The sequence below is a fragment of the Lamprobacter modestohalophilus genome (assembly GCF_016583905.1).
Lineage (GTDB): Bacteria > Pseudomonadota > Gammaproteobacteria > Chromatiales > Chromatiaceae > Lamprobacter > Lamprobacter modestohalophilus.
The window spans coordinates 1-55553 of sequence record NZ_NRRY01000032.1; the positions used below are offsets into that span (position 1 = coordinate 1).

Here is a 55553-nt window from a genome sequence, read left to right on the forward strand (position 1 = left end):
GCAAGAAAGACAATCTGTTTCTCTAAACTTGAAAAGATGCATGACATTGTCATCGGCCTATTCATCAATCGCTACGAGTTTGGGCTAATAATTCAGTAGGCAGCAGGTACATATCTATAACACTACCGGCTTCTGTACACGCGTGTAGCCATCCTGCGGTTCTTTCATCCAATCCCCCAGCTTGCTACAGACGTGTAGCACGCGCGTCAATTCAGCTTAAGCGCTGTATCGTCTCGAATTGTCCCGTCGGCGAAAAGCGCAATCGGAAGATACCGTGAACGCCATCACGTGTAACGACCTGTCGCAGCGCCGTCGCCGGAAACACGACGCGCCGACCGTCGAGGCTCCAGGTATAGACCTGCTCGGCCCGGCCCTCATAGTGGCTCAGGCATGCCTCGGCGGAAAGCTCGATGACGACATCGACGCTTGGCATGTTCGTTGTACGTTTGTACCTTAGAAAGCTCGCTCAACAACGCAGAAATAATAGACTGCCTGAGCGGCCGGCGCGAAATACATCGGCTGCTTGATCTACATCAGGCAGCCGTATTCAAGCCCGCCCCCATTTGAACGATGATTGTAGGAACGATCTCCGTCTTCAGGAGGTCGCATGCCAGCTGCGTTGTCCGGGAGTAAAGAGCGCTATGAAACTGACGATCAAGAGCCGCTTGGCCTTGCTGATCACCATCCTCCTTGCGTTGCTACTGGTCGTCGGCGGCCTCGGCTTCAACGGCATGCAATCGTCTAACCGCGCCCTTGAAGGCGTGTACGAGCAGAACCTCAAGCGCTCACAGGATCTGGCCCGCATCGACGCGCTGGTCCGAAACATCATGATGCAGCTCTTCCTGGCCTCTCAGCATGCCCCCACCATCGCTGTCAGCGCGCTCCACGACCATCCCGTTTCGATGCACTCTGATCTCATCAATGACAATCAGACCGAGCTCACCGGCATCTGGAACAGCTACCAAGAGGCCGTCAACAGCCCAGAAGGCGAAGGCCTCGCCGAACAGTTCGACACCCTCTACCAAAAGCTTATCTATAACGCCGTAGACCCAGCCGTAGAGCTCTATCTCGTCGGTGAGTACCCGGGGGCAGATTTTGTCGTCTTCATCGAAGGGTTACCTGTCTATGAACAGGTGAGCGCGACCCTCAAGGAGATGGTTGAGCTTGAGCACCAGACAGCCCAGGCCGCGTTTCAGAGTGCCGAGGCCAATGCGCTGTTCATGCGCAATCTCATGATCGGCACTGTGGTCGTCGCGATACTCCTAGGCGCCCTACTCGGCTGGCAGATCGTCTTGCGCATCACGCGGCCGCTCGCGAACGCGCGCCAGGTATTCAACGAGATGTCCCGTGGCAACCTGACCAACCGCATCGAAGCCCGAGGTAACGATGAAGTCGGCCAGATGATGTTAGCGCTCGCGGATACCCAAGATAAGCTGCGCGATCTCATCATCAACATTCAGGGCTCGGTCGAGTCGATCTCAACCGCCGCCACCCAAATCTCGACCGGCAACACCGACCTCTCACAGCGCACCGAGGAGCAGGCCTCTAGCCTGCAGGAAACCGCGAGCAGCATGGAGGAAGTGGCGTCAACGGTGAAGCACAATACGGACAATACGGCGCAAGCAAACCAGCTTGCGAGCCAGGCGAGCACCTCGGCGGGCAGCGGCGGCGAAAAGGCCAAGCAGGCCGTTGGCAAGATGCACGAACTGTCAGAGAGTTCGGAAAAGATCAGCGGCATTATTTCGCTGATTGACGGCATCGCGTTCCAGACCAACATCCTGGCACTGAACGCCTCGGTGGAGGCAGCTCGGGCCGGTGAGCAAGGCCGTGGCTTTGCCGTGGTTGCCCAAGAGGTGCGCAATCTTGCTCAGCGCTCAGCCGATGCCGCCAAGCAGATTCAAGAATTGATCGAGCTCAATGGCGAGGTCGTTGAGCAGGGTCGCGTGCTGGTCGAGGCGGTTGGCGAGTCGATGAATGAGATCGTCACCCATAGCGCGAAGGTCTCGGAACTGATGGACGAGGTCAACCGGGCCTCCAATGAGCAAACGATGGCAATCGACCAGGTCAGCGTCGCGATCAGCCAAATGGACGAGGTGACCCAACAGAACGCCGCCTTGGTCGAGCAGACGGCAACCGCCTCATCGTCACTCGAAGAACAGTCCCGTGAGCTTGCGGATGCGGTATCCTTCTTCGACGTTGGCAAGACGGCGGCGGCATCGCCAAACATAGCCCTTCCCGCGGCGACCAAATCCGTCCCGAAACGAGAACCAGCCAAGCCCGCAGCGCTCGCGCCTCCGCCTAAGGCTCAGCCTGCCCCCAAGAAGCAGCCTGAGCCCGTCACCCACAGCGAAGATGACTGGGAAAGCTTTTGATGTAACCTGACCCACCCTCAGGTTCTCAATCTGCATTGAGGATCAAACCGTGATCACCACGACCGCTGCCAGCCCCCTCACCTCGATTGCCTATGTAGGTAAAGCGGCTAATGGCGGCGCTGCCAGTTCGCCGGCCGCATGGCGCCCAAGCGTCGAGGCCGCCAAAACGGAGGCTGGGCCAGGTCAGCCCGAACGGAGCGCAGGAGAAGGTACGCGCGCCCGGGTCTCTGAAGGCGACGCCAGCAGAAATGCGCAAAACAACGCCCTCGCCGAGGAGCTTACGCCGCAAGAACTGCGCATCCTCGACCAGCTCAAGCAGACCGATCGCGAAGTCCGGCAGCACGAACTCGCCCATCAAGTTGCGGGCGGTGCTTATACCGGGAGCGCCCAGTTCCAGTATGAGATCGGCCCTGATGGCCAACGCTATGCCGTGGCCGGCGAAGTATCGGTCGACTACGGGCCCGTCACCGGTGACCCTCGGGCCACCATCGAGAAGATGAATGTCGTGATCAGCGCCGCGCTCGCGCCCGCAGAGCCTTCACCGACCGATTACAAGGTCGCTGCTCGCGCGCGACAATACCTGCTGATGGCCCAGCTCGAACTCAGCCAACAGCAAACGCAAACGGGCGCCACCAATTTCATCGCTGAGGATGCTGCCGCCAACGATGACGAGACCACCGATGCCCAACTGGGCCGAGATCGACGGGTCGAGGAATACAGCCGCATAGCGGCAACCACTGGCACCAGCGCCGAGACTGCGCAGGCGAGCTTACGCAGCGTCGCCTGAGGAAGACTGATCTCGCCGCATCCATAGACGCCCGGGCCGAGTCCCCAGACGCCTGAGCAGAGCCTTCCGCAGATCAATCGGCATCGGGGTGGAGTCCCGCCAGGGTCTCCTCCGTCACTGGATTGCGCTCGACATCCAAGATGCGCCCACCAATATCTGCAGCCCGCCGCGTGAAGGCGATCATCGTGTCGGGGCTGCGCGACAGGCTGCGCGAATTGATAAACTTGATCAAGATAGAAACGCCCTGCACCGGCGGGTGCTCACCGTCATCGAGGTGCAATGGCGGCAAGGTTCCAGGGGATGAGGCGTTTGCAACGGTCAGCGGATAGCCCTCAGGTCCCGGGGGAATATGGTAGATACCGAGTGCTGCCTCGTAGAAGGCCTTGGTCTCCTTGAGCAGCTGACCAAGCGCTCGGTTCGTCTCAGGCCCCGGTTCATCGAACACGACGAAAAGATAGCGCTGAGTCTTGTCTGCTAGCTTCTTTTTGCCCCGCTCACGGGATTGGGCCGGATCGGATTCGGCCGAAGCCGCCCGCTCAGGCGGCGCATCCGTCTCCGTCGCATCGCTTTCGTCTTTTTGTCTGAGGATTGAAAGGTAGAAGATCGCCAGTGCACCCAACCCTAGAATTAAGGCTGCAGCAGCCAGCAAAATGGCAAGGCTAGAGTTATTCATCGGCTGTTCCTCGACGGCTGAGGTAGTGTCGCAGAAACACGCCCCTTCTTCCATCAAGGTTATACCGCGAAACCGGCATTTAAGCTTGCATGGGTGATTGACCATCCATTCTGGCTAGGGGCGGGCAAGTACTTCATCGTTCGCGGTAGCGACACAGTTGCTATTTTATCGCAAAACAGGCGCTTTACCGTTCAGGATATCGACGTACTTTGCGGTTTACCCTAAAACAGGCGCTTCATCGTTCGGGGTGGCGACACATTATGTCCATTAGGCGGCCCGCGCTCTCCGGCCAAGCACGAGATGGCGCAACATTGATCCGATGTCCTGCGCCCTGGCGGGTCAATGCACTCAGGCTACTCGCCGCGGCGGATGAACCGAGCAGCCTCGCGGAACTGGCAGAGGCCATCGATACGGTCGCGCAGCAGCCAGAGGCAGACTGGAGCAGCCTGCTGATCATCCCTGCAAGCGATGGCCCGGCTGCGGCGGTCTGGGTTCAGCCGCAGCCAGGCAACACCGCTCGGCTCTGGCTGCCTGCCGACCGCTCCCAGTGGGCTGCGATCCTGTTGCGTGGCGCCCAGCAATGGGCTGACAGCCAGGGTCTCACCATCGTCCAAGCGGTGGTCGACAGCGCTGATGAAGACGCAGCAGTATTACTGCGAGAGAACGGCTTCCCGCTCTTAGTCGACCTGCTTTACATGCAGGCCCAGACAAGACGACACAGCAGCCAGGGCGACCCGACACCAAGCACAAGGACACCAAGCACAAGGACACCAAGCACAAGACCAGAGGCCACGATCGAATCCATCGGTCAGCTGCCCTCAGCGCGGCTGCTGTCGCTCATGACGCGCATCGAAGGCGGCTCTCTCGATTGCCCAGGCCTGCATGGCGTCCTCTCCCCCCTGCAGGCTATCGAGGGCTTTCAGCGGCAGGGACAATTCACACCTGAGCATTGGTGTATCCTGCGCTTCAAGGGAGAAGACGCAGGCCTGTTGCTCTTGGCACCGCATCCGCAGACGCCCTGCTGGGAGCTGATCTACATGGGCATCGTCCCTGCATGGCGCGGCCATGGATTAGGCCGACTGCTGGTTGCAGAGGCAATGAGCCGCGCCGGCAAGAACAGCGCTGAACTCGTGCTCTTGTCCGTGGATGTCCGTAACCAGCCGGCGTGCAGAATCTACGAAGAAACGGGTTTCCGTGTCTACGCCAAGCGCAGCCTCTATGCCTGGACTCCTAGCGGCTAGGGAATCTTGCAACAGTCAGCCTATACGTTGCAGCTAGCGACTGATCAGTGTTCGCGACTGGCTCTGTCCTGCTCCACACTGTAGAGCTCCGCGCTGCGGTCGCTGTCGAGATTGGCGTCCAGATAATCAGCGATCGCGGGCAATGCGATTTCCCAGCCGCGGGTGTGATCCAGCTCGACCTCGGCATGTTGCAAGCTGAAGCCGAGAACGTGGCCGCCATGAGCGCGATCAGCCGAAAGAAAATGCAGGTGAAAGCCCGGCACATTGATGCCAGCGCAGAAGCTGGGGCACCAGAAGCCGATGAGGGTGCCATCAATATCTTGCTGGTCGAACAGCACTTGCTCGCGCGCCACTTCCGCGAGCGGGGCATAGGGCCTTTGCTGGCGCGGCACACTGCGATACCGAATCTGGGCAAAGCGCCCCACAGCCTTGATCGCGTAGATCATGTTCCGGCTCGGAAAGCGCTGCTCGAGCTGAGCTTCGAAGGCCTTGAGATCGAGCGGCTCGCTCAACACGAACGCCTGATCTGGCGCAAATTCAGTCACGGCCATGAACGGCGTTCCGGTCTCGGGCGGCATCGTCCTGACTTGCCCATCGCTCGCGGCCTGGTAGACCACGCCATCAAGCGCGATCAACTCGCCATCGAGGGCAGCAAAGGTGCCAAGACCGAAGCCGCCGTGCTTGAGCAGGTCGCCAACGGTAGCAGCGCTGTCGTAGACACCGGCGAGCAGGGCGTCGATGGTCGAGACCTGATAGAGCACCTCATCGCGTCGCTCCTCGGCCAACAGACTGCTGGCGAACAGCGTGGAGATCAAGACAGCGGCGATGCGCAAGCGCAGCAAACGGGAGGCTTTGTTCAGATTCATGACTGTCTCGCAGAGGCACTAAGGAATCGATATCGATACAACGTCGGGCCGAGTGTTGGGTGTGCGGCCTCGACATGAGGTCGCGTGTGTTGTGACTTGGCAAGAAGAGGCTCGCGCAGAGACGCAGCGGCGCAAAGGAAGAAAGGGCAATGTTGTCCGTGGTCGGAGTGCGCACTGCTTGGTTCGACGTCTTGACCGCTGGCGAGAGGCCATAGTCTCGCACAGAAGCGCCTGCACACTGATCACAACCAGAATTCGCCCTATACTCGGCCACCCTAGGCTAACCACAATCGAAGAGACTGATCACAATGGCGACCAGCCCCAGCCAAGCACTGGAGACCTTCCCCAACCCACAGCCCGAGCGCGACTACACGATCCGCATCCGTGTTCCCGAGTTCACCTGCCTGTGCCCAAAAACCGGCCAACCAGATTTTGCCGAGCTCACCCTGGAATACGTGCCAGAGGCGACCTGCGTCGAGCTGAAATCATTGAAGCTCTACGTCTGGTCCTATCGTGACGAGGGTGGTTTCCATGAAGCCGTCACCAACCGCATCCTGACTGACCTGGTGCAGGCCACCGAGCCGCGCTTCATGCGGCTGACCGCCGAGTTCAATGTCCGCGGCGGCATCTACACGACGGTCGTCGCCGAACATCGCGCGCCCCACTGGCAGGCACCGGCGGCCGTCGCACTGCCTTGACAGCGATGGCTGACAGTCCCTGTTGGATCGGGCTTGATCTCGGCACCTCCGGCTGTCGCGCGATGGCCATCGACCGCGCCGGCGAGCCGATCGCCCTCGCCAAGGCAGAGCTTCCTGCAATCCACGCGAACCGGGCAAACCAGGCAAACCAGGCGGACCAGGCAAGCCAGGCGAACGGTCGCGGCAACCAGACGAACAGCCGCGGCCCGGTTAGCGGCGCCATCGAACAGGACCCGGAGCACTGGTGGCGTGCCGTTATTGAGGTGCTGAGCCAGCTGAGCTGCGATCTCGGGCGCTATCGCCCGCAAAGGCTCTGCGTCGACGGCACATCGGCGACCCTGCTGCTCTGCACGCCCCAGGGCGAGCCACTGACCCCAGCGCTGATGTACAACGACGCGCGAGCCGTCGACGAGGCGCAGATCATCGCCGAGTACGCGCCCGAGGATTCGCCCGCTCGAGGACCAAGCGCATCACTCGCCAAGCTGCTGTCTCTGCGACGACAGCTCGGTCCAAACCAGCCCGCGCTCGCGCTGCACCAGGCAGACTGGATCAGCGGACGCCTGCGCGGCCGCTTCGGCGACAGCGATTGGAACAACGCCCTCAAGCTTGGCTTCGACCCACACCGACTGGCCTACCCACCCTGGCTCCTGGCGTTGGACCTAAACCCCGTCGAGCTGCCGCGCTGCCATCCGCCTGGAGCCGATCTTGGTCCGGCGAGCGCGGAGGTCGCGGCGGCCACGGGGCTAGCGCCGACGCTGCGTATCGCTGCCGGAACCACCGACAGTACCGCGGCGACACTGGCGGCCGGAGCTCGAGCACCGGGCGATGCGGTGACCAGTCTCGGCTCGACGCTGGTGCTGAAGCTGGTCTCAAAGCGTGCCGTCGCAGACGCCGCCTGTGGGGTGTATAGCCATCGGATTGGCCACCTCTGGCTCGTTGGCGGCGCCTCAAACAGCGGTGGCGCTGTGCTGAGACAGTCTTTCGACGATGCCCAGCTTCGGCGGCTGAGCGAGCGTATCGACCCAACGCGAGCGACCGGGCTCGATTACTATCCGCTGCCGCATCGCGGCGAGCGCTTTCCGATCGCCGACCCCAGTCTCGCGCCGAGGATCACACCACGACCTGCCGAGGACAGCCTGTTCCTGGCCGGGCTCTTCGAAGGCATCGCCCAGATCGAACGCGCAGGCTATCAGCGACTGCGTGAGCTCGGCGCTCCGGCACCAACGCGCATCCTGAGCTGCGGCGGTGGCGCCCAGAACCCGGTCTGGAGCGCCATCCGCAGTCGCGTCCTCGGCTTGCCGGTGGAATGCACGCGGCAGAAAGAGGCTGCTTACGGTGCAGCGCTGCTCGCGCGCGGCGACTGGGGCGCAGCCTTCGGACAAGACGAGAACGGCGAACTGTCAGGACGCCTGGCTGGCTGGCTGGCTGACTGACTGACTGGCTTGGCCGCCTGGCCGCCAGGACGACTAGCCGCTTGACGGCCTGGACGCCTGGACGCCTGGACGCCTGGACGCCTGGACGCTTGACCAACGCCAGCATCCACTCACCGCATCTTTGGCACAATGGACCGTTACCGGTAATCTCTAGGGCCCGACACCGGTCCTGACCCGTCCCGCGGAGTTGTCAACGCCATGGCCCAGCAAGTACTCAAGGTCCCGCCGACCAAAAACACCCTGCTTTCACTGAAGAAGCAGGCAAAATTCCTTGAGGAGGGACACGACCTGCTCGAGCGCAAGCGGGAACTCCTGACGCGCTTGGTGTACGAGCGCATCGGCGAATATCGGCGCCTGCGAGAGGATGCCGAGCGCGGCCTCTCCGAGGCCTATCGTTGCCTCGGCATCACCCATCTGCGCATGGGCAGCCGCGGGCTGAATCAGGCGGCGCTGGGTGCCGCACCAGGACTGCGGATCGATATCCTACCGCGGCGCTCGCTGGGTGTTGAGTACCCCTCGGTATCCGCCGAGCGCTTACCCATCAAACCGGCTGGGCTGCTCGGGACCGACGCCAGTTTCGACAACACCCGCGAACACCTCGCTGAGGCCGCCGTGCTCTTGGCGCGACTTGGCGAGGTCGAGATTGCGCTTTATCGGTTGATGGAAGAGCAGCGTAAGGCACAAAAACGGGTGAATGCGCTCAAGTACAACATCATCCCGCTATACCAGCGCAGCATCCATTTCATCCAGTCGGCGCTGGAGGAAGAAGAGCGGAACACCCTGTTCCAGGTCAAGGTGCTGCGCGAGCGAGCAATCGTCTAGGCATCGACCTGCAGCCCCTCGCCTTAAGCCCTCGCCTTAAGCTCTCACATCAAGGCCACCTGATCGAGGCGAGTCGAGAGCGGCGAGCCGATAGAAGCTCTCCCGATAGAAGCCATGCCGACAAAGGCCATTCCGACAGAGGCCATCGTTGAACAAGACCAAACGCACGGCGATCTTCGAACGGCTGCGCCAGTCCAATCCCGCCCCAACGACCGAGCTCCGGTACAACTCGGCCTTTGAGCTGCTGATTGCGGTGATCCTCTCGGCCCAGGCGACCGACAAGGGCGTCAACAAGGCGACCGAGCGTCTGTTCGCGGTGGCTAACACGCCGGCCGCGATCCTAGCATTGGGCGAGGATGGCCTTAAGGCACAGATCCGCACCATCGGGCTGTTCAATGCCAAGGCCAAGAACATCATTGCGACCTGCCGCAAGCTGGTCGATGAGCATGGCGGCGAGGTCCCTCGCGAGCGCGCTGCACTCGAAGCGTTACCGGGTGTTGGCCGGAAGACCGCAAACGTGGTCTTGAATACAGCCTTTGGTGAACCGACCATCGCCGTCGATACCCATATCTTCCGGGTCGCGAATCGCACGGGCCTCGCGTCAGGGAAAACCCCATTGGCGGTCGAGCAGCGCCTCCTACGCTTGGTGCCAACGCCATTCCTGCATGACGCCCATCACTGGCTCATCCTCCACGGTCGGTATTGCTGTAAGGCACGCAAGCCGAACTGCCCGAACTGCCCGATCTCCGATCTCTGCGAGTACAGACAGAAGACACCGGCTGACCTGAAGACAACACCTGCTGAGCCGATGTCACAGCCGGTCCCTGAGCTGAGCGATAGAGCGATAGAGCGATAGAGCGATAGAGCGATAGACTCAGAATAGCCGTCGCGCTCTGGATCAGAGTTGATCCTAAAAAGCGCATTTGAACCGCAGATTACGCAGATAAACGCAGAGAGTTCAAGACCCCGTTACTCATCACTGCTTCGCCTGTTGGGTGGCCTCACTAAACCTGCTAGAGCCTTGTTTTTTAATATTTAATCTGCGCACATCTGCGCCCTCTGCGGTTTATTAGGTTGATCGATCGCCTCGGTCGATCCCGACAAGTCTTCCTGAAAGTCCAAGCAAACGCCCATGTTCAGTCAAGATCGCGATCAGCTCCGCCAGGCCTATCTCACCGCCTGGCGCAAAGCGCAGGCCGACGAGCCGCTAAAGCCAGTCGAGCGGCAGATCGTCGAGGTTGCCGGCCAGCACCCCGAATATCACGCCCTGCTCGAGCAGGGCGAGGCGGCCATCGGCCGCGAATGGCTGCCAGAGGGTGGCGAAAGCAACCCATTTTTGCACATGGCCCTGCACATCGCGCTGCAGGAGCAGGTCAGTACCGACCGCCCAGCCGGCATTCAACGCCTCTATCAGGGCATGATCAGGCACTGCCTCGGCGACGTGCACGAGGCCGAGCATCGCATCCTTGAATGCCTGGCCGAAGAGATCTGGAAGATCCAGCGCCATGGGCGCGAGTTTCGACCCAAGTCCTACCTAAAATGCATCAAGCGACGCGGAGCCGGGGGCCGCGCTCGCGATTGAGCTTGCCAAGATTCCGATCCCGATCCCGATCCAGATCGAATTTCAGAGCCTCAGCGATGAAACATTTGACCCGTTTGCTGGGTCTCTAAGGGCGATGGCAGCGAGTCTCTAGACGAGCCGCCGGTTTTACCCGAGCAAAACACTGTGATATGAATAGCCTGCTGTCGTCACAGCCGAGACCCCGTTTCGGTCGTGAGCAGACACCATGCGCGAATACCATGCGCAAATTCCATGCGCAGATACATGAACAATGATAACCCTATCATTTTCGGAGTGGACCCCAATGTCTAAGAACACCATGACCCCAGCTGCTGCGGTGATCGGCGCTGCCCTCGTGGGCAGCCTCTCGATGGCCAATTTGGCCCATTCAGCAGAGAATCCTTTCGCTGCCGAGCAGCTCGACGGCGGCTACCTGATGCTCGCTGAAGGCAGCTGCGGCGAAGGCAAGTGCGGTGGCAAGAGTGACGGCGAAGGCAAGTGTGGTGAAGGTAAGTGCGGCAACAAGGACGATGGCGAGGGTAAATGCGGCGAGGGCAAGTGCGGCGGCACCAGCTGATCCCACTCACGCGATCTGAGGGTCTCGCCATGAGCGCACAGACTTTCCCTGTTCATGGCGCGGGCCTCGGCCTGCGGCGCGCCTTTGCGGCAGTCGCAGCCGAGCAGCCCCCAGCCGAAGTCGATTTCTGGGAGATCGCGCCGGAGAATTGGATCGGTGTCGGCGGCCGCTGGGGCAAGGTCCTGCGCAGCCTGACTGAGCGCTATCCGTTCGTTTGCCACGGACTCTCCCTCTCGATCGGCTCGCCAGCCCCGCTGGATCTGGACCTGGTTCGCCGCATCAAGGGGTTTCTCGATCAGCATCAAATTCGTGCCTACACCGAGCATCTGAGTTTTTGCTCGGACGAAGGCCATCTCTACGATTTGATGCCGATCCCGTTTACCAGCGAGGCCGTTGCCCATGTGGTCGAGCGCATCCGCCAGGTACAGGACAGCTTAGAGCGGCGAATCGCACTCGAGAATGTGTCCTACTACGCCGCGCCTGGCCAGGAGATGAGCGAGCTGGAGTTCATCAACGCGGTCCTGCACGAGGCTGACTGCGACCTGCTGTTAGACGTCAACAACATCCAGGTCAACAGCATCAACCACGGCTATGATGCGAGCCATTTTCTCAACGGCCTGCCCGGAGATCGCGTCGTCTACGCACACATCGCCGGGCACTATGAAGAGGCACCGGACCTCCGCGTTGACACCCATGGGGCCGATGTGATCGAGCCCGTCTGGGGATTGCTGGACCAAGCCTATCGACGTTTCGGGGTGTTTCCAACATTACTGGAGCGCGACTTCAACATCCCGCCGCTCGATCAACTCACGAACGAGGTGCGGCGAATCCGCAGCGTCCAAGCCGCTCATGGGCTTGCCGCCGCCCAGCCGAGGCAGGAGCCGCTCGCCTATGCCTCATGACCTCGACATTCCGTCAGGGATGAGTCCGAAGGCCGGGGCCAACCACTTCACAGCGGTACAACACGCCTTCACTGCCCACATCCGTGACCCGGACGCGCAATCGGCACCCGCCGATGTCGAACCGAGGCGGATGGCCATCTATCGTGAGCTGTTCTTCAACAACCTCTCGTCACTGTTGAGCCAGGGCTTTCCGGTGTTGCATCGATGCCTGGGTCAGGCACGCTGGGATGCGCTGATCCGTCAGTTCCTGATCAAGCACCGAGCAACGACGCCGCTCTTCCCGCAGCTGGGCCAAGAGCTCATCGCCTTCCTCAGCCAAGAGCGGGAGACACAGCCCGATGACCCGCCCTTCATGCTCGAGCTTGCGCACTACGAATGGGTCGAGGCCGCGCTGCTGTTCAGCGATGACGAAGCGGCCACCGATCTCGCCGACCCGAATGGAGATCTGCTCACCGGCATCCCCGTCGTCTCGCCGCTCGCTTGGAATCTCAGCTATCGTTTCCCGGTGCACCAGATCGGACCTGACTTCCAGCCACAAGAGCCCGACCCTGAACCGACCCACCTCGTGGTCTATCGCAACCGAAGCGACGAGGTCGAGTTCCTGAAGATCAACCTGGTCACGCAGCGCTTGCTGCAACTGCTCAAAGAACAACAGTCGCAGCGATCAGGACTCGCCTGCCTGGAGACGATCGCCACCGAGCTGCGGCATCCAGAGCCAGCGCGCGTCGTCCAGTTTGGCACTGGACTGCTCGCAGACCTCAGACGGCGACAGATCCTCCTCGGCACGCGACGCTTGGCGGGATAGAGATGCGGGACCGCTATTGGTCGGGCGCTTGGGCCTCACCACTCGTTGCGGTTCCGCTACCGCGATTCGGTGTCAACGTAAGTCGGCTGTTGTCGTCATCAATGGTCATTTGATAGCGCCCTAGCACACTCATCCCGAGTAGGCCAGAGGTCCCGAGCTTATCCGCCTCAATGAACGCAACGGCGACCCCCGGCAGACGCTCACCATCCAGCCAAACCGCTTCCAAGGTCCCCATCAGTGCCTGGGTTCGGCCGTTAGCGGTCTGCACCTCGCGCTCGGCAAGCGCCGCTTGATCAATCCCGAGTGGCGCAATCATCGATGCCGGCAGCACCACAGCATCCGCGCCGGTATCGATCAACAGCGTGCGATCGACGCGCCGACCAGCTGCCCCCTCGAGCGTGACGCGAACCGAATGCTGTGCGCCTTGGCGGATGGTCTCTAGCTCGATCTGCCCGGCCGTTGCCTCTGAGCCGGGCTCTGGATCGATCTGCAGCTTTGGCGGCGGCGCTGTATTGGTGCGGCCCATGATGATGACCCGCGCCACCTCCCCGCTCGCACCGTGCACCAGGATGTGATCGAAGCGCTCGAGAAGCACGCGCAACCGGCGGTAGAGGTCGACATCTTCCGAACGCCCACGCTCATCCTCGAGCACCTCGATGCCGCTCACTGCAAACCCGTGCGCGGTCGACAGCCGACTCAACTCCGGACCAATCTCGACCTGAGCAGCAGCGACCTGCCCGCCTGCTGCAACCAGCAGCAGCGAGGCGAGCACATAGCCCAACCGGTTCCGGTTCCGGTTCCAGTTCCAGTTCCGGTTCCGGCTCGGATTCCAATTTAGATACTTAGCGCGCATGAGACCAACCGCGTTGCTCCGCGAAGACAACCGACGCTGAAGAAGATGGCCAGCTTAGCAGGCCATGAGGCCAGTCCCCAAACCTCGAATACGCAAACCTCGGGTGCGCGGAAGCATGCTACCAACGTGCCTCCTGCACACTCGGCTGCTCGGCACACTCGGCATGCTCGGCACACTCGGCCTGCTAAGTGGCTGTCCATTTTCTACTTCCCGATAATCGCCTAACCCTGACCCTCAAATCGGTAAGAAGTTGATGGACAGCTTCTAAGCAGGCTGAGTCGGCTCAGCCCCGCCAGACCTTCATCAGACCGTCACCGACCGCACGCAGCCGAGATCCGGCTCGAGTCAATCGCGTGTCGACAGGATTAGCCTGCTCCAGGCTTATCCTGCTATCCTTCTCGGTTTACTCGATCATTTAAGCGGCCGTCATCGCTACTCACTGGATGGCGCACCGCTTCGATCGGAGACTTGGAGAGACCATCGTGAATGGGCCTGAAGACGCCGGCGCACCCTCGGGCGCCGAGCCTCAAGCGAGCAACAGCGGTGCACCGCTGATGGCGACCTACAAGCGCCTGCCGGTTGCCTTCGACCATGGTGAAGGCGCTTGGCTCTGGGATGTCGACGGACGGCGTTATCTCGACGCGCTCTCCGGCATCGCCGTCTGCGGCCTTGGGCATGCCCATGCGGCCGTGCGTGCGGCGCTGTGCGATCAAGCCGGCACCCTCATCCACACATCCAACCTCTACCAGGTTCCACAGCAAGCCGAACTCGGCGCGCGCCTGTGCGGGGCGGCCGGGATGGACCGCGTGTTTTTCGGTAACTCCGGCGCTGAGGCGAACGAGGCCGCGATCAAGCTGGCGCGCCTGCACGCCCATCAGCGCGGCATCACGAACCCGGCGATCTTGGTGATGGAGAACGCTTTCCACGGCCGCACCCTGGCAACGCTCACCGCCACCGGCAACCGCAAGGCACAGGCCGGGTTCGAGCCCTTGGTGCAAGGCTTCGTGCGCGTGCCCTACAACGACATCGACGCGATCGAGACCGCCGCCGCAAACCGGCCCAATATCGTCGCGGTCCTAGTCGAGCCGATCCAAGGTGAGGGCGGCATCATCGTTCCAGACGAGGATTATCTGCCTCGCCTCCGCGCGCTCTGCGACCACCATCAGTGGCTCTTGATGGTCGACGAGATCCAGACCGGCATGGGCCGGACCGGACGCCTGTTCGCGCATCAGTGGAGCGGCATTAAAGCCGACGTGATGACCCTCGCGAAAGGGCTCGCAAACGGCGTCCCCATCGGCGCCTGCCTCGCCAGCGGCGCGGCGGCCGAGGTTCTAGGCCCAGGCAGCCACGGCTCAACCTTCGGCGGCAACCCACTCGCCTGCCGCGCGGCAGCCAGCGTCCTCGACACCCTCGAGCACGAGGGCCTACCGTCGCGCGCAGCCGTGCTCGGTGACCGGCTGATCGATGGCTTCCGCACCCGACTCAATGGCGTTACCGGCGTGCAAGACATCCGCGGCTGCGGGCTGATGATCGGGATTGAGCTGGACCGGTCCTGCCCCGAGTTGGTCACTGAGGCCCTGAATCGAGGCCTGCTCATCAACGTGACGGCGGGCTCGGTGGTGCGCTTGCTCCCACCGCTGATCATCGATGACGACCAGGCGACGGAGATCGTCGAGACGGTCACCGAGCTCATCCTGATGTTTTTAAGCACCAACGCAGACCCTGACGCCGGAAGCCCCTCGTGACGCTCGATAACAGCCAGACTCCGCCTAAGCACTTCCTGAGCCTGCTCGACCTCAACGAGCAGGAAGCGACGCGACTCATCACGCGCGCGACAGCACTGAAGCAACAACGACAACGCGGCGAGCACTACCGACCGCTGATCGGCTATACACTCGCGATGGTGTTCGAAAAATCATCGACCCGAACCCGCGTCTCCTTCGAGACTGGCATGTCGCAACTGGGCGGCACCGCGCTGTTTCTCTCTCCAAGAGATACGCAGCTCGGCCGTGGCGAGCCGATTGAGGATAGCGCTCGGGTCCTCTCGCGAATGGTCGACATCGTGATGATCCGCACCTTCGAGCACGAGACCCTAACCCGGTTCGCCGACCATTCCCGGGTACCGGTGATCAACGGGCTGACCGACCGCTTTCATCCCTGCCAGTTGCTGGCCGACATGCAGACCTATGTCGAACATCGCGGTCCGATTCGGGGGCGGCGTGTGGCCTTTGTCGGGGATGGCAATAATATGTGTCATTCTTACATCAATGCCGCCCGTCTCTTCGGCTTTGAGCTCCGCATCGCCTGCCCGACCGGTTTTGAGCCCGAGCCCGAGATCCTGGCCGCGGGCGCAGACCATTGCACCCTCCTGCATGATCCAACAGAGGCTGTCGAACACGCCGATCTTGTCGTGACCGACGTCTGGGCCAGCATGGGCCAGGAAAGTGAGGAAGCTCAGCGCAAGGCGGTCTTCGCCGATTTCAGCGTCACCTCAGCGATCATGGCACGGGCGCGACCAAACGCCCTCTTCATGCATTGTCTGCCGGCACATCGAGGCGAAGAGGTCAGCGCGGATGTCATCGACGGCCCTCAATCTGTGGTCTGGGACGAGGCGGAGAATCGATTGCATGCGCAGAAGGCCCTCCTCGAGTGGTTACTGCTTGATCGGCAATCCGGCTCCACGCCAGCGCCCTGAGACAAGCCCTGGAATTTGGCTCAGAACCAGCCACATGCAGTCCTCACCTCATTACCACCGCGCCCGTTTTCTGACCGGCCTCTGCCTGGCAGCGGCACTGGCCGCTGCGTCGATAGGCGCACTCGCCGAAGGTGAGACGCGCTACGTCACCGATCAATACGACTTCAATCTGCGCAGTGGCGAGAGCACGCGGTACAAGATTCTGCGTCAACTGCCAAGCGGTACGCCGCTGACGATACTCAGCGTCAATCAGGAGAGCGGCTACGCGAGGGTACGCACCGACGAAGGCCTGACCGGATACATCTTGCTGAACTATCTACAGAATGAGCCCGCCGCCCGCAGCGAACTCGAGTCAATGCGCGCAAAACTCGCCGCACTGCAGCAGGAGCCCGATAAGCTTGCGGCACAACTGAGCACGCTGCAAAACGACTACGATGCACTCACGACTGACGCGGAGATGCTGAAACGCGACAAGCAGGATCTCGAGGCGGAGCTGGCCGAGATCCGGCATGCCGCGACAAACGCGATCCAGATCGACCGCGAGCGCCACGAGTTGCAACAGCAGGTGTCGACCCTACTGCTGCAGGTCGACCAACTCGAGCACCGCAATCTCGAGCTCAGCAACAAGACCCGGCAGCATTGGTTCCTGATTGGCGCGGCAGTCGTCGCCGGCGGCATCCTCATCGGTCTTATCCTGCCGAGCCTGCGGCTGCGTCGGCGGCGCAGCGCATGGCACAGCTCATCGCTCTAATCGCGCAGGCGAGCCGATAACCAGCCGTTAAAGACCGTCGAGATCAGTCTCGGCCGATCGACTCTTAGAAACCGGATTAGAAATCCAGATTAGCAGCCGGATTAGAAACCGGATTAGAACCGGTACTCAGCTAGGGAATGACGAGCGACATCCCAGGTGATAACGCGTCTGGCGCCATCAACAGGTCACGATTGGCGTCATAGATCCGCTCCCAGGCACTGGCATCACCATAGACTCGGGCGCTGATCCGAGACAGCGTGTCCGCGGCTCGCACCTCGTAGAACACAGGCGCCGAGGGCTGCGCGAGCGGTGCCGGCGCCGCCTCGGATGCGGCGAGGCCCAAGACGCTCGATCGGTCAGGCGCATCGACAGCAGTCGCTTCAGCCTTTGGCCCTTCGCTGATCCGCGCAACGGACGGCTCAAACGGCCCTGAGTCAGACCCCGCGATGGCCTCTTCCGTTTGACCGCTTGTGTGTGTTGTCAATCGGGCAAGCCGGGCCTCAGCAGTAGCAAGTCGGCGTTCAAGCTCCACCGCCTGCTGCAATGCCTCGTTCTGGCGCGCCTTAGCCATCGCCAACTCGGTGCTCAGCCGCTCAATCTCGGTCGCGGCATGAGCCTGGGCTTCAGTCATGGCCGCCGCCCCCTTCTCTGCCTTCTCGGCGCGACGCTGGGCCTCGCCCAGCATCAGCTGTTGCTGATGCAAGCGCGCACTGAGCTCCGTCATATCGCTTTGGCAGGTCGTCAGCCCTTCCGGATCAGCGCCCGTAGCGTCTGGCTCCGGTTGCGAAGCGACCGGCAACAGCCCGTCGAGCCCCAGCATCAGGCGACGCAAGAGGTCCGATTGAGCGGCAACCTCGGCCCGCAGCTGGCTGGACTCATCCGCCAGCACATCGAGCCGCTCATGGATGCGACCGGCAGTCGCCGCGTCGAGGGATATCCCGGTCTGCTCCCCAGTCTGCTCCCCAGTCTGCTCACCAACCCCCGGGGCCTGCTGCTCTAGCTCGGGTTGGGCCACTGCCAGGGTCACCGTCACACTCAGCAAGAGCGCGATCGCCAGGCAACCGACCCGCAAGGACCAGCCCATGCTGCTGACCCGCTCCCACTGAATACGCTGAGGGCGCTGAGCACGAACCGCCCTGCAATCCCACCTGCGCACTGGTTGGAGATGCACCATGCTCATCGCTTCAGACGTTGCCTCGACCCAGCAGCCAGCGTCCAATCCGGCTCCCAAGCAGTGCAGCAAGAGAGCCAAGCGACGGCACTCGCGCGCGCGACTCTTCGAGACCAACCGATCCGAGCAGGCGCTCCAGTGGCCGCTTGTGAGCGCGATAACGGAGCTTGTAAAGACTCGCCTCCTCCCGCGCCGACAGCAAGTAGTCATCACTGGTCTGCACGCCATCAACCAGCCCCAGACTGAGCGCCTGCTCGCCATGCCAATACTCGCCAGTCGCAACCTTGCTCAGATCCAGATCCGGGCGGTACGCAGCGATGAACGACTTGAACTGGCCATGGGTCTCCTCGAGCTGCTCGCGCAGCTTAGCCCGCCCCTCGTCGGTGTTCTCTCCGAACAGCGTCAAGGTGCGCTTGTGCTCGCCAGCCGTATGCAGCTCGAAGTCGACGCCCTTCTGTTGCAGCAAGCGGTAGAAATTCGGCATCTCGGCGAGCACACCGATCGAGCCCACCACCGCAAAGGGCGCCGCAATGATGCGGTTGGCGACACAGGCCATCAAATAACCGCCACTGGCCGCGACCTTATCGACGGCGATGGTCAACGGGATACCGGCGGTCCGCAGTCGCAACAGCTGCGAAGCAGCGAGACCATGCTCGTGCACGGCACCACCTGCATTGTCGAGGCGCACCAGCACCTCGTCCTCGGTGCTTGCGGTCATCAACAGCGCCGAGATCAGCTCGCGCAAAGCACCAACCTCGGTGGCCATCAGATCGCCGTGGAAATCGATCACGAAAAGACGCCGCTGGTCCGGCTGCTCGGCCTTTGCCTTCGCCTTCTCCAGCTTACGCTCAGCCTTGAATGACTTCTTGGCAACCTTTGGCGGCAGTATCGCAGCCTTGATTCGGTCCGCCATCTGCGCATAGCGGTGGTTCAGATCAACGACCTCGAGACGACTGCCGTCATCATCCTCATCGGACGAGCTGCTCTGCCGACCCCGCAGCAGCATCACCGCCAAGAGCCCGATGGCTAGCACTAGGGTCAGGGCTTTGGCCGCGAACAGGCCGTATTCGATCAACGCTTGAATCAGGGTCATACGGTTACTGGATCTCTGTTAAAGGCAACGCTAACAGGTCTCTTCGGACCTGAAGCGCGTTGGGGGGCACTGAATCGATCGCAGCAACCTAGCTGCATCAGACCGCAATCGGCGCTCGGATCGGCGGATGCGGGTCATAGCCTTCGACGTGGAAGTCGTCAAGCCGATACTCGAACAGGCTCGCCGGTCTGCGAAGCATGTGCAGGCGCGGCAAGGGGCGGGGCTCGCGGCGCAGCTGCTCATGGACGATCTCGTCGGTCAGATGGTTCTGATAGAGGTGAAGATCGCCGAACGTATGCACCAATTCGCCGGCCATTAGGTCCGCTTGCTGCGCCATCATCTGCGTCAACAGCGCATAACTGGCAATGTTGAAGGGCACCCCCAGGAACAGGTCGGCACTGCGTTGATAGAGCTGGCAGGACAAGGCCCCATCCTGCACATAAAACTGGAACAGGCAGTGACAGGGCGCCAGCGCCATGCGCCCCGCGGCCGCATTCTCCCGCGGCGAGCAGTTGGATTCCGGAAGATCGGCTGGGTTCCAGGCCGTCACCAGCAACCGACGTGAGTCGGGCTCCCGTTTGATCGCCTCCAACACTTGGCTGATCTGATCGATCGAGCCGCCATCGGGCGTTGGCCAACTACGCCACTGCGCCCCATAGATGGGGCCGAGCGCACCATCATCGGCCGCCCATTCGTCCCAGATCCTGACGCCCTGTGCATTTAGGTCGCGGTTATTGGTGGAGCCGGAGAGAAACCAGAGCAGTTCGGCAATAACGCTCTTGAGATGAATCCGTTTGGTGGTCACCAGGGGGAAGCCGGCGGCGAGATCGAAGCGGACCTGGCGACCGAATACGGAGCGCGTACCGACACCGGTGCGATCGGATCGATCGCGACCGTTGTCGACCACATCGCGGAGCAAGTCGAGATACTGTTGCATAAGCAAAGCCGTGGCTGAGACAAGTCAAGCAGCGCCGAGCCAAGCCGAGCGACTGGCTGCAGCGCCGCCCGCCAACCACGGCTATTTCTGAGCCGGTTTCAGCAAGATCGATTTTCCCTGCATGGCCTCAGGCTGTGGCAGCCCCATGAGCTGCAGCACGGTTGGGGCAACATCCTCGATACCGGCACCGATCCGCAGCCGCCAGGCGACCTCATCGATGACCAAGCAGGGCACCGGATAGACGGTATGGCGGGTGTGCGGCTCGCCGGTGAGAGGATCGATCATCTCATCGCAGTTGCCATGATCGGCGGTCAGCAACACCGAATAGCCCTCAGTAGCCGCGCTATCGATAACGCGCCCAACCTCGCGATCAAGGGTCTCGACCGCCTGGATAACGGCCGATCTCACCGCGGTATGGCCGACCATATCGCCGTTGGCAAAATTCACCACGATGAACGCATAGGCGTGGCTCTCGAGGGCAGCGATCACCGCATCCGCCACCTCGGCGGCGGACATCTCGGGCTGAAGGTCATAGGTCGCGACTTGCGGCGAGGGAATCAAACAACGCTCTTCGCCAGGAAACGGATCGCTGCGACCGCCGTTGAAGAAGAAGGTCACATGCGCGTACTTCTCGGTCTCAGCGCAGTGGAACTGCGGCAGCTCGGCATCACTCAGGATCTCGCCCAGCACCACCGGAGGCATCTCGTGGCTGAAGGCCGTCGGCAGCCCGTACCAGGGGTCGTACTCCATCATGCAGGTCAGGTCCGCAGCCTTGAAGCCACCCCGATCGAACGGATCGAAGTCGCGGTTGTAGAGCGCCGAGACGATCTGTCGCGGGCGATCCTTGCGGAAGTTGAAGAAGATCACCGGGTCGCCGTCCTGGATCAGCTCAGCACCCGTGATCAGCGTCGGGCGGATGAACTCATCGTCCTCATCGGCCGCATAGGCCTGCTCGATGGCAGCGCGCGCGGAATCCGCTCGACGACCCTGACCATGCACCAGCGCATCAAAGGCCAGCTTGGTGCGATCCCAGCGCTTATCACGGTCCATCGCGTAATAGCGCCCAGAAACGCTTCCAATCAGGCCGCCGGCTGCAGCAAGCGCCTCGTCGAGCGCCGCCAGATAGCTCAGCGCAGAGCGTGGCGCGGTATCACGACCGTCGGTGATCATGTGCACCACCGGACGCGCACCCTGGTACTTGGTGAGCTTGATCAGCGCGTTGAGATGCCGAACATGGCTATGCACACCGCCATCGGACACCAGTCCCATCAGATGCAATGGCCGGCCAAGCTCAACCGCACGCCGCGCCGCGGCCTGCAACACCTTGTTATCAAAAAAACTCCGATCGGCAATCGCATCGTCGATCAGGACCAGATCCTGACGGACGGTGCAGCCCGAGCCGAGCGTCATGTGCCCAACTTCGGAGTTCCCCATCTGGCCCTCGGGAAGACCGACGGCACGCGCCGAAGCTTGCAAGACAGTGTGGGCATTGCTCGCGAACAGCCGATCGAAATTCGGCGTCTGCGCAAGTGCGATTGCATTGTTTGCCTTGCTCGGGTTGGTGCCGAAACCATCGAGGATGATCAGGATCACCGGGCGCCGCGGTAGCTCGAAACTCTGTCCCATTGTCTCTCCGTGAATCAGGTCAAACTGGCCCCGATCTCAATCTGGGGCACAAGGAAATAGTCGCTCGACAGGCACAAGCCAACGTGCGCCAACCAGGAGCAAAGCCCAGCCAATCGTGCTTGAGCTGTCGGATCGCAACAACAGAACCGTCTCCGGGTTTATCATGGGGCGATGTCAGGCTCGACGAGCATCAAAGTCTCGCCGACGACGACATCGAACACAACCAAACTGAGCGACCATTGTAACGCGGTAGGCGTTGCGACGAACGCATCAACGACCACCTGGCCAAAAGCTGACCAAGGGCCCGTGATCCGTTATCGACGCTCAGTTTCCGACTCACAGCGCCTGGAGGAGACATGCCCGATCGAATCATCGCTTTCGTTATGGCCGGTGGACAAGGCTCGCGCCTGCAACCGCTGACCGCTGCCCGCTCAAAGCCATCGGTGCCCTTCGGCTCGCGCTACCGCATCGTCGACTTCGTGCTCAGCAACCTGATCAACTCGCAGATCAGGACCATCTACCTGCTGGTGCAGTACAAGTCGCAGTCGCTGATCGAGCACGTGCGTAAGGCCTGGACCATCTCGCCGTTGCTCAAGGATCAGTTCGTTACCGTGGTGCCGCCGCAGATGCTGCTCGGCGAATCCTGGTTTCAGGGCACCGCAGACGCGGTCAACCAAAACCTCAACCTGATCGAAGAACATGGCCCCGACCTGGTCGCGGTGTTCGGTGCCGATCATATCTACCGGATGGACATCTCGCAGATGGTCGCCTTCCACAAGGAGCGCGAGGCCGATGTCACCATCTCCGCGCTGCCGGTGCCACTCGAGGATGCAAAGGGCTTCGGCGTCATTGCCGCCGACACCGAGGGACGGGTCGAAGCCTTTCAGGAGAAACCGGCCAACCCCTCGCCGATGCCGGATGATCCCAATAAGGCCTATGCATCGATGGGCAACTACATCTTCAGTACCGAGGTGCTGATCCGAGCGCTACAAGACGCGCAGCAGGCCGGCGAGACCGATTTTGGCCAACACGTGCTGCCACGGCTGCTCGCCAGCAAGCACCGGCTGTTTGCGTACGACTTCGCGACCAACGAGATCCCCGGCATCAATGCCTATGAAGATCGTGTCTACTGGCGCGACGTCGGCAGCATCGACGCCTATTTCAATGCGCACAAAGATGTGCTCGGTGCCGAGCCGGTCTTCGATGCCTTCAATCCAGACTGGCCGATCTACTCGAGCAACTATCAGGGACCGGTCGCACGGGTGCTTGGCGGGCAGATCGAGAACACCCTGCTCGGCGCCGCGACCATGATCCACGACAACACCCGGATCAGGAACTCCATCATTCGGCGCGAGGCGGTGATCGACGAGGGAGCGGAACTCGAGGACTGCATCATCATGGACTATGTCCATGTCGGCAAAGGCGCGCGCCTGAAGAAGGTGATCGTCGATCGACACAATGCCATCGAGCCCGGTGCGGTCATTGGTTACGACCGCGAGACCGATTCCAAGCGCTACAAGGTGTCTTCCGGCGGTGTCACCGTGGTCCCAGCCGGTCACTCGAACACCTTTGCGCGCGCCGTCGTCGGACGGCAGGGTCGAGGTTACTCGGAATAGCAGCCAAAAAAGGGGGAACACTGGTCGCCCAGCATTCCCCCTTTAGCCTTTAGCCAGCGCCAGCAGTCGATGCTCAGGCGATCGAGCGGCTGGCTAGAAAAAACCAAGACCGTCGCGAAAACGGGCTTTCTCGGGTCAGCGAGCTGCCGGAGACCGTCTCAGGCGGTGGCTACCTGAGCCTCAGCCGGCTGACTAAACCTCGGCCGACTGACTGAACCTCAGTCGACACTGGCAGGAACAGCCCGCCGTGCGCCAGCGCTGTTGTCGTTCTCGTCGTCCTCGGTGATCTGGGCCAACTCTACCTGATAGGCAAGGTTGACCCGATCGCGAAGCTCCTTGCCTGGTTTGAAGTGCGGCACATGCTTTCCCGACAGCGCAACCGCATCACCCGTCTTCGGATTGCGGCCCACCCGGGGTGGCCGAAAATGGAGCGAAAAGCTGCCAAACCCGCGAATCTCGATGCGCTCACCCGAAGCAAGCGCACCACTCATCTGCTCCAGGATACAGCGGACAGCGAGCTCGACGTCCTTATAGGCGAGATGACTTTGCTCCCGCGCGAGAATATCGATGAGCTCGGATTTCATCATAACGGATAGCCTGCATTAGCGATGCAAGCCCGGCACAAGGCACCGGGCATGTAATCACAAGGATTGACGTCTGCGGAAGGCGCAGCCAGATCAGTCCTTCGCGGCCTCTTCCATCTGCTGCTTGAGGATATCCCCGAGCGTTGCGGTGCCAGCCTGCGCCTCTCGGGCGTAGCCTTTAATGGCCGCTTGCTCATCCGCCATGTCCTTGGCCTTGATCGACAGCGAGATGCTGCGGTTCTTGCGATCGACGCCAAGGAACTTGGCCTCAACCTCTTCACCCACCTTCAGCACCGCACGCGCATCCTCGACCCGATCGCGCGAGATCTCGGAGGCACGCAGATAGCCCTCGACACCATCGCCGAGGTCGATATTGGCGCCCTTGGCGTCGACCTCGGTAATGGTCCCGTTGACGATGCTGCCCTTCTCATGCACGGCGACGAAGCTCGAGAACGGGTCTTTATCCAACTGCTTGATGCCGAGCGAGATGCGCTCGCGCTCCGGGTCAACCGACAGCACCACGGTCTCGACCTCATCGCCCTTCTTGAAGCTGCGCAGCGCGTCCTCGCCAGACTCATCCCAAGAGATGTCGGAGAGATGCACTAGGCCGTCGATGCCGCCGTCCAGACCGATAAAGATACCGAAATCGGTGATCGACTTGATCTGGCCAGCGACATGGTCGCCCTTCTTGTGGATCGCCGAGAACTCATCCCAGGGGTTGGACTGGCACTGTTTCACGCCCAGCGAGATGCGGCGACGCTCCTCGTCGATATCTAGCACCATGACCTCAACGTCGTCACCCATGTTGACGATCTTGCTCGGGTGCACGTTCTTGTTGGTCCAGTCCATCTCGGAGACGTGCACCAGGCCCTCGACACCCTCTTCGATCTCGACGAAGCAGCCGTAGTCGGCAATGTTCGTGACCTTGCCGAAGACGCGCGTGCTTTCGGGATAGCGGCGCGAGATATTGACCCAGGGGTCCTCGCCCATCTGCTTCAGCCCGAGCGAGACGCGCTGACGCTCGCGGTCGAACTTGAGCACCTTGACCATGACCTCTTGGCCGATCTCGACCACCTCAGACGGGTGCTTGACCCGACGCCAGGCCATATCGGTGATATGCAGCAGGCCATCGATACCGCCCAGATCCAGGAAGGCGCCATAGTCGGTGAGGTTCTTGACCACGCCGTTGAGCTCCAGCCCTTCCTCGAGCTTCTCGAGCAGCTGCTCGCGCTCGGCGCTGTACTCTTCCTCGACCACCGCGCGGCGAGAGACGACGACATTGTTGCGGCGCCGATCGAGCTTGATCACCTTGAACTCGAGGTCCTTGCCTTCGAGATAGGTGGTATCGCGCACTGGGCGGATATCGACCAGTGAGCCCGGCAGGAACGCACGCACACTGCCCAGTTCGACGGTAAAGCCACCCTTGACCTTGCCGTTGATCTGGCCGGTGACCGTCTCGCCGTCATCGAATGCGCGTTCGAGCTTATCCCAAGCGGCGAAGCGCTTGGCCTTCTCGCGCGAGAGTCGGGTCGCGCCAAAGCCGTCTTCGACCGCGTCGAGCGCGACCTCGACGTCATCGCCGACGGCGACCTCCAGCTGGCCCTCAGGGCTGAGGAACTGGTTACGCGGAATGATCCCTTCCGACTTGAGGCCGGCATTCACGATGACAGAGTCAGCAGTGATGGCGACGACTTGGCCGGTAACGATGGTGCCCGGCTGAAGCTGAGTATTAGAGAGGCTCTCTTCGAAGAGCTCGGCGAAGCTTTCGGTCATGCTGTGAATGTTCCTGGCGTCCCACGCCATCTCCTGATGTTGAGCCGCAGCCGCATCAACGGGCTGCAAGCAGCAGGAGGGTTGAGTTAAAACAAAACGACCGAGGCGGTTGCCGATCGGCCGAGGTCATCAAACATGGATTAGAGGCAGCCCGATCGCGCACTCGCGCAGGGCCAGCTCTAAACCTAACGTCTTGTCTCGAAGGCGCTTGCTCTCAAAGGCCAGCCGCTGAGTCGAGCGCAGCTTCGGCCAAGTCACGAACCTGTAGGAAGACCTCATCGATCGATTTCGAGGTCGAATCGACGACAATACCTGCGATCGGAACCTGAAGCGGACTCTCGGATCGCTCACGGTCACGCTGGTCGCGCACACGAAGCTCTTGGACAAGATCGCGGAGGTTAGCATCCATACCCTTGTCCTTCAACTGTTTATATCGACGCTGGGCGCGTTCCTCAGGGCTCGCGTCCAGGTAGATCTTCAGCAGCGCATCTGGGAAAACCCTCGAGCCCATATCTCGGCCATCGGCGACCAAGCCCGGCGCCACGGCGGCATCCCGCTGCCAGCCGAGCAGCGCCGCACGGACGTCAGGATGCACGGCCACCCGCGAGGCATCGACCCCAGCCTCGGCGGTGCGGATCGCTGCCGACACATCCTCGCCGTCCAAGCGCACCCGCTCACCCTCGAGCTGCACGCGAACCTGTGCCGCCAAACGGCCCAGCTCAGGCCCGGCATCGAGATCAACGTCCCGCCGCCGGGCCGCCAAGGCCAATGTGCGATAGAGCGCGCCGCTATCCAACAGGTGCCAGCCAAGATGCGCAGCGAGCAGACCAGCGATGGTGCCCTTGCCGGTCCCCGACGGCCCGTCAATGGTGATGACCGGCGCGGCGCCAGTGACCGAAGCAGCATCCAGCCCAGCCTCGTGTTCAGCATCGTGATTGGCGTTCTGTTTAGCGCCAGACACATCGACAGGTTGTGTCGGTTGCTTCATCCCCTCTCCTCGGCGCGCTCCTCGGCGCGTCGCTCGGTAATCTGCAAGCCAACGCCCGCAGCCAGGCCGGCAAATCTCGGGAACGAGGTCTCGACATTGGCACAGTCGTCGACCTGGATCGGGGCGGTCGCCCGCAACGCACTGATCGCGAAGGCCATCGCGATCCGATGATCACCATGGCCGGCAACCCGACCGCCGCCGAGCAGCCCAGCGGCGCCGATGCCGCGGATCAGCATCCCATCCGCGCGCGGCTCGACCTCAACGCCCAAGGCGCTCAGGCCGTCGGCCATGACCTGAATACGATCACTCTCTTTCACCCGCAGCTCGGCCGCGCCACTCAGTAGGGTCTCGCCATCGGCACAGGCGGCGGCGATGAACAGCGCCGGGAATTCATCGATCGCCAGCGGCACTTGGTCCTCCGGGATCGCGATGCCATGCAGTGCAGCTGCGCGCACCCGCAGATCCGCAACCGGCTCACCGCCCAGCTCGCGCGGCCGCTCGATGGCGATATCGGCCCCCATCTGGCGCAGGATATTCACCACGCCGATCCGCGTCGGATTCATGCCGACCTCAGTCAGGGTGAGATCTGAGCCCGGAGCAATGCTGGCGCCGACCAAAAAAAAGGCCGCTGATGAGATATCGGCTGGAATCCTGATCGGCGTCGCGACCAGGCGTCCGCCGCCGCTCAGACAGACGCGGTTGCCCTGGCGCCGAACCGGATAGCCGAAGGCACCGAGCATGCGCTCCGTATGGTCACGGGTCGGCGCCGGCTCAGTCACACAGGTCTCGCCCTGCGCATAGAGACCGGCTAAGAGCAGACTCGATTTGACCTGGGCGCTCGCGACTGGCAGCGCATAGTCGATGCCGACCAGCGCCTCAGCCGGCAGCACACGCAGCGGTGAGCGTCCTTCAGGCGTTGCCTCGATCCGCGCCCCCATCTGCGTCAGCGGATCGATCACCCGTCCCATTGGCCGCCGCGACAGGGACGCATCGCCGATCAGCGTACTGGCAAAGCGCTGGCCAGCAAGCAGCCCCGATAGCAGGCGCATCGAGGTCCCAGAATTGCCGAGATCGAGCGCCTGTTGCGGCTCCCGCAAGCCCTGTAGCCCAACCCCACTGACCCGCAACCGACCCGCGGCCGGCCCCTCGGCCTCGACCCCCATGGCGCGGAATGCGGCCAGGGTTGCCAGGCTGTCGGCGCCTTCGAGAAAGCCCTCGATCTCGGTCTCACCCTCAGCCAAGGCGGCGAGCATCACCGCGCGATGGGAGATCGACTTATCGCCAGGGACGCGCAGCTCACCGCGCAAGGCGCCACCGGGCGCAAGCTCGAAGCTCAGGGAATGGGCAGACGCAGTCATAGACCTCTCGGTAGATACGGGGTGGACAACGGGTGGATAACGCGCAATTACAACAAGCAGGATCAAGGCCAAAGACCAGAAAAAGTCGCGGCCACAACCGCGTAGAATGCGGCGCTCATCTGGTTCGGGTCAAGGTGCTGAGGCGGCTGCGCCTCGCGCCCCCTAGCAAAGCGCCGTTGAGCCACCGATTTCATCGATGTCCGCGGGGGCGTCAAGACGTCACAATCAAACCCGTCCCGATCGGGCCGACGGCTCTAATCGCCTTTTCACCGCCTTGATTCAAAAGGCTTTAATCTGATCCATCAGAGCCATCTGAGTGATCTCATCGACTTGAGAAACCTGAGCCAGCTGCACCATCTGTGGTTTAGAGGACCACCGCTTACCCCATCACTCCCTGTCCAGCAAGCGAGCCATCCATGCAAGAACGATTCGTCGACATCGCCATCATCGGCGCCGGTACCTCTGGCCTCAACGCCATGAGCCAAGCGCGCAAGGCCGGCAAGACCTTCGTGCTCATCAACGGCGGCGAGCCCGGCACCACCTGCGCCCGGGTCGGCTGCATGCCCTCCAAGGCGATGATCCAGGTCGCCGAGGACTACCACCGACGCACCCATCTCGGGCGCTACGGCATCGACGGCCATGAAGGGCTCAGCCTCGATCTACCCGAGGCCCTCGAGCATGTGCAGGATATGCGCGACACCTTCGTCGACCGGGTGCTCGGCAGCAGCACCGATGACATGCCCGAGGATCTGTTCCTCCAAGACTATGCCCGCTTCCTCGAGCCGACCCTGCTCGCGGTCGGCGAGCAGCGCATCCGCGCCGGCGCCGTGATCATCGCCACCGGCTCGCGGCCGCTGGTGCCTGAGCCTTGGCGCGCCTTCGGTGACAAGCTGCTGACCACCGACAGCCTCTTCGAGCTCGAGGATCTGCCACGCTCGATCGCCGTCATCGGCCTCGGCACCATCGGCCTCGAGCTTGGCCAGAGCCTGCACCGGCTCGGTATCCAGGTCGAAGGCTTCGATCAGCTCGAGACCATCGCCGGCCTCCGCGATCCCGAGGTTGCCAAGACCGCCATCCAGGTCATCGGCAAGGAATTCCCGCTCCACCTCGGGCAGCCGGCACAGATCAGCGAGGACGGCGAACAGCTCCGTATCCAAGCCGGGGATCATCAGATCAGCGTCGACGCCGTCCTGTGCAGCATCGGTCGAGTGCCCAATCTGGAGGGGCTCGGGCTCGAGAATCTCGGTGTGGAACTCGATGCCCGCGGCCTACCGCCGTTCGATCGCCACAGCATGCAGGTCGGCGAGCTGCCAGTCTTCATCGCCGGCGACGTCACCGCCGAGCGCCCAGTGCTGCACGAGGCCGGCGACGAGGGCCGCATCGCCGGCTTCAACGCCGTGCGCATCACCAGCCAAGCCGCCGGTGAAGCCCAACGCCCGCTCCGCTTCCGTCGCCGCACGCCGCTGTACATCAACTTCTGCGATCCGAATATCTGCGCCATCGGCCAGCGCTTCGACGCGCTTGATCCTGACCAGACCGCGATCGGCGAGATCAAGATGGCGCCGGTCGGCCGCGCCCTGATCATGGGCAACAACCGCGGCCTGATCCGGGTCTATGCCGATAAGACCAGCGGACAGCTGCTCGGCGCCGAGCTGATTGCACCGCGCGGCGAAAATCTGGCCCATCTGCTCAGCTGGAGCATTCAACAAGGAATGACGGTCGAACAGATGCTGCGCATGCCGTTCTACCATCCGGTGATCGAAGAGGCACTGCAGGGTGCCCTCAACGACCTGAATCGCAAGCTCGAGGTCGAGCGCGATGGTCCGCTGACCGAACTGGCGTTGCTGTCATGAAAAACCCTAACCGTCTCGATCAGCTGTTGAATCCAACCGTTAGATCCAACTATTTGGCCGCCCAGCCCGGAGATACCTGAATGACGGATCTCAGCACGCTCTACGACACCGACTACAGCCAATGGGCGCAACGTAACGCCGAGCTGCTCTTTGATTACGAGTTTTATCCCGAGCGCGCCTAACGCTCATCAAGATAGGAGGGATGTCCCATGCAACGACAGTATCTAGCTCAAATTCGCAAGCCTGCGCTCGCGGGCGGGCTCTGGCTGCTCGCACTGATCCCAGCACTTGGCTGCACCCAGCCCGCCGGCCCCGTCGACCCCACCGGCGATGTTCCTGAGGCCAAGGGCTGGGGCATGGAGACCATCGTCGATGGACTGCGTCATCCCTGGAGCATCGCCTGGCTGCCTGACGGCTCGGCACTCGTCACCGAACGACCCGGCCAGCTGCGCCTGATCCGGCAAGCCACGACGAGCGCTGCTGCACTCGATCCAACGCCAATCCGCGGCACACCCAAGGTCTGCGCCTGCGGCCAAGGCGGGTTGCTCGACATCAGCCTGCACCCTGACTTCGCCGACAACCAACTGGTCTACCTGACCTTCGCCGAAGGCACCGAAGACGCCAATCGCACCGCCCTCGCCCGCGGCCGGCTCGATCTCGAGAACAAGCGCCTGCGGGACCTCGAGATCCTCTTCCGCAACGCCGACAGCAAATCCGGCGGCCAGCACTTCGGCTCGCGGCTCCTCTGGCTGCCTGACGGCACTCTGCTGATGAGCATCGGCGATGGTGGCAATCCGCCGACCTCGTTCGACGGCGAGAACATCCGCAATCAGGCACAGAACCCCGGCACCCATTTCGGCTCGCTGCTGCGCCTGAACGCCGACGGCTCAGCGCCCGCAGACAACCCCTTCGTCGACCAGCCAAGCGCCAAGCCCGAGATCTACAGCATCGGCCATCGTAATATTCAAGGACTGACCCGCGACCCCGACAGCGGCCGCATCTGGGCCAACGAGCACGGCTCGCGCGGCGGCGATGAGATCAACCTGATCCAAGCCGGCAACAACTACGGCTGGCCCGAGGTCACCTACAGCATGGAGTACTGGGGCCCACGCGTCTCCGACAAGACCAAGGCCCCAGGCGTTACCCAGCCCACCGTCGTCTGGACGCCCTCGATCGCCCCCAGCGGCATGGCCTTCTACACTGGCGACGACTTTCCCGACTGGCAAGGCGACTTGATCAGCGGCGCGCTCAAGTTCCAACAACTGCGCCGCACCGAGCTCGACGGCACCCGCGTGGTCGGCGAAGACAAGCTCAGCATCGGCCAGCGCGTGCGCGATGTGCGCCAAGGTCCAGACGGTGGCCTCTACATCCTCACCGACGCGCCCAACGGCGCCCTCATCCGCATCGTGCCAGAGGCTGATTGATGATGGCGTATCGACTCAGCGCCGGCCCGACGGGCGTGGCTTCAGGCCGCGCCCCGCGAGCTGCGGCGAAGCGACTGCCCGCGGCTTCGCCGAACCGCGTGGGCGCGGACCTTTGTCTGGAACCTTGTCTGAAGAACCTGGGCTCAAACCGGTCCGAGCCGCCACCGGCGGCCCAAGCTCAGCTAAGGCCATCAGTGCCTCCAGCTCCTCACCGACCACCTCCCGCCACTGCCCAGGCGTCGGCCGCGCACCCAGGATCACATTCCCGTAGCGCACCCGCTTGAGACGGCTGACCGTGCAGCCAACCGCCTCCCAGAGCCGGCGTACCTCGCGATTTCGGCCCTCGACGATCAGCACATGGAACCATTGATGGCTCTCCGAGCCGCCCGACGGGACGATCTCCTCGAATCGAGCCGGACCATCCTCGAGTTCCACCCCATTGACGAGCTGCGCCAACAACTGATCCGAGACCGACCCACGCACACGCACCGCGTATTCGCGCTCAACAGCGCGCGACGGATGCATCAGCCGATTCGCCAGCTCACCATGATTGGTGACCAATAGCAGACCCGCAGTGTTCAGGTCGAGCCGGCCAACAGCGATCCAGCGGCCATCGCGAATCCCCGGCAAGCGGCGAAAGATGGTGGGGCGGCCTTCTGGATCTTTGCGCGTCACCACCTCGCCCTCAGGCTTATGATAGGCAAGCACGCGCACGCTGTGACGCTTCGCGGCTCGACGGCGCACCTCCTGCCCATCGACCCGAATCCGGTCACTCGGCTGCACCCGATCCCCCAGCTGCGCAAGCGCGCCATTCACGCGCACGCGGCCCTCGCGAATCCAGCCTTCGATCTCGCGCCGCGAGCCGAGCCCAGCCTCGGCCAGCGCCTTTTGCAGCCGCACCGGCTCCTGCGGTTCCAGCGGTGATCCGCGTCGATCAGCGTCCTTCATCCTCATCCTCACCATCTCCAGTACGTTCGTTGGTGTCAGCGAATGGCTCAGATGGCCGAGCGCTTGGCGCAGGCTCGCGACGAGTCTCAGGCGGCCTGTTGCTCACCGCGAGGACCAGGTGCGGCCGACCGCTTGGCTTCTTCACCAAGGGCTGCGGCGCAGCTCCGATGTCCTGGGCCAACGGATGTTCGCGAAAGTGATCTGCGCCCTCGTCGCTTAATCGGTCGTCGCTTAATGACTCAGCCCCCAAGCTGTCATCGACCGCGTCCTCTGCCGAGGCCGGTGCCGATGCCGATGCCAAGGCCGTCGACGCTGCGGCAGGTCCGGGGTGAGCGCCATCCGCCGCCTCGGCCAAGGCCTGCTCAAAGAAACTCGCGTCGCGGATCTCGGCTAGCGGCGGCAGTTCATTCAGCGAGCGCAGGCCAAAGTAGTCCAGGAAACGGCGCGTCGTCGCATAGAGTGCGGGACGGCCCGGGACATCTCGATGCCCAACCACCCGCACCCATTCGCGCTCGCTCAGGGTCTTGATGATCGGCGTACTCACCGCAACGCCGCGGATCTGCTCGATCTCGCCACGCGTGATCGGCTGCCGATAGGCGATCAGGGCCAGCGTCTCGAGCAGGGCGCGCGAATAGCGCGACGGCTTTTCCTGCCAGAGCTGGCCGACCCAGGGCGCCACCGATGCGCGCACCTGAGCCCGCCAGCCACCAGCGACCTCGACCAGCTCGATGCCATGCCCCTTGTAATCCTCGCGCAGCGCCTCGAAGGTTGCCAGCACCTGGTCACGAGACGGACGCTCGCGGTCGTCGAACAGGCCTTGAATGCGTTCCACCGAGAGCGGCTCCCCAGAGGCCAGCAAGGCAGCTTCCACCACTTGCTTGAGCTCAGGCACCAGCAGCGAAAGGGCATGCTGCCGCGGCGCGCTGTCTTCAGCGTCCTCTGCAGCGCAGTCTTCAGCAAGCTCATCGTCGGCGCCGTGGCCTTGCTCCCAGTCGCTCATGCCGCATCCATCCCGCGCCGGCGCAGGCGAATCGGCGCGAACGGCTCGACCTGGATCAGCTCGAGCGTCGCCGCCTTCAAGAGCTCGAGCACCGCAAGGAAGCTCACCACCACGCCAGCGCGGCCCTCGGTCACATCGAAGAGATCGGTAAAAGGCACCAGCTCGGCACCGCTGATCCGCTCCAGCACCGCCGACATCCGCTCACGCAATGACAGCGACTCACGCTCGATCTGATGGCTCGTAAACAGGTCAGCCCTGGCCAAGACGGCCTGCAAAGCGGCGAGCAGCTCATCCAGCTCAACGGTTGGCGGGGTCCGCCGAACATGACCGGGCGGCACCCGTGCCTGCACCAGAAAACAATCGCGCTCCAGCCTCGGCAACGCATCAAGATCCTGTGCTGCGCGCTTGAACTGCTCGTATTCGGCCAACCGTCGTACTAGCTCAGCACGCGGGTCTTCGTCATCTTCAGCGTCTTCATCGGCTCGCGGCAGCAGCATCCGCGACTTGATCTCGCACAGCATCGCGGCCATCACCAAATACTCAGCGGCCAGCTCGAGACGCACCTCCTTCATCAGCTCCACGTACTCCATGTACTGATTGGTGATGTCGATGATGGGAATATCGAGGATGTCGAGATTCTGCCGACGGATCAGATAGAGCAGCAGGTCCAGCGGCCCCTCGAAGGTATCGAGAAAGACCTCGAGCGCATCCGGCGGGATGTAGAGGTCTTCCGGCAGCTTCAGCAGAGGCTCGCCGCGCACCAGTGCGAAACGGACCTTTCCGATTGACGCCAAGGTCTCTGCGCCTGCGTCCTCACTGAAATCAGGATCTTTCCCCGGCGACCGATCAGACCCGACCCCGGACACCGCTGCCGCTGGGCTCGCCGGCGCGTCTGTCGTCGCCGCCTCGGTCTCGTCGGCCTCGGCTTCGGTCTCGGGTGTTGGGTTCTGCATGGCCTTGCTCAGCCGCGGTTACAGGCGCTGCTGCTCAGCCCTGCCGCAGCGACATCACGTGGCGCACATCTTCCATGGTCTCGCGCGCCCGGTCACGTGCGCGCTCGCAGCCCTCGTTGATGAACGAGCGCACCAGGTCGGGATCGGCTTCGAGCCGTTTCACCTCAGCCTGAATCGGCTCCAGCTCCTTGCGCACGGCGTCGATGATCGGCTGCTTGCACTCGATACAGCCAATACCGGCACTGCGGCAGCCCTGTTGCACCCAGTCTTTGATCTCGGTGTCCGAGTAGACCTCGTGGAACTGCCAGACCGGACAGATATCCGGATTACCCGGATCGGTGCGGCGCACACGCGCCGGATCGGTGGGCATGGTGCGCAGCTTTTGCTCGACCGCATCGGGATCATCCCGCAAGGCGATGGTATTGCCGTAGGACTTCGACATCTTCTGCCCATCCAGTCCTGGCATCTTCGCCGCCTTGGTTAGCAGCGGCGAGGGCTCCGGCAGGATCACGCGGCCACCGCCTTCGAGGTAGCCGAGCAGCCGCTCGCGATCAGCGATGGTGATATTGGCCTGGCTTTCGAGCAAGGCACGGGCGACGTCGAGCGCCTCCTGATCGCCCTGCTCCTGGTAGCGGCGCTTGAGCTGATCGAACATCTTCGCGTTCTTCTTGCCCATCTTGCGCTTGGCCTGCTCTGCCTGCTCCTCGAAGCCCGGCTCGCGGCCATAGATGTGATTGAAGCGGCGGGCGATCTCGCGCGTCATCTCGACATGCGCGACCTGATCCTCGCCCACCGGCACCGCGCCGGCCTTGTAGATCAGGATGTCGGCGCTCTGCAGCAGCGGATAGCCGAGGAAGCCATAGGTCGCCAGATCCTTCTCCTTCAGCTTCTCCTGTTGGTCTTTGTAGCTCGGCACCCGTTCGAGCCAGCCCAGCGGCGTGATCATCGACAGCAACAGATGCAGCTCGGCATGCTCAGGCACCCGTGACTGGATGAACAGGGTCGCGGCGCCGGCGCTGATGCCACAGGCGAGCCAATCGACGACCATGTCGAAGCTCGCCTGCGGGATCGCCGAGGGGTCTTCATAGTCGGTAGTCAACGCATGCCAGTCGGCGACGAAGAAGAAGCACTCATACTCATGCTGCAACTCGATCCAGTTCTTGAGCACGCCGTGATAGTGGCCAAGATGGAGCTTGCCGGTCGGACGCATGCCGGAGAGGACGCGATGGGTTTGGTTCGGGGCAGAATTCAACGGCTTAGGGCCTTTACTGTTAGATCAGGTCAGAGAAGATCAAAACGGGAAATTAGAGAAGATCAAAGCGGGAAATTCGCTCGGATCAGGTCGGATGCGGGAATCACCGCAAACGCCGCCTGCACAATCGGACGCAACGCGATGCCGAGCAGCCCGGGCGGCTGTCCATTCGGCAACAACAGCAGCGCGATCAAGATGAATAGCCCATAAGGCTCGAGTCGTGCAAAGCCACGCGCTAAGGGACGCGGCAGCAAGGCGCTGAGCACCCGACCGCCATCGAGCGGGAGCAGCGGGATCATGTTGAGTGCCATCAGGAAGAGGTTGATCAGCACGCCGATCAGGCACATCTGCACAACAGCACCCAACACCGCGGCCGGCACCTCGATGAGGCCTAGCATCTGCCCCATCGAATACAAGACCAACCCCCAACCGATCGCCATCAGCAGGTTCACGCCAGGCCCGGCGATCGCGACCAGCGCCATATCCCAGCGTGGATTCCGCAACCGGCGCCAGTCCACAGGTACCGGCTTCGCCCAGCCGAACAGGAAGGGCACGCCGAGCAGGGACTTGGAGGTGAGGTAGATGACCAGAGGCACCGCGACAGTGCCAACCGGATCGATGTGCTTGATAGGGTTGAAGGTCACGCGCCCAAGCTGGGCCGCGGTCGGGTCACCGAGCCGATTCGCCACCCAACCGTGGGCGGCCTCGTGCACAGTGATCGCGAACAGCACGGGGATCGCGATCAGTGCCACCATCAATAGCGTTTCCGCAATCGCATCCAAAGCGCTTAAAGCCCTCGTAAAAGAAACCGACGGAACAAACAGAGGCGACGGCGCTAGTGCTCGAAGACCGCCGTATCACCCTTGCCCTCACGCACCACGACCGGTGGCTCTTGGGTCATATCCACAACCGTCGTCGGCTGATTGCCGCAAGGACCACCATCGATGATCAGGTCGACACAGTGCCCGATCATCTCGCGCATCTCCAGGACATCGTCCATCGGCTCCTTGTCGCCCGGCAGGATCAGCGTGGTGCTCAAGATCGGCTGATCCAGCTCCGTGAGCAGCGCCTGGGTGATCGGCGTGCCTGGAACACGGATGCCGATGGCCCGGCGCTTCGGATGCAATAACCGTCGCGGCACTTGCTTGGTCGCCTCGAAGATGAAGGTATAGGGTCCGGGCGTCAACGACTTGAGCTGACGATAGGCCTGATTATCGAGGCGGGCATAGGTCGCGATCTCGGAAAGATCACGGCAGACCAGCGTGAAGTGATGCTTGTCATCGACTCGTCGGATCATGCGAATGCGATCCAGCGCTGACTTATCGCCAAGCTGGCAGCCGAGCGCATAGGAGGAGTCGGTCGGATAGACGACGACCCCACCGGACGCGAACATTTCTGCCGCACGCCGGATCAGCCGCGACTGCGGATCTTGTGGATGGATCTCGAGAAATGGTGTCGAGGTTGCCATGGGCAGCGGTAGGGTCTTCAGGCGATGCCGGGTGGTGGGGATAAGACAGCTGTTGAGAGAATCTGCGAGCACCGAGCGCCGAGCGCCGAGCGCCGAGCGGCAGCCTAGGCCAGTGGCCGATCGCAATTCGACACGCGAGTCATCACCCGCCCATGCCGATCGACGCCGGCGAAGCCAGGCTGCTCCCAGATCGGCTGGCAGCCCTCGGGCAACGCCGGTAGGCGCCCCAGCTCAAGCCACGGACTCTCAGGGCCATGATAATCGGAGCCGGCCGAAGCCAGCAGCCCTTGTTCACGCGCCCAGCGCGCAAAGGTGAAGTAATCATCTCGGCTATGGCTGCCTGAGACCACCTCGATCCCGCGACCACCGCAGGCACGAAAGTCATCGAGCAGGCGCTTCATCTTCGAGCGCGTCAGTCCATAACGCGCCGGATGCGCGATCACGGCCTGTCCGCCCGCCGCCCGAATCCAGCCGACCGCTGCTTCCAGCGTTGTCCACTCACCGGCAACATGCCCCGGCTTGCCTTTGACGAGAAAATGTTTGAACACGGAACGAAGGTCTTTCGCCGCGCCGCGCTGAACCAGGAAACGCGCGAAGTGGGTGCGCCCAACCAGCTCGCCCGAAGCCTGCGCGCGGGCACCCTCGAGCGCACCAGGCCAACCGGCACGGTCCAGACGGTCTGCGATCTCTGCGGCCCGCTGTTCGCGGTAGGCCTGCAAGCCGGCGAGGCCAGAACGCAGCGCCGCGCAGGCGGGGTCGACATCCAGACCAACGATATGAACGGTGCGCCCACCCCAGGTCACCGAAACCTCGACACCGGAAACCAGTCTCAGCCCATGCTCAGTTGCTGCCGCAGCGGCCTCGTCGAGGCCTGCGAGGGTATCGTGATCGGTCAGCGCCAGCATCTCGACACCCTGCTGAGCGGCGCGGGCCATCAGGTCGCGCGGGGCCAAGGTTCCGTCAGAGGCGGTAGAATGCGTATGGAGGTCAGGCGTCTTCATCATTCGGTCATTCTACCTGATACGCCGCAGCCACCGTGCCTGCATCGGCAATCATTGTGTTGCGGAGAGCCGCGACTAGATGACGCAACCAGATCACGCAACCAGATCGCGCAACCAGATCACGCAACCAGCTCACGGCAGGCGGCAAGGATGCTAGGATGCCGCGTCTTCGTCGACGCGGCTGGTCATTGCGCTGCCCGCCTCGCGCCCATGCTGACTGAAAATCTGCCGGTAAGCTCGCCCGGAAATCTGTCCGAAAACCTGCTCTGCAATCTGCCTGGACCCCCGCGATGAAGCTGCTCATCGACTTCTTTCCGATCATCCTCTTTTTCATCGCTTACAAGCTCTATGGCCTCTATGCGGCAACCATCACTGCCATCATCGCAGCGCTGGCGCAGGTCGCCTGGCTGCGCTGGCGGCATGGCCGTTTCGAGAAGATGCCCTTGATCACGCTTGGGCTGATCGTGGTCTTTGGCGGTCTCACGCTGCTGCTTCGCGATCCGATCTTCGTGATGTGGAAGCCAACCATCGTCAACTGGCTTTTAGCCGGCGCCTTTCTCGGCGGCAGCCTCATCGGCAAGCGACCCTTAGTCGAGCGCATGATGGGACACGCCGTCAGCGTGCCAGCGCCGATCTGGCGTCGACTCAACGGAGCCTGGATCCTGTTCTTCCTGGTCTCCGGCCTCGCCAACCTGTTCATGGTCTATATCGGGAGCGGTTTCTATGCCGCCGAGCAGGCGCTGATCGCCGCGACCGGCATCACCGCCATCGACTTGAGCGCCTGCGCCGATCAGTTCATCGGCGCGCAACAGGCGCTCTGCGAGACGGCGCATGAGAGTGAGGCGGTCTGGGTCAACTTCAAACTGTTCGGTATGATGGGTATGACGATCCTGTTCATCATCGGACAGGCAGTCTACCTCGCACGCTACATCCAGGATTCCGAGCCATCAGATTCTGAGCCATCAGATTCTGATCCATCAGAATCTGAGCCATCGGATTCTGGACCGGCGCCAACCCCATCACCAGCGACCTCCGGAGACATCCGCTGATGCTCTATGCCATCATCAGCCGCGACCGGCCTGATAGCCTGTCACAACGCCGCGCCACGCGCCCGGCGCATCTCGAACGACTGCATGCACTGCAACAGGCTGGGCGGCTGATCCTTGCCGGACCGCACCCCGCCATCGATGCATCGGACCCCGGCGAGGCGGGCTTTACTGGCTCACTGGTGGTTGCCGAGTTCAGCGACCTGCAGACCGCTCAAGCCTGGGCAGATGCCGACCCGTACGCGCTGGCCGGTGTCTACGCCGAGGTGCAGGTCAAGCCATTCCTCAAAGTCCTGCCGACTTGAGCAGGACGCGACCGTGAAACAATCAAGAAGGATAACGTTGTCATGAAACACCGCTTCATCACCGCATCACTCCTAGCCGCCGTCATCACCGCGCCTGCCTGCGCACAGGAGGCCCAAGAGACCAATAATGAGACCCTGATCGCGACCGTCAACGGTCAGACCTATCAGTTAGATCTATTTCGCGCCTATTACGGCGAGATCCTTGCGCAGCGTAACGGGCAAGACAGCCCGCAGCTGCAAGAGCAGGCATTTAACGAGTTCATGAACATGGTCGTCGCCTCGCAAGAGGGCGAAAAGCGCGATCTCACCAACAATGCCGAGGTGCAAGCAGCGCTCGCACTGCAGCGCATGATGGTGCTCTCCGCAGCGGCCCTGCAGAGTATTGGCGCCGAAACCAACCCGAGCGAAGCCGAGCTCAAGCAGGCCTACGATGAGCTCGTCGCGCAATCGCAACGCACCGAGTACAAGGCGCGTCACATCCTGCTAGACGACAAAGACAAGGCACAGGCCTTGATCGAACAGCTCGACGCCGCCAATGGCAAGGGCTTTGCCACCTTAGCGGAGGAAAACTCGCTCGGCCCAACCGCTGAGAAGGGCGGCGACCTCGGCTGGTTCGATTCTCGGCGCATGGTCAAGCCGTTTGCCGACGCCGTCGCTGAGATGGAGCCTGGCAGCTACTCGAAGCAACCGGTGCAGACCCAGTTCGGCTGGCACGTGATCCTGCTTGAAGAGACGCGGGCCGCCGAGCCGCCATCGTTCGAGCAAGCCAAGCCGCAGCTCGAGGCGCTTCTGCGGCAGCGCAAGGTGGCCGAGGCGCTCACGGAGCTGCGCAACAACGCCGATGTTCAGCTCAACGAAGAGGTGGTCACGGTGAAGGAAGCGCCAACCGAGGAATAATCAGCGAGAAGCGCAACGGGGCCGGCCCTGAGCCGGCCTTTAGACTGGTCTTTGGCTAGTCTTTAGCTGATCTTCAGCTGGTCTTGGCGTAACGCCGACCGCTTGGCGTTACCGGCGTTACGCTAATCGCCAACAGCCGCGCAGCGTCGTTCGACCTGCCGCGCGCCAACCTCCTGCAGCGGGCGGGCATTGGAGCCGACGATCTGGGCAAGCCGAGCTAGGTCTGACGCGGCAATCTCGAGCGGCGTCTCCATCACGTAGCGATGCACCCCTTCCTGGCAAGGAGGACGCGTCATCGAACCCTCATAGCGAAAATAGGCGCGTCGGGCCGGCAGCAGGAACAAGGCATTGACACCGATATTGCGCCTGTAGGCGTTCTTCCCCGCCACCAATGGCGCATTGTCGAGGATGCGTCGCAGGGTCTGGTTGGTGCGGCTACCAGCCTCGATCGGCACCGAAACGACTGCAATGTCGCCCCGATTGTTGCCATGAATCAGCTCGATCTCGCCGTCCGAGAGACGGCCATCGATCGCATGCTCGCCGGGCACATGAAAGCGAAGCTCGACCAGTTCGTAGCTGAGTCCGTCGATCACCAAATAACTGCCCCGGTCGTAGCCGAGTCTGAGCGCGTTGCCGTCGTTTACAAGGTGCAGGGAACTGCTCCGATACCGGAACCGCAGCGGGGTGCAGGGTTGAAACAGCGTCGCCGCGGTCTCAATCGGGATCGGTGACTGGAGCCGCCCGGAGGCGCAGCGGTCATAGGCGGTGTTCAGGTTGGCCCAGTAGCCCGGCCCTTGCGCACCACTGTAGGACCAATCCGGAACCGATCCCGACCCCGATAGATCGGAGCTTCGCGCCTGCCAAGCATGAGCGTTTGCCGCCAACAGCAGAAACGCAGCGCCGCTAACATAGCCGCTAACATACATGGCGCGTCGCCACCCCGGGCGATGAAGCGCTTGTTTCACGGTCACCAATGGCGTGGACAGAAAAACAGGGGCAAACCGACACATCGCCATCTCAACCTCCTGCAAATGGAAGCTCGCGCGCGCCTCAGTTACCGCCTGGCTTCTCAGTGCGTCGAATGCCTGCAATCGGCACCACTTGGGCTGATTGCGGTTGATCAACATAGTAGGGCCGATCTCCCCCCCGCCCTTCACTGTCCGCGAGCTCTTTCTCGCGCGCTGCAATCAAGGACAAGCAGGCGCGAACATCACCGATGGTGTTCTCGGACAGCGGATGTTTCATCCCAGGCGGTGGGGTCACATCCTTAACGATCGCACCGAGCGTCTTGCGCATCGCCACGAGAATCTGTTGCTCTTTGCTCAACTCAGACATCATCATAATCTCATCAGGGGTGGAGTGGTATTGACTCGGGCGGGTCCTTCCGTCATCGGCCTACATCGGCCTAGCCAAAGATCGGGACGCAAACCGCCAAATTCAGCAGTCATCGAGGTGCTTTTTGGTTGCGTGCCTTTTCGGGCTCTTTCGTGCCCTTTCGTACCCGATAGTCGCCGCTGCCAGATGCCAATCAGTCCGAATCGTCCGCGTCGTCGATCGACGCGGATTCGAGCAGCGCGCGCAGTCGATCTTCATCGATCATCTCGACCCCAAGCGCCTCGGCCCGAGCCAGCTTGCTGCCCGGATCAGCGCCAGCGATCAGCAGATCGGTCTTCTTCGACAGGCTACTAGTCACCTTAGCCCCCAGTGCCTCAAGCCGCGCCTTGATCTGCTCACGGGGCTGGCTCAGGGTGCCGGTGATCACGACCGTCTTGCCAAACAACGGGCTGGTCTCATCGAGCGCTTCGGCCTCAGCTCCCGAGGCCGGCCGCTCCCAGGTGATCGCGCCAATCTCCGGCGAGCGCAGCTTGGCGATGACCTCGCGATTGTGCGGCTGCGAAAAGAACGCCTGGATGTGCTCGGCAACCACGGGGCCAATACCCTCGACCGACAGCAGTGCCGCAACCGGAGCATCCATCAGCGCATCGAGATCGCGAAAATGCGCCGCCAGCGCGCGCGCCGTTGCCTCACCCACCTCGCGAATGCCGAGCGCATAGACGAAGCGCGCCAAGCGCGTGTGGCGACTCTTGTCGAGCGCGGCGAGCAGATTCGCAGCCGATTTCTCAGCCATGCGCTCTAACCCGCTCAGCTGCTCCTGACTGAGCTGGTAGAGATCGGCCGGGTCCTGCACCAGAACGCGCTCAACCAACTGGTCGACCAGCTTATCGCCAAGGCCCTCGATATCCATCGCCCGGCGTGAGGCAAAATGCTTGATCGCCTCCTTACGCTGCGCCGCGCAGAACAGCCCACCGGTGCAACGCGCGACCGCCTCCCCCTCCGCTCGCAGCACATCGGAGTTACAGACAGGACACTGCGCCGGCAACTGCACCGGCGCGGTACCCGACGGACGGCGCTCCGGCAGCACCCGCACCACCTCGGGAATCACATCACCGGCGCGGCGGATATACACGGTATCGCCCACGCGAACGTCCTTGCGATGCACCTCATCGATGTTGTGCAGCGTGGCATTGGAGACGGTGACCCCAGCCACATCCACCGGCGCCAGCCGCGCGACCGGGGTCAACGCCCCCGTGCGGCCGACCTGAAACTCGATCGCCTCGACGGTGGTCAGCTCTTCCTGGGCCGGAAACTTGTAGGCGATCGCCCAGCGTGGTGCGCGCGACACGAAGCCGAGCTGCTCCTGATCGACGCGCCGGTCGACCTTGAACACCACGCCATCGATCGCATAGGCCAGCCGCTCACGGCGCTCAGCCATCGCCGCATGATAGGCCATACAGCCATCAAGCCCCTCGACAACCCGCTGCTCAGGCGAAACAGGCAGCCCCCAGCCGGCGATGCGCGCCAGGCTGTCGCTGTGGCTATCGGACCAAGGCGCCCCCTCGACCGCGCCCAGGCCATAACAAAACATGCTCAACCCGCGCGCGGCGGTGACCCGTGAATCGAGCTGGCGAAGACTTCCGGCAGCCGCGTTGCGCGGATTGGCAAAGGCCTTGCCGCCCTCGCGCTGGGCGCGGGCATTGATGGCGGCGAAACGCTCATAGGTCAGGAAGACCTCACCGCGCACCTCCAACAGGGCCGGCCACTGGCGATCAGCCTCGGAAGAACGCAGGCGCAGCGGGACCGATTGGATGGTCCGTACCTGGGCGGTCACGTCCTCGCCGCGATGACCATCGCCGCGGGTCGCGCCTTGGACCAGGACCCCATCCTCGTACAGCAGGCTGACCGCAAGTCCATCCAGCTTCGGCTCTGCTGAGTAGCGCACCTGCTCGAGGCCCAACCCCTCGCGCACTCGGCGATCGAACTCGCTCAGCTCCTGCTCGTCGAGCGCATTGTTCAACGACAGCATCGGCAGCCGATGCTCAACCTCGGCGAAACTCTCCAGCGGCGCGGCACCGACCCGCTGCGTCGGCGAGTCTGGCGTGACCAGCTCCGGATAACGCGCCTCTAGCGCCTGCAGCTCACGCAGGAGACGATCGTACTCGGCGTCTGGAATCTCCGGATCATCGAGGACGTAGTAGCGATAATTATGATGCTCGAGCTCGCGACGCAGAACCTCAGCCCGCTCCCGATCAGAGGCCGGCACCGTCATCGGCGAACCGCTGGCTCATCATCGCCGTTCTCAGCATCGGCCGGCCTGGAACCCCCGCTTCGCCTGGAGCCCTCGCTTCGGCTCGATCCATCGCCGCTGATCAACGCATCCGCACGATCGTTGATCAAGCTGAGCAGCTCGATCCGGTAGCCTTCCCAAGCGTCCTCGTCGAACGGACAACGGTTCGGCAGCAGCAGGTCGGCGCCAAGCTCATCGGCCATCGTCCGAGCGCTTTGCACAAACTCGTCGTAGACCATCAGGTCGCTCGGCATCCCATCAAGCTGAGTGAAGAGCGCCACCCCGGGCGTGGTGAAGCGCTCCATCGAATCGAACGGAAAGGTTCCCGGATTGACCAGATTGGCCATACTGAAGAGCGCACGCTCGCTGCTGCGATCGAGGTTGCGGCGATGATAGATGTCCATCTCCCCCGGGGTCAGGTGCTGTCGCTCGGCGGCCGCCTGCACAGCCGAGCCGTCGAAATGTTGATCGCGAGCGACCAAGAACAGCTGGACCAGCAGACCATCTTCAGTCGTCGCCGGGCGCGACGACGGGCGTTGCTCCTGCATCGAGGATGATGTCACTGCCTTGACCCGCTCGGGCGCGTCTAAGCCGCTGCCACCGGCTCGCGCAGGCTCGGCATCATCCGCGTTGGGATCATCCGCGCTGGGATCATCATCCGTCGCCGCAGACGCACTAGCGACATTGGCGCTACGGTGCGCCCCATAAGCAGCATCGGCATCAGAGGCAGCCTCGTCAAGCGTCACCTCATCGGCGACACGTCGCCCAAAGCTCGGCTCGCGGCGCCACGCAGCCGCCGACCGCTGACGCTCGCGCTTGTCGAGATCATCGGGCTGAGTCTCTCCCTCGATCCGCCGCCGCTCCCAATAGTACAGGGCGACCAGCAGCAAGGCGCCGAGGATGATCAGAATGATTCTCAGAGTGCCAGCATCCATGGGTTCACATCCGATGCAGAGTTGTTTGTCATTATATCAGCGCATTCGTAGCACTTGTTCGGAAGGCCAAGCCCGGGGTCAAGAGGCAGCCACCATGCGCGCGGCCTGCTCGACATCGACCGAGACGAGGCGCGAGCAGCCGGGCTCGTGCATCGTAATCCCGAGCAGCTGATCCGCCAATTCCATCGTCACCTTATTATGGGTGATGAAGATGAACTGGATCTGATCCGACATCGAGCGCACCAGCTCGCAGAAGCGTCCGACATTGGCATCATCCAGCGGCGCATCCACCTCGTCGAGCATACAGAAGGGTGCCGGATTGAGCTGGAAGATGGCAAACACCAAGGCCACCGCGGTGAGCGCCTTCTCACCGCCCGAAAGCATGTGGATGGTCGCATTGCGCTTGCCCGGCGGGCGCGCCATGATCGAGACGCCGGTGTCGAGCAGATCTTCACCCGTCAGCTCCAGGTAGGCATTGCCGCCACCAAAGACGCGCGGGAACAGCTCCTGCAGACCGCTGTTGATGCGATCGAAGGTCTCCTTGAACCGACTCCGGGTCTCACGATCGATCTTCCGGATCGCCGACTCGAGCGTCTCCAGCGCAGTGCTGATATCGGCATGCTGCTCTTCGAGATAGCGCATGCGCTCAGACTGCTCTTGAAACTCATCGATGGCGGCCAGGTTGATGTTGCCGAGCCGGCCAATGCGCGCCTTGACCGCTTCCAGCTCGAGTCCCCAGCGCTCGACAAGCCCATTGTCGGCGAGCTGCTCCGCGAGCAGCTCCGGCTGCATCGCGTCGAGCACCGCCTGCGGTGAGGCCTCTCGCGCGCGCAGCTGTTCTTCAACCGTCTGCCGCCGCACCAGCAGCTCTTGCCGCTGCAGGCGCGCGGCATCGAGCTCCTGCCGTACCGCGTTGAGCGATTGCTCGAGCCCATGGCGGCGCTGCTCGGAGGCACGAATCTGGGCGTCGACCTCCTCCATCCGCTGGCGCGTCGCGTTCAGCTCTTGCTCGACCAGCAGGCGTTGCTCGAGCTGCTCATCCAGGCGCTCCTGCTGCTCCAGCGCGGGCTCCGCGGCCTCGGTCAGCGCTTCGGCCAGCTCATCGCGGCGCGCCTCGAGATTGGCGACACGCTCGCTGGCACGCTCGAGATTCGCCGCCAGCCCGGCCTGCGACGCACGCCGCGTCTCGGTGGCAACCTCCAAGCGTTGCACCTCATCGCGCAACAGTGTCTCTTCGCGTCGCAGTTCGGTCACAGCGGAACGCCGCGGCTCGCGCTCAGCGGCCAGGCCATCGCGGCGCTCGGTCAGCTGCTCGCTGCGCTCGAGGGCCGCATGCAGACGCTCCCGGCCAAGCTCCATCGCCTCCTCCATCTCGGCGCAGCCTTCCTGCAACGCCAGTTGCTCATCGGCCAGCGCGGCGCGGCGCTCGCGCAGATGGGTCAAGCGCGCCCGCGCCGCACCTTGCTCCGCATCCAGTGAGGCCCGATCCCGGCTCAAGCGGGCAAGATCCTCATGCGCATCGTTGCGCGCCTGCTCCAGCTCGACGCGACGCAGCGCCAAGACCTCCTGTTCGTCCGCCAGCCCTGCGATTACCTCTTCGAGCTCATCAGCAGCCAGCACAAGGGCCTTCATCTCCTCTGCCCGCGCGATACTGCCACCGACATCGGTCGCATCCTGGGCGCCTTGCCCCGGCGCCTTGACCCAGCCGGGCCCAATCAAGAATCCATCGCGGGTAACGATGCGTTGTCCCCCGCTCAGCTCCGGACGCCGAGCCAGCGCCTGCTCGCGACTCTCAGCCACATCGATGCCCGCTAGCAACTGCGCCAAGACCGAGGGGCCGCGCACCAGGGCCGCCAGCCCCGATGTGCTAGCCGGCGCCGCGCCGACCCCGTCGACCTGGGAGGCATCGTTCTCGAACAGCATCAGGGCCTCGCTCTCGAGCGAGCGCACCAGCACGTCCAGCTCAGCGACCGAAAAGGCCGCGAGCGCGCTGCTCAAGACCACCTCGACCGCGGTCTCCCAACCAGCGGTGACCTCGATCTGATCCAGCAAGCGCGGCGCCTGGGTCAGATCGCAGCGATCGATCCAGGCCGCAACCGCCTCATCCGGGTTCTCCAAGGCCGCATCCTGCAGCGCCTCGAGCGAGGCCAGGCGACCGCGGGTGGTCTGCAGCTCGGTGCGGGCGGCATCGAGACGCCCACTCAGCTCGCCCCGCGTGGACTCCGCCTCGCGCAGCGCCGCGGCCGCGCGCTCTTGGGCGTCAGCGGCGAGACGCAGCCGCTCATCGAGCCCATCAGACCGCTCATCGAGCGCGGCCAAGCGGTCTTCCAGCTCGCCGGTCTCGAGCCGGCCCATTTCGTCATCGATGCGGTTGTTGCGCTCGCGATCTTGCGCCAGACGCTGCTCGAGATGATTGAGGGTTGAGCGTTCGTGCTGCGCCTCGGCCGAGGGTGCGGCGATCTCGAGCTGAATGGCATCCCAGGCCTGCTGCCAGGTCTCCAGCTGATCTTCGGCCTCAGCCAGCCGCTCGCGCAGGTCATCGAGGCGTTCACGCCCCTCTTCGAGCAATGGGATGTCCCGCTCGAGCTCCGCGTCCAGCTCGGCCTGGCGCGACTGATCCCGCTCCTGCTGGCCGCTAGCCTCATCCAGCTCACGTCGCACCGAGCCCAGCTCGCGCTCCTGGCGCTGCCGGGTCTCGGCCGCGAACTGCAACGCCTGCTCGAGCCGGGCGATCTCGGAGCCAGCCGCGTACCAGCGCCCCTGCACGCCGTTAAAGGCATCCGAGACCTCGCCATGCAATGCCCGCTGGGCCTCGATCTCGGCCTCGAGCCGGCGCAAGGCTGTCTGATCGGCCTCCAGCCGCACCTCGGCCTCGCCGATGACCCGGTCCTGACGCTCCAGGCCCTGATCCAGTTCACGCCACTGCAGCGCGGCCAGCTCGTCGCTCAAGCGTCGCTCGTCCTCTTTCAGGGCGCGATATTTGACTGCGGTCGCGGCCTGACGCTCGAGATGCTGAAGCTGCTTGCCGACCTCATCGCGGAGATCCTGAAGCCGCTCCAGGTTCTCGCGCGTATGGCGCATGCGGGTCTCGGTCTCACGCCGCCGCTCCTTATACTTGGAGATCCCGGCCGCCTCCTCGATGAACAGCCGCAGCTCCTCCGGCTTGGCCTCGATAAAGCGCGAGATCATCCCCTGCTCGATGATCGCGTAGCTACGCGGTCCGAGCCCGGTACCGAGAAAGAGGTCCTGGATATCGCGTCGCCGACAACGAGCGCCGTTCAGGAAATAGTTCGACTGACCATCGCGCGAGACCTGTCGCTTGACCGCGATCTGTGCAAAGCGGGCAAACTCACCACCGGCGCGGCCATCGCTGTTATCGAACACCAGCTCGATATGGGCCATCCCAACCGGCTTGCGCGAGCTGCTGCCGTTGAAGATGACATCGGCCATCGACTGACCGCGCAGCATCTTCGCCGAGCTCTCGCCCATGACCCAGCGCACCGCATCGATGACATTCGACTTACCACAGCCATTCGGCCCGACCACGCCGACCCGATTGCTCGGGAAGGGCACCGTCGTCGGGTCCACAAAGGACTTGAATCCAGCCAGCTTGATCTTTTCCAGTCGCATCGGCGAACGATACTGGAGGCCTCAGTGGCCGACAAGCAGCATTTGTTTCAGGGGATTCTAGTGCAATGACGAACCCGCTAACGCAGATGGCGATGCGGTTCCCGTCGATCGCGCAGAACACGGACGATCTCAACGCAACGCTTGGTCGAACGATAAAAACGATGCCCTAAGCCTGCTTGCCAAAGCGGTGGATCTCCGTCGCTGACAGCGCCAGCGGCCCGGGCACCATCAAGTGCCGGCAGGCAGCGCGGATTTGACGTCTTGGAGAACGAGGCACCAGGTAGGTCGGCGCCAACCAGAGTGTAGATTGAGGTGTCAGCTTTCACTAGACGGTGGCTGATATTACCGCCGCGCGAGCGTGCGTCTTAAGCGCCGGTGAAAGCACGGCAAACGTGATTGTAAGACGATGTAGCAGAGGAAGGTGGCGAGTGCTAGATAGAATAACGCGGATTCGCTGAGTCCGATGAGACGTGCAATTTGAGGCGTAATTGCAAAACCTAAGGCGAGCACAAGTAATGATAGCGAGCGCTTTGCGGGGGCTGCCGCTGATGCGAATCAGCAGGTGGTGGAGATGGTGGTGGTCGGCGGTGAACGGTGAGCGGCCTTTGCGCAGACGCCTTCCCATCACTGCGAAGGTGTCCATCAGCGGAATGGCGACGAGCCAGAGCGCCGCTACTGGGGAGATGCCAGAGGGCGTCTGGGTGGCATTGATCAACGCCCAGACGACGAGGTAACCCAGCAGCATGCTGCCTGCATCGGCGAGGAAGATTTTGTGTCGTTTGAAGCCGGGCAGCTCGAGATTAATGGCGAGATATGGCAACAGGGTTGCGACGATCACAGGGATTAAAAAAAGCATAGTGCCTGCATGCCCCGGGAGTTCCAGTAGCACGCTGATCAGCGCGATTAGCGCCAGACTACCGGCAAGTCCATCGATGCCGTCGATCATGTTGAAGGCGTTGATCAGCCCGACGACGGCAAACACCGAGATCGGCACCGTTAGCCAGCCAAGTCCGACAGGACCAAACCCGAATAGGTCACCAAGCACCCGCAGTTGGACCCCGGCACCGAGCACGAGAATCAGCGCCGCTCCGGCTTGCGCGAAGAGGCATACCTTGTAGCCAAGATTGAAGCGGTCATCGAGCGCACCAACCAGGACCAAGATAATGGCGCCGAACAGCCCATAGGCCAAATCGGCCGGGGGCTGGTTCTGCACGAGGTGAAGAAGCGCCGCAAGAAACAGCCCGACGAAAATGGCGAGGCCACCAATCGTAGCGACAGAATTGAGGTGTATTTTTCGTCGATCGCCGGGATGGTCAATGAGACCGAGGCGTGCCGCGAGCGGGTGCAAAAAGTAAACCGTGCCAGCAGTCATGACCGTGGCGACACCGAGTTCCATCATAAGCTTTAATTCCTGTGCTCCAGTGTTGGCGAGTGCTGGCGAGTCCTAGCGAGTCCTAGAGACAGCCACAACTTCAGTACATTGTACCCGAATCTTCCAGCAATTTAGGAACGGGTTCGGGATCTGATTCGCCGTTCGGCGGTGGCTGCGCCGGGCCTATCTGTCTGTGCTCAAGACATCGAAGGTGCGGCGCGACAAGCAAGTCGAGGGCACGAATCCGGTGTTTCCGCGTCGCTCGGGATTCGGCGTATCATCGATGTCGGCTATCTTCATCAGACTGCGCAATAACCCAATCTTCAGTGCTGTACTGCCATGAACCGGCACAGAAATGCGGGCGCCGCTTCCGGGCCGCGCATAGATGTGGTGAGAGCCCTGGATACGTTTCAGAACCCAGCCGCGTTGCTCGAGCAGCTTGCACAGCCGCTTGCCGCTGATCGCCTTCACACGGCGATCTCTAAGACCCTATCGCCCGGTGTCAGCTGAATATCCTCTAAGTCAACCGACAAGCAGCCCTCGACAGCCTCGTAGAGATTGGTCAACAGCTCGTCGAAGCTCTCTCCCTGCGTGACGCAGCCTTCGATCGACGGCACCTCAGCCCAAAAGCCGCCCTCTTCTGCCTCATGAATCAGTACCTTGAGTTTCATCGCTTACCTCTTGGCTTCTTGTCAGAACGCGCAGCCACCACAACCTCCAACACCCCCAACATCTTCACCGCCAGCGCACTGCGATCATGGGACTTCGGCCAGCTCGCCGCGGGAGAGATGACCAACGGATGACGACTCATGCCGGTCGATTGTCCTGGAGGGCGTCGAACAGCCAATCCAAGCTGCGTTTGGAATCAACCGCGATGCCTTCACCGCGATCAAGCTGCTGAAGCCCGATCTGGAGCTGTTCGCGCAGGTGTGCGAGCTTGATGTCCTGAACCCAGGCCTCGTGGGCATCCATAAAACGCAAGGCTTCACGAATCACTTCACTCGCGTTGTTATACAGCCCACTCTCAACCTTAGCTCGGACACGATTTTCCAGCTCAGGCGTCAATGAAACCCGCATGGCGATGTCCGGACCTGCTCCAACAGGGCAATCGAGACGCGGTAGCCGACATCCGACATCTGCTTAATGGACGCCTCCGCGCTCTGAATCAGCCCGCGCCGTTCCGCCAGATCGAGCAGCCGAACAGATCCGACGACGTTGAGCCCCTTGCGCAGCGCATAGCGCCTCGCGAGCCGGTCGTCTAGGATCAGCAGGGAATGCTCCTGGTCTTCCAGGGCCAGTCGGATCGAATCGCTTTCACCAAGCCCCAGGCTGGGGGTCAGGGGCACCGATTCCCCTGAACCTGCCTCAACAGCCAGCCAGCCGTCCCGGATGGATGCAGTGATCCGTTGCGCGTCGACCACCTCGGCCACCAGACACTCGTCCCGCACCGAGGCAGTGATACAGATCCGCGAAAACAACGCCCGCGGGATGAAAAGTCCGTCGATTCCAGCAAATGCGATCAGTAGTCCGGCGTCGGCGATTACGACGCGAGCCATCGATCCAGGTCCGCGGCGTCGTGCTGGGTGGTTTCGTCACAGCGCACGACATCGATACCCAAATCAGCCAGGTACCGAAGATACGCCTGCGTGACCATACCGCTCAGCCGCACGGCCCCGCCCAAAGACAGTGTCCCATCTTTGAAGAGTGACGCGGCCAAGGCCGGTCTCACCGACTGCACCCCCTCGGCAACCGACTTGTCCAAGTGCACGATCAGCGCGTTCGGCTCGTCGCCTTTTAGCACCAGCACGGGCGACTCTTCGGCCTGGCGCAGCGCGAGAGAGGGATTCTTCTTCAGATTTCTGACATTCGTGGCGTGCATCGATCGTCTCGCACTGCATAAAGCTCAATCAGCTTAGCGTAGCCTACGGCTCGTAGGCTACGTTGTCGAGAGACGCACCCATTACATTTAGACGTGCCCCGCTTCAACCGCCCAGCCACGCCACCAATACACCCACCACCCCAGATACTCCTTCAACGCCCGCGTGCTTGCCGCTAGCGCGCCCGCATCGGGTAGCCAGCGCAGCGGATGGGTGGGCCCAACTCCGCATGCTCCGCCTCGATCGCACGGCCAAGCTCACGCATCGCCGGTGTCGGCTCCAGTGGCACATGGACCGTCAGCGCCGACTGCTGCGGAATCAGTCCTGGGGCTGGGTTGAGAAAACCGTCGTCCCGGCCGGAATGACGGAGGGGATTCATTGTCCGGCGTGGCGCCATGCCCTGAGCCTTAGTGAAAGATCGTCTCCGGGGTCTCGGCGCTGAGGATGCGTTTCGACCACTGCAGCAGTTGCTCGGGCTCGGCGGCCGTGATGCGCTCGCGGTAGGCATCAACGCTGTCTGGTCCGAATTTCTCTTGTAGCAGCGTTAGCAAGATGAGGGCTTCGCCCTGCTTGACGCCCTTGTCGATCCCAGCCTGTTCAACGGTGGTGACATACGGCATACGTTGTTGCTCCTCGTAGGCATAGAGTGCTTGGCGGAAGTCTGCTTCCAAGTGCGCAGGTAAACGGATCATCCAGTCGATCAGTCGGAACAGCTCCAGGATCAGTGCGCGCTCATAGCCGCGCTGATACATCAGGCGGATGAGACGGAATTTCCAGCCCTTGAGCGTGTCGGCATCATCGGTGACCTTGGCGCGGATCTGGGCCATGACCACTAGGGCGAAGACGTTGTCGCTGGCTTCCAGCTCGGCCCAACGTTCTGGCTGAGTGTAATCGAGCAGTTTGACCATCGGAAACCGGAACGCGATCCCGCAGTCGGTACTGATAGACAAACATCCGCTCGCTGAAGCCGCGCTCGGCGTCGCCTTGGACTTCGATGTGAATCAGGACATAGAGATCGGCACCGTCCTTGGCACGCACTTTCACCAGTTTGTCGGCTTGGCGCCGACCGCTCGGGCACTGTCGGCGCTGATCTGTTGCAGTTCCTTGTCGAGAAAGTCAGGCCTCAGACTCCAGTCGATCTCGGCATGGATCGCTGGGAACAGCAGCGCGAGGAACTCCGGAAAGAAGCGCTCGATGGCCTCCTTCCAAGGGCTATCGTAGTCGCTCTTCGCTGATCCGGAAGGGGATGGGGATGGGGTCTGCGTGTTGGCCATGGGGCGAGTGTAGCGGATGGCGCCTCAGTTGGTGAGAGTGCACAAGCTCGTCGTCCCGGCCGGGAAGCCGGGACCTAGGCCAGGGACGGTGAGCGGGCAGCAACCTGCCGAGCTTTGGTGTTTGCTGCGAGGTTGCTGTCCCTGCGCTGGATTCCGGCTTCCCGGCCGGAATGACGGAGGGGTAAGGGCCGGAATGACGGAGGGGTAAGGGCTGGCATGACGGAAGGGCAAGTGGCCGGAATGACGGAGCGCGAGTTGCCGGAGTGGCGGAATCAGTGTTGTCTCGACAGCCTCACTTGCGCAACTGCACCTGCACCAAGTACCCCAAGAACTCCTTCAGCGCCAGCCCGCTCGCCTCAAGCGCATCAGCGTTCGGCAGCCAGCACTGAAGGCCGCGACAGCTGCTGATGGACCGATAATCCGCACCAACCGGCACCACATCAAACCCCGCCTGCTCGAAAATCGCCGCCGCACGGCGGAGATGCCAGGCGGAGGTCACCAACAACACCCGCCAGTGCGTCGCAGGCTCCAGCAGCGCGCGTGTGTAGGCCGCATTGGCCTTGGTGCAGCGGCGCACAGCCCGATCAGCTCCAAGCCGAGCCCCGTCACCAAGACACCGAGCCGGCGTGTGCGCCAGACCAAGGCCAGACCGATGAGGCCGAGCAACAGCCCGAATGAGAGCGGCATGACTAAATTTCAGCCTCCCGCAAACCACGCGAGCGCACCACCAGCCAATGCACCGATGGTCGCGGCCATCACGCTGACCCAGAAAAGCCGGTGATCATTTCCCAGTTGTTCTCGCTTCGCCTTGGCGACGTACTCATCGAGCAAGGGTGCACAACCCAGCAGCTCATCATAAAAGCACTTGGCCTGAGTGACGTCTTCAACATAGCGATCGAATGTGGCACTGATCTGGCGGCCAACATCCTTACCGGCGCGATGCTCAGCCACCTGTGTGCTGAGCCGCTCCAAGTCACGCTTCAGCCGCCAGTAGTCAGGCACCACTTGCGACAACGCCTCTAACGGATACTGGCTTGCGATCTCCGCGATCTTGACGCGCAGCGATAACAGCGCGCCATCCAGCGCATCGAAAGCGGCACGATAGACGTGACCTTCGGCTTTGCTGAGGTTGTTGCTGCAATAGGCTTGATCATCATCACCTGGCGATCGACTGGCATCAAAGCGCACACTGATCGCCCGCATCAGATGATCGAAGGCGTCGCGTAACTCTTTGATGATTTGCAGATTGGACCGCGCATCGGGGTCCACTTCTTCGGCGTAGAGGATCAGCGATTTAGCTTCGCTGTAGAGTCGCGAGAGCGCGGCCAACCGATCGGCCTCCTCTTCGGTGAAGCCAGGGCGACCAACGCCTGTATCGGTCACGGCAGACGCACGGCCTGCATGTTGCGGATGTGCTCGGCGTATTCCTTCACGGTGAAGTAATGCCCTGCATTCAGGCGCACGGACCCTCGGTTACGATCGGCGTAGAGCGCCGCTTTGTCGCGGTCCACATCGGCTTCAGCCGACAGCGCCTGATAGGGACGTTCTTGAAGCTCGGAGAGCGAGGTTGCACCCAGCGTCCTGCAGATGGTTTCTTTTGTCTTTTCAGAGAGTTGAGCGGACATAACAGGTTTGCCCTCCGGTTGCTTTAAGGCGCTGCGACACAGATGCTGTTATTGGCCAATCGTGGAGTTTAGCAGAGTCGACCGCCTACCAGCCTCCTCGGTGCCCCACCCTCACACCCGAGACCGCTTAGCAACCCGGCCGCCACCACCGGCAGCGAGCAGACGCCGATCAGCCCCAAGCCGACACCCGCCACCAACACACCCTCGTCATCCCGGCCGAAATCCCCCCTCCTCAGCGGCGCACAAACTGCGGCAGCTTAGACAGGTTCTTCCACGCCAGTGCGCTCAACGCCCCCAGGGGACCCGTACCCGGCGGACCACCTTGGCCCTGCCGGCGCAGGATCTGATAATCCTCCCAGGACTTTTGGGCGATCTGCTTCAGGTTGCGGTTGCTCTTGCCACCCAGGCGCATACGCACCAGCACCTCCGGCACATAGACCACCCTGCCCTGCCGAGGCTCAGATCTCTGCTCGTGCCGATCCCCCTGCCGATACCCCTGCCCATACCCCGGCCCCTCCAGCTGGCTGAGCACCCGCAGCATCAGGTCATAGTCCGCGGCGATATCGGCATGCGACTGAGCCGCCATCGCGTCGAGGCAATCGTCGATGGTTTGCACCGCGTTACACAGCGTGGTGATCACGGACATCTTCATGCCAAGATCAACTCCTGAGTCCAGTCACGATTCACGATGACGACTGCGTTGAGAAAACCGTCGTGCCGATTCATGCCTCCGCCGTCCCGGCTCATGCCTCCGTCGTGCCGGCCGGGAAGCCGGGACCTAGGCCATGGATGGTGAGCGGGCAGCAACCTGCTGAGCTTTGGTGTTTGCTGCGAGGTTGCTTTCCCTGCACGGGATTCCGGCTTCCCGGCCGGAATGACGGGGGAG

At 62.4% G+C, this 55553-nt stretch carries 58 protein-coding genes and 2 pseudogenes; 22 read left to right on the forward strand and 38 right to left on the reverse strand.

What is annotated here, in order from left to right; genetic code table 11:
- Positions 1–99 (forward strand): annotated as a pseudogene (locus CKO42_RS28575) (IS1 family transposase); the annotation flags it as partial.
- A 112-nt stretch (positions 100–211) separates the two neighbouring features.
- On the opposite strand, the gene CKO42_RS16910 reads toward CKO42_RS28575, so the two are convergent.
- Positions 212–433, reverse strand: a complete 222-nt coding sequence (locus tag CKO42_RS16910) for a DUF2835 family protein (RefSeq protein WP_200246581.1) — start codon at positions 431–433, stop codon at positions 212–214.
- 208 nt (positions 434–641) lie between these two features.
- On the opposite strand from CKO42_RS16910, the gene CKO42_RS16915 reads away from it, so the two are divergent.
- Positions 642–2372: a methyl-accepting chemotaxis protein gene (locus CKO42_RS16915; protein WP_242479465.1), complete on the forward strand. Its 1731-nt coding sequence runs from the start codon at positions 642–644 to the stop codon at positions 2370–2372.
- Between the two features lie 49 nt (positions 2373–2421).
- Complete coding sequence (locus tag CKO42_RS16920; RefSeq protein WP_200246583.1) at positions 2422–3159, forward strand: putative metalloprotease CJM1_0395 family protein; 738 nt, start codon at positions 2422–2424, stop codon at positions 3157–3159.
- A gap of 73 nt (positions 3160–3232) precedes the next feature.
- On the opposite strand, the gene CKO42_RS16925 is transcribed toward CKO42_RS16920, so the two are convergent.
- On the reverse strand, positions 3233–3886 hold the full coding sequence (locus CKO42_RS16925; protein ID WP_242479473.1) for a cell division protein ZipA C-terminal FtsZ-binding domain-containing protein: 654 nt from the start codon (positions 3884–3886) through the stop codon (positions 3233–3235).
- A 257-nt stretch (positions 3887–4143) separates the two neighbouring features.
- Between CKO42_RS16925 and CKO42_RS16930 the strand changes: the two genes are divergently transcribed.
- Positions 4144–5073, forward strand: a complete 930-nt coding sequence (locus tag CKO42_RS16930; protein ID WP_200246587.1) for a GNAT family N-acetyltransferase — start codon at positions 4144–4146, stop codon at positions 5071–5073.
- Positions 5074–5117: 44 nt separating this feature from the next.
- Here CKO42_RS16930 and budA read toward each other — a convergent pair whose 3' ends face one another.
- A complete protein-coding gene (gene budA / locus CKO42_RS16935; RefSeq protein WP_200246589.1) occupies positions 5118–5939 on the reverse strand; it encodes an acetolactate decarboxylase in 822 nt (273 codons plus the stop codon).
- Between the two features lie 308 nt (positions 5940–6247).
- On the opposite strand from budA, the gene queF reads away from it, so the two are divergent.
- The 8 genes from queF to CKO42_RS16975 all read left to right on the forward strand — a co-directional run bounded on the left by queF (position 6248) and on the right by CKO42_RS16975 (position 12737).
- Complete coding sequence (queF, locus tag CKO42_RS16940; protein WP_200246591.1) at positions 6248–6637, forward strand: preQ(1) synthase; 390 nt, start codon at positions 6248–6250, stop codon at positions 6635–6637.
- Positions 6638–6642: 5 nt separating this feature from the next.
- Complete coding sequence (locus CKO42_RS16945) at positions 6643–8070, forward strand: FGGY-family carbohydrate kinase (RefSeq protein ID WP_200246593.1); 1428 nt, start codon at positions 6643–6645, stop codon at positions 8068–8070.
- Between the two features lie 198 nt (positions 8071–8268).
- A complete protein-coding gene (locus CKO42_RS16950; RefSeq protein ID WP_200246595.1) occupies positions 8269–8892 on the forward strand; it encodes a V-type ATP synthase subunit D in 624 nt (207 codons plus the stop codon).
- Between the two features lie 148 nt (positions 8893–9040).
- A complete protein-coding gene (nth, locus tag CKO42_RS16955; RefSeq protein ID WP_200246597.1) occupies positions 9041–9748 on the forward strand; it encodes an endonuclease III in 708 nt (235 codons plus the stop codon).
- Positions 9749–10024: 276 nt separating this feature from the next.
- Positions 10025–10474 (forward strand): DUF1841 family protein, encoded by a 450-nt coding sequence (locus tag CKO42_RS16960; RefSeq protein ID WP_200246599.1) that lies wholly within the window; start codon positions 10025–10027, stop codon positions 10472–10474.
- A 283-nt stretch (positions 10475–10757) separates the two neighbouring features.
- Entirely contained in the window at positions 10758–11030 is a 273-nt protein-coding gene (locus tag CKO42_RS16965; protein ID WP_200246601.1) for an HvfA family oxazolone/thioamide-modified RiPP metallophore, read from the forward strand.
- Between the two features lie 29 nt (positions 11031–11059).
- Positions 11060–11932: an HvfB family MNIO-type RiPP peptide maturase gene (locus CKO42_RS16970; RefSeq protein WP_200246603.1), complete on the forward strand. Its 873-nt coding sequence runs from the start codon at positions 11060–11062 to the stop codon at positions 11930–11932.
- Positions 11922–12737, forward strand: coding sequence for an HvfC family RiPP maturation protein (locus CKO42_RS16975; RefSeq protein ID WP_242479466.1), 816 nt, complete (start codon positions 11922–11924; stop codon positions 12735–12737). Before CKO42_RS16970 ends, CKO42_RS16975 begins: the two co-directional genes overlap by 11 nt.
- A gap of 13 nt (positions 12738–12750) precedes the next feature.
- Here the strand turns inward: CKO42_RS16975 and CKO42_RS16980 are convergent, their stop codons facing one another.
- Entirely contained in the window at positions 12751–13590 is an 840-nt protein-coding gene (locus tag CKO42_RS16980; protein WP_200246605.1) for a retropepsin-like aspartic protease family protein, read from the reverse strand.
- 554 nt (positions 13591–14144) lie between these two features.
- Between CKO42_RS16980 and CKO42_RS16985 the strand changes: the two genes are divergently transcribed.
- Genes CKO42_RS16985 through CKO42_RS16995 form a run of 3 tightly spaced genes read left to right on the forward strand, consistent with a single transcriptional unit; the run spans position 14145 to position 17036 of the window.
- The gene (locus CKO42_RS16985; protein ID WP_200246687.1) at positions 14145–15335 is read left to right on the forward strand and encodes an aspartate aminotransferase family protein; all 1191 of its coding nucleotides are present in this window, start codon (positions 14145–14147) and stop codon (positions 15333–15335) included.
- Positions 15332–16285 (forward strand): ornithine carbamoyltransferase, encoded by a 954-nt coding sequence (argF, locus tag CKO42_RS16990; protein WP_200246607.1) that lies wholly within the window; start codon positions 15332–15334, stop codon positions 16283–16285. Before CKO42_RS16985 ends, argF begins: the two co-directional genes overlap by 4 nt.
- 34 nt (positions 16286–16319) lie before the next feature.
- Positions 16320–17036 carry a TIGR04211 family SH3 domain-containing protein gene (locus CKO42_RS16995; protein ID WP_200246609.1) on the forward strand — a complete coding sequence of 239 codons (717 nt, stop codon included), beginning with the start codon at positions 16320–16322 and terminating at the stop codon, positions 17034–17036.
- 130 nt (positions 17037–17166) lie between these two features.
- Here CKO42_RS16995 and CKO42_RS17000 read toward each other — a convergent pair whose 3' ends face one another.
- From CKO42_RS17000 to gpmI, 4 genes are all read right to left on the reverse strand, one after another.
- Positions 17167–18120 carry a LysM peptidoglycan-binding domain-containing protein gene (locus tag CKO42_RS17000; protein WP_200246611.1) on the reverse strand — a complete coding sequence of 318 codons (954 nt, stop codon included), beginning with the start codon at positions 18118–18120 and terminating at the stop codon, positions 17167–17169.
- 100 nt (positions 18121–18220) lie between these two features.
- On the reverse strand, positions 18221–19300 hold the full coding sequence (gene sohB / locus CKO42_RS17005; RefSeq protein ID WP_200246613.1) for a protease SohB: 1080 nt from the start codon (positions 19298–19300) through the stop codon (positions 18221–18223).
- A gap of 97 nt (positions 19301–19397) precedes the next feature.
- Positions 19398–20237, reverse strand: a complete 840-nt coding sequence (locus CKO42_RS17010) for a thymidylate synthase (protein WP_200246615.1) — start codon at positions 20235–20237, stop codon at positions 19398–19400.
- Between the two features lie 81 nt (positions 20238–20318).
- Positions 20319–21863, reverse strand: a complete 1545-nt coding sequence (gene gpmI / locus CKO42_RS17015; RefSeq protein ID WP_200246616.1) for a 2,3-bisphosphoglycerate-independent phosphoglycerate mutase — start codon at positions 21861–21863, stop codon at positions 20319–20321.
- Between the two features lie 356 nt (positions 21864–22219).
- Between gpmI and CKO42_RS17020 the strand changes: the two genes are divergently transcribed.
- Positions 22220–23479, forward strand: coding sequence for a glucose-1-phosphate adenylyltransferase (locus CKO42_RS17020; protein WP_200246618.1), 1260 nt, complete (start codon positions 22220–22222; stop codon positions 23477–23479).
- Positions 23480–23697: 218 nt separating this feature from the next.
- Here CKO42_RS17020 and ihfB read toward each other — a convergent pair whose 3' ends face one another.
- From ihfB to aroA, 4 genes are all read right to left on the reverse strand, one after another.
- Positions 23698–24066 (reverse strand): integration host factor subunit beta, encoded by a 369-nt coding sequence (gene ihfB / locus CKO42_RS17025; RefSeq protein WP_200246620.1) that lies wholly within the window; start codon positions 24064–24066, stop codon positions 23698–23700.
- Between the two features lie 90 nt (positions 24067–24156).
- Positions 24157–25905, reverse strand: coding sequence for a 30S ribosomal protein S1 (gene rpsA, locus CKO42_RS17030; RefSeq protein ID WP_274608933.1), 1749 nt, complete (start codon positions 25903–25905; stop codon positions 24157–24159).
- Between the two features lie 145 nt (positions 25906–26050).
- Positions 26051–26824, reverse strand: a complete 774-nt coding sequence (cmk, locus tag CKO42_RS17035; RefSeq protein WP_200246624.1) for a (d)CMP kinase — start codon at positions 26822–26824, stop codon at positions 26051–26053.
- Positions 26821–28182: a 3-phosphoshikimate 1-carboxyvinyltransferase gene (aroA, locus tag CKO42_RS17040; protein ID WP_200246626.1), complete on the reverse strand. Its 1362-nt coding sequence runs from the start codon at positions 28180–28182 to the stop codon at positions 26821–26823. Before aroA ends, cmk begins: the two co-directional genes overlap by 4 nt.
- 416 nt (positions 28183–28598) lie before the next feature.
- Here aroA and CKO42_RS17045 point away from each other — a divergent pair, with 416 nt between their 5' ends.
- The 3 genes from CKO42_RS17045 (at position 28599) to CKO42_RS17050 (ending at position 31459) form a co-directional block, all read left to right on the forward strand.
- Positions 28599–30035 carry a dihydrolipoyl dehydrogenase gene (locus tag CKO42_RS17045; protein ID WP_200246628.1) on the forward strand — a complete coding sequence of 479 codons (1437 nt, stop codon included), beginning with the start codon at positions 28599–28601 and terminating at the stop codon, positions 30033–30035.
- Between the two features lie 80 nt (positions 30036–30115).
- Positions 30116–30217: a DUF29 domain-containing protein gene (locus CKO42_RS27415; RefSeq protein WP_242479468.1), complete on the forward strand. Its 102-nt coding sequence runs from the start codon at positions 30116–30118 to the stop codon at positions 30215–30217.
- A gap of 27 nt (positions 30218–30244) precedes the next feature.
- Positions 30245–31459: a PQQ-dependent sugar dehydrogenase gene (locus CKO42_RS17050; RefSeq protein WP_200246630.1), complete on the forward strand. Its 1215-nt coding sequence runs from the start codon at positions 30245–30247 to the stop codon at positions 31457–31459.
- Between the two features lie 15 nt (positions 31460–31474).
- Here CKO42_RS17050 and rluB read toward each other — a convergent pair whose 3' ends face one another.
- The 7 genes and pseudogenes from rluB to CKO42_RS17085 all read right to left on the reverse strand — a co-directional run bounded on the left by rluB (position 31475) and on the right by CKO42_RS17085 (position 38084).
- Positions 31475–32407, reverse strand: coding sequence for a 23S rRNA pseudouridine(2605) synthase RluB (rluB, locus tag CKO42_RS17055; protein WP_200246632.1), 933 nt, complete (start codon positions 32405–32407; stop codon positions 31475–31477).
- Between the two features lie 376 nt (positions 32408–32783).
- Positions 32784–33305, reverse strand: a pseudogene (scpB, locus tag CKO42_RS27420) (SMC-Scp complex subunit ScpB); the annotation flags it as partial.
- Positions 33306–33403: 98 nt separating this feature from the next.
- Positions 33404–34360 (reverse strand): segregation and condensation protein A, encoded by a 957-nt coding sequence (locus CKO42_RS17065; RefSeq protein ID WP_200246637.1) that lies wholly within the window; start codon positions 34358–34360, stop codon positions 33404–33406.
- Between the two features lie 34 nt (positions 34361–34394).
- Entirely contained in the window at positions 34395–35612 is a 1218-nt protein-coding gene (locus tag CKO42_RS17070) for a tryptophan--tRNA ligase (protein WP_200246639.1), read from the reverse strand.
- 62 nt (positions 35613–35674) lie between these two features.
- Positions 35675–36367 (reverse strand): site-2 protease family protein, encoded by a 693-nt coding sequence (locus CKO42_RS17075; protein ID WP_200246641.1) that lies wholly within the window; start codon positions 36365–36367, stop codon positions 35675–35677.
- A gap of 80 nt (positions 36368–36447) precedes the next feature.
- A complete protein-coding gene (locus tag CKO42_RS17080; RefSeq protein WP_200246643.1) occupies positions 36448–37080 on the reverse strand; it encodes an L-threonylcarbamoyladenylate synthase in 633 nt (210 codons plus the stop codon).
- A gap of 104 nt (positions 37081–37184) precedes the next feature.
- The gene (locus CKO42_RS17085) at positions 37185–38084 is read right to left on the reverse strand and encodes a PHP domain-containing protein (RefSeq protein WP_200246645.1); all 900 of its coding nucleotides are present in this window, start codon (positions 38082–38084) and stop codon (positions 37185–37187) included.
- Positions 38085–38371: 287 nt separating this feature from the next.
- Here CKO42_RS17085 and CKO42_RS17090 point away from each other — a divergent pair, with 287 nt between their 5' ends.
- Genes CKO42_RS17090 through CKO42_RS17100 form a run of 3 tightly spaced genes read left to right on the forward strand, consistent with a single transcriptional unit; the run spans position 38372 to position 40329 of the window.
- Complete coding sequence (locus CKO42_RS17090) at positions 38372–39130, forward strand: inner membrane-spanning protein YciB (RefSeq protein WP_200246647.1); 759 nt, start codon at positions 38372–38374, stop codon at positions 39128–39130.
- Positions 39130–39432: a YciI family protein gene (locus CKO42_RS17095; RefSeq protein ID WP_200246649.1), complete on the forward strand. Its 303-nt coding sequence runs from the start codon at positions 39130–39132 to the stop codon at positions 39430–39432. Before CKO42_RS17090 ends, CKO42_RS17095 begins: the two co-directional genes overlap by 1 nt.
- Positions 39433–39474: 42 nt before the next feature.
- Complete coding sequence (locus CKO42_RS17100; RefSeq protein ID WP_200246651.1) at positions 39475–40329, forward strand: peptidylprolyl isomerase; 855 nt, start codon at positions 39475–39477, stop codon at positions 40327–40329.
- 122 nt (positions 40330–40451) lie between these two features.
- Here CKO42_RS17100 and CKO42_RS17105 read toward each other — a convergent pair whose 3' ends face one another.
- The 19 genes from CKO42_RS17105 to CKO42_RS26955 all read right to left on the reverse strand — a co-directional run.
- A complete protein-coding gene (locus tag CKO42_RS17105) occupies positions 40452–41255 on the reverse strand; it encodes a carbonic anhydrase (RefSeq protein ID WP_200246653.1) in 804 nt (267 codons plus the stop codon).
- A gap of 124 nt (positions 41256–41379) precedes the next feature.
- Entirely contained in the window at positions 41380–41664 is a 285-nt protein-coding gene (locus tag CKO42_RS17110) for a segregation and condensation protein A (RefSeq protein WP_200246655.1), read from the reverse strand.
- A 193-nt stretch (positions 41665–41857) separates the two neighbouring features.
- The gene (gene ligA / locus CKO42_RS17115; protein WP_200246657.1) at positions 41858–43936 is read right to left on the reverse strand and encodes an NAD-dependent DNA ligase LigA; all 2079 of its coding nucleotides are present in this window, start codon (positions 43934–43936) and stop codon (positions 41858–41860) included.
- Positions 43933–44889: a cell division protein ZipA C-terminal FtsZ-binding domain-containing protein gene (locus tag CKO42_RS17120; RefSeq protein WP_200246659.1), complete on the reverse strand. Its 957-nt coding sequence runs from the start codon at positions 44887–44889 to the stop codon at positions 43933–43935. The genes ligA and CKO42_RS17120 overlap by 4 nt, the downstream gene beginning before the upstream one ends.
- A 78-nt stretch (positions 44890–44967) precedes the next feature.
- A complete protein-coding gene (gene smc, locus CKO42_RS17125) occupies positions 44968–48519 on the reverse strand; it encodes a chromosome segregation protein SMC (protein WP_200246661.1) in 3552 nt (1183 codons plus the stop codon).
- Between the two features lie 325 nt (positions 48520–48844).
- Positions 48845–49915: an undecaprenyl-phosphate alpha-N-acetylglucosaminyl 1-phosphate transferase gene (locus CKO42_RS17130; RefSeq protein WP_200246663.1), complete on the reverse strand. Its 1071-nt coding sequence runs from the start codon at positions 49913–49915 to the stop codon at positions 48845–48847.
- A 159-nt stretch (positions 49916–50074) separates the two neighbouring features.
- Complete coding sequence (locus CKO42_RS17135) at positions 50075–50362, reverse strand: type II toxin-antitoxin system HicA family toxin (protein WP_200246665.1); 288 nt, start codon at positions 50360–50362, stop codon at positions 50075–50077.
- Complete coding sequence (locus CKO42_RS17140; protein ID WP_200246667.1) at positions 50359–50562, reverse strand: type II toxin-antitoxin system HicB family antitoxin; 204 nt, start codon at positions 50560–50562, stop codon at positions 50359–50361. The genes CKO42_RS17135 and CKO42_RS17140 overlap by 4 nt, the downstream gene beginning before the upstream one ends.
- 136 nt (positions 50563–50698) lie before the next feature.
- Positions 50699–50956: a type II toxin-antitoxin system ParD family antitoxin gene (locus tag CKO42_RS17145; RefSeq protein ID WP_242479469.1), complete on the reverse strand. Its 258-nt coding sequence runs from the start codon at positions 50954–50956 to the stop codon at positions 50699–50701.
- Complete coding sequence (locus CKO42_RS17150; RefSeq protein ID WP_200246671.1) at positions 50953–51447, reverse strand: PIN domain-containing protein; 495 nt, start codon at positions 51445–51447, stop codon at positions 50953–50955. Before CKO42_RS17150 ends, CKO42_RS17145 begins: the two co-directional genes overlap by 4 nt.
- Positions 51432–51770, reverse strand: coding sequence for a UPF0175 family protein (locus tag CKO42_RS17155; protein WP_200246673.1), 339 nt, complete (start codon positions 51768–51770; stop codon positions 51432–51434). Before CKO42_RS17155 ends, CKO42_RS17150 begins: the two co-directional genes overlap by 16 nt.
- 173 nt (positions 51771–51943) lie before the next feature.
- On the reverse strand, positions 51944–52147 hold the full coding sequence (locus CKO42_RS17160; protein ID WP_200246675.1) for a hypothetical protein: 204 nt from the start codon (positions 52145–52147) through the stop codon (positions 51944–51946).
- 28 nt (positions 52148–52175) lie between these two features.
- Positions 52176–52718 carry an RpnC/YadD family protein gene (locus CKO42_RS27425; RefSeq protein ID WP_242479470.1) on the reverse strand — a complete coding sequence of 181 codons (543 nt, stop codon included), beginning with the start codon at positions 52716–52718 and terminating at the stop codon, positions 52176–52178.
- Between the two features lie 90 nt (positions 52719–52808).
- Positions 52809–53042, reverse strand: coding sequence for a hypothetical protein (locus tag CKO42_RS27430; RefSeq protein ID WP_242479471.1), 234 nt, complete (start codon positions 53040–53042; stop codon positions 52809–52811).
- A gap of 292 nt (positions 53043–53334) precedes the next feature.
- Positions 53335–53619 carry an ElyC/SanA/YdcF family protein gene (locus CKO42_RS17170; RefSeq protein ID WP_200246677.1) on the reverse strand — a complete coding sequence of 95 codons (285 nt, stop codon included), beginning with the start codon at positions 53617–53619 and terminating at the stop codon, positions 53335–53337.
- A gap of 119 nt (positions 53620–53738) precedes the next feature.
- Entirely contained in the window at positions 53739–54425 is a 687-nt protein-coding gene (locus CKO42_RS17175) for a hypothetical protein (protein WP_200246679.1), read from the reverse strand.
- A complete protein-coding gene (locus tag CKO42_RS17180; RefSeq protein WP_200246681.1) occupies positions 54422–54667 on the reverse strand; it encodes a hypothetical protein in 246 nt (81 codons plus the stop codon). The genes CKO42_RS17175 and CKO42_RS17180 overlap by 4 nt, the downstream gene beginning before the upstream one ends.
- A gap of 232 nt (positions 54668–54899) precedes the next feature.
- Positions 54900–55319, reverse strand: a complete 420-nt coding sequence (locus CKO42_RS17185) for a hypothetical protein (protein WP_242479472.1) — start codon at positions 55317–55319, stop codon at positions 54900–54902.
- Positions 55316–55553, reverse strand: a 238-nt coding sequence (locus CKO42_RS26955; RefSeq protein WP_207148763.1) for a hypothetical protein, incomplete at its 5' end; no start/stop codon positions are given. The genes CKO42_RS26955 and CKO42_RS17185, both read right to left, overlap by 4 nt.

Coding starts and splice junctions, on each gene's coding strand:
- CKO42_RS17065 (WP_200246637.1), bottom strand. CDS start 34,360: ATGCAGAACCCAACACCCGAGACCGAAGCCGAGGCCGACGAGACCGAG.
- CKO42_RS17105 (WP_200246653.1), bottom strand. CDS start 41,255: ATGTATGTTAGCGGCTATGTTAGCGGCGCTGCGTTTCTGCTGTTGGCG.
- aroA (WP_200246626.1), bottom strand. CDS start 28,182: ATGACTGCGTCTGCCCATTCCCTGAGCTTCGAGCTTGCGCCCGGTGGC.
- CKO42_RS17120 (WP_200246659.1), bottom strand. CDS start 44,889: ATGGATGCTGGCACTCTGAGAATCATTCTGATCATCCTCGGCGCCTTG.
- CKO42_RS17050 (WP_200246630.1), top strand. CDS start 30,245: ATGCAACGACAGTATCTAGCTCAAATTCGCAAGCCTGCGCTCGCGGGC.
- CKO42_RS16980 (WP_200246605.1), bottom strand. CDS start 13,590: ATGCGCGCTAAGTATCTAAATTGGAATCCGAGCCGGAACCGGAACTGG.
- CKO42_RS17080 (WP_200246643.1), bottom strand. CDS start 37,080: ATGGCAACCTCGACACCATTTCTCGAGATCCATCCACAAGATCCGCAG.
- CKO42_RS16945 (WP_200246593.1), top strand. CDS start 6,643: ATGGCTGACAGTCCCTGTTGGATCGGGCTTGATCTCGGCACCTCCGGC.
- CKO42_RS17045 (WP_200246628.1), top strand. CDS start 28,599: ATGCAAGAACGATTCGTCGACATCGCCATCATCGGCGCCGGTACCTCT.
- sohB (WP_200246613.1), bottom strand. CDS start 19,300: ATGACCCTGATTCAAGCGTTGATCGAATACGGCCTGTTCGCGGCCAAA.
- CKO42_RS17090 (WP_200246647.1), top strand. CDS start 38,372: ATGAAGCTGCTCATCGACTTCTTTCCGATCATCCTCTTTTTCATCGCT.
- queF (WP_200246591.1), top strand. CDS start 6,248: ATGGCGACCAGCCCCAGCCAAGCACTGGAGACCTTCCCCAACCCACAG.
- CKO42_RS17160 (WP_200246675.1), bottom strand. CDS start 52,147: ATGAATCCCCTCCGTCATTCCGGCCGGGACGACGGTTTTCTCAACCCA.
- CKO42_RS17130 (WP_200246663.1), bottom strand. CDS start 49,915: ATGGAACTCGGTGTCGCCACGGTCATGACTGCTGGCACGGTTTACTTT.
- CKO42_RS16925 (WP_242479473.1), bottom strand. CDS start 3,886: ATGGAAGAAGGGGCGTGTTTCTGCGACACTACCTCAGCCGTCGAGGAA.
- rluB (WP_200246632.1), bottom strand. CDS start 32,407: ATGAAGGACGCTGATCGACGCGGATCACCGCTGGAACCGCAGGAGCCG.
- CKO42_RS17000 (WP_200246611.1), bottom strand. CDS start 18,120: ATGGGCTGGTCCTTGCGGGTCGGTTGCCTGGCGATCGCGCTCTTGCTG.
- CKO42_RS16950 (WP_200246595.1), top strand. CDS start 8,269: ATGGCCCAGCAAGTACTCAAGGTCCCGCCGACCAAAAACACCCTGCTT.
- CKO42_RS16915 (WP_242479465.1), top strand. CDS start 642: ATGAAACTGACGATCAAGAGCCGCTTGGCCTTGCTGATCACCATCCTC.
- cmk (WP_200246624.1), bottom strand. CDS start 26,824: ATGAAGCAACCGACACAACCTGTCGATGTGTCTGGCGCTAAACAGAAC.
- CKO42_RS17155 (WP_200246673.1), bottom strand. CDS start 51,770: ATGCACGCCACGAATGTCAGAAATCTGAAGAAGAATCCCTCTCTCGCG.
- ihfB (WP_200246620.1), bottom strand. CDS start 24,066: ATGATGAAATCCGAGCTCATCGATATTCTCGCGCGGGAGCAAAGTCAT.
- CKO42_RS17010 (WP_200246615.1), bottom strand. CDS start 20,237: ATGCAACAGTATCTCGACTTGCTCCGCGATGTGGTCGACAACGGTCGC.
- CKO42_RS16960 (WP_200246599.1), top strand. CDS start 10,025: ATGTTCAGTCAAGATCGCGATCAGCTCCGCCAGGCCTATCTCACCGCC.
- CKO42_RS16965 (WP_200246601.1), top strand. CDS start 10,758: ATGTCTAAGAACACCATGACCCCAGCTGCTGCGGTGATCGGCGCTGCC.
- CKO42_RS17020 (WP_200246618.1), top strand. CDS start 22,220: ATGCCCGATCGAATCATCGCTTTCGTTATGGCCGGTGGACAAGGCTCG.
- CKO42_RS16995 (WP_200246609.1), top strand. CDS start 16,320: ATGCAGTCCTCACCTCATTACCACCGCGCCCGTTTTCTGACCGGCCTC.
- CKO42_RS17180 (WP_200246681.1), bottom strand. CDS start 54,667: ATGTCCGCTCAACTCTCTGAAAAGACAAAAGAAACCATCTGCAGGACG.
- CKO42_RS27415 (WP_242479468.1), top strand. CDS start 30,116: ATGACGGATCTCAGCACGCTCTACGACACCGACTACAGCCAATGGGCG.
- CKO42_RS17095 (WP_200246649.1), top strand. CDS start 39,130: ATGCTCTATGCCATCATCAGCCGCGACCGGCCTGATAGCCTGTCACAA.
- CKO42_RS17150 (WP_200246671.1), bottom strand. CDS start 51,447: ATGGCTCGCGTCGTAATCGCCGACGCCGGACTACTGATCGCATTTGCT.
- gpmI (WP_200246616.1), bottom strand. CDS start 21,863: ATGGGACAGAGTTTCGAGCTACCGCGGCGCCCGGTGATCCTGATCATC.
- CKO42_RS27430 (WP_242479471.1), bottom strand. CDS start 53,042: ATGGCCAACACGCAGACCCCATCCCCATCCCCTTCCGGATCAGCGAAG.
- smc (WP_200246661.1), bottom strand. CDS start 48,519: ATGCGACTGGAAAAGATCAAGCTGGCTGGATTCAAGTCCTTTGTGGAC.
- CKO42_RS17100 (WP_200246651.1), top strand. CDS start 39,475: ATGAAACACCGCTTCATCACCGCATCACTCCTAGCCGCCGTCATCACC.
- CKO42_RS17110 (WP_200246655.1), bottom strand. CDS start 41,664: ATGTCTGAGTTGAGCAAAGAGCAACAGATTCTCGTGGCGATGCGCAAG.
- CKO42_RS17075 (WP_200246641.1), bottom strand. CDS start 36,367: ATGGTGGCACTGATCGCGATCCCCGTGCTGTTCGCGATCACTGTGCAC.
- CKO42_RS16985 (WP_200246687.1), top strand. CDS start 14,145: ATGGCGACCTACAAGCGCCTGCCGGTTGCCTTCGACCATGGTGAAGGC.
- CKO42_RS16975 (WP_242479466.1), top strand. CDS start 11,922: ATGCCTCATGACCTCGACATTCCGTCAGGGATGAGTCCGAAGGCCGGG.
- CKO42_RS17185 (WP_242479472.1), bottom strand. CDS start 55,319: ATGAAGATGTCCGTGATCACCACGCTGTGTAACGCGGTGCAAACCATC.
- CKO42_RS16970 (WP_200246603.1), top strand. CDS start 11,060: ATGAGCGCACAGACTTTCCCTGTTCATGGCGCGGGCCTCGGCCTGCGG.
- CKO42_RS17085 (WP_200246645.1), bottom strand. CDS start 38,084: ATGATGAAGACGCCTGACCTCCATACGCATTCTACCGCCTCTGACGGA.
- budA (WP_200246589.1), bottom strand. CDS start 5,939: ATGAATCTGAACAAAGCCTCCCGTTTGCTGCGCTTGCGCATCGCCGCT.
- CKO42_RS16910 (WP_200246581.1), bottom strand. CDS start 433: ATGCCAAGCGTCGATGTCGTCATCGAGCTTTCCGCCGAGGCATGCCTG.
- ligA (WP_200246657.1), bottom strand. CDS start 43,936: ATGACGGTGCCGGCCTCTGATCGGGAGCGGGCTGAGGTTCTGCGTCGC.
- CKO42_RS17140 (WP_200246667.1), bottom strand. CDS start 50,562: ATGAAACTCAAGGTACTGATTCATGAGGCAGAAGAGGGCGGCTTTTGG.